Source organism: Brachybacterium sp. GCM10030252 (assembly GCF_042666535.1).
Lineage (GTDB): Bacteria > Actinomycetota > Actinomycetes > Actinomycetales > Dermabacteraceae > Brachybacterium.
Genome location: NZ_JBHTDM010000030.1, coordinates 1 through 56,024, shown reverse-complemented (window position 1 = coordinate 56,024; position 56,024 = coordinate 1). Strand labels below are relative to the sequence as shown.

The following is a 56,024-nucleotide window of genomic DNA, read 5'->3' as shown; positions in this document are numbered from 1 at the left end:
GCGACGGAACGTGCTACGACCCCACCATCCACGAGCGGCGCAGAACCGACAGAAACGACCACAGCAGCGCTCTCACGGCCTAGAGGTTGACTCAGGGAACTCATGTCCCGACCCTATGTGCGCAGCTGCCGGATCGGAGGCGTTTCGACCTGGCATGGCGCGCGCCGATCGATCTCGACCGACTGCCCGGATCCCGAGATGAGCCCACGCGACTGCGGCGGGGACGAGCCGTCGCGCTAGCGTGGCCGCGCGATGGGGGACGCCGCACGGGCGCTCCGGCCGGTACCGGTGGAACCGACGAGGAGAGAACGCATGGGCCTGTTCAATTGGCTGCGGGGACGACGCACAGAGCGCGGTGACGCGGGTGCGTCGCCGAGCGCCGGCCAGGCGCCGGACGCCCCGGGAACGTCGCGCAACACGGAGGCATCGCGCACCGCTGAGACGCCGGGCGCCACTGAGACCTCGGGCGCCGCACAGTCCTTGAGCGTCGAGGAGAAGCTGCGGCTGCTCGAGGAGGCCGGGATCCCACGGCGCGAGGGCGTCGACGTCTCCGTCTTCGACGATCCCCTCATGGAGGATTCCTGGGAGTACTTCCTGGGCGCCGAGGGCCCGGACCCGGCCGACGACCGCTACGACGTCGGCGCCTTCTGGTACGTCTACGCCGTCCCGGATTCTCCGCTCGATGATCCGAGCTCCGACTGGCCAGACGTGGTCAAGACCCTCGCCGAGGTGCTCCGCCACACTGGTGAGCCCGAGGTCGAGACGCGACAGGATGAGGACGGGGACGGCCACCTCCTCATCACGGTCGACGGGACGCAGCACGAGATTCCCGTGGAGGGCATGGGCAAGCATCTCGATCTCATGGCGCTCGGAGAAGCCGCCGATCTCTTCACGCCGGAGGACCGGGAGTACATGGCCGTGGACGACGTGTGGCTGTGGCCGTACACCTCCTCCGTCGGCCGCCTGCAGGAGGTCATGCAGGCCGGCTGAGGGCGATGGATGCGCCGGGCTCCCCCGCCGACGGACAATGGCTGCGTTCCGACACGAGTCAGGGACATCCCGACAGGAGAGAGAGGCTGGTCGTCCATGATCACCGTGCTGATGTGGACCGGAATCGTGATCGCCGCGATCGGCGTGATCCTCCTGGCACTGTCCAGCCGCTGGGTGAAGTCCTGGGGCGACCAGTACGCCACGACGAACATGCCGGCCGCCTGTCTGGGCTGGCTGCTGCTCGCCGTCGGCTTCGCCCTGCTGGTGGGACCGGCCGTGTTCACGGGGCAGCTCAGCTAGCCGGGGCTGCGGACCGCGGGGGCAGGTCAGCTAGCCCGCAGCCTGCCGAGAGCGGGGGCGGTCCTCAGTGGGCGAGCTTGAGCCCCACGACCCCGCCGATGATCATCAGCAGGAACAGAACCTTCGTCACCGAGATCAGCTCTTCACCGGTGGCCATCGCATAGACGACGGTGAGCACCGCCCCGATGCCCACCCATACGGCGTAGGCGGTGCCGGTGGGCAGGTCCTTCATCGCATAGGTCAGGCCGGTCATGCTCGCGGCCAGGGCGACGAAGAACACCAGGGTGGGGGCGAGCCGGCTGAAGCCCTCGGACTTCCCCAGCGCGGTGGCCCACACCGCTTCGAGCATCCCGGAGAGCACCAGAACGAACCACGACATCACAGCCTCCTGCGGGCCGTCTTGTCGCACTCCGGGTACGGCACCCCTCGTCCGGGAGCCCGATTCTCCGGGCTCACTGCCAAGATCGCACGCCTGGTGGCCGGCGACAACGTCAGGCGCATCACCGCGCGGTCACAGCCAGCGACTCGTGCGACCGCCTCCGACCGTGACCGTCAGCGGGACGCCGATCGCACCTGCCGCGTTATATGCAGGGCAGATGCGATAGGCGTCCCGCGCATGGACAGCCGCGCCCGGATGGGTCGTCCGTGATCATGCTCGAGGGCGGCCGACGGGGTGGCTCCCGGCCGCCGCGCGGTCATCGCGCGAGGGACTCGTAGTACTCGCTCATGGACGGGTAATAGCTGTGCCAGTCGACGTCGTCGGCGTCCTCCCCCTCGAGGGTGCGGGCGAGCCGGTCGAGGTAGTACTCCCAGCCCGGCCCGACGCTGCCGAGGGGGTCGTCGCCGAGCGCCTGGGCGAAGACCACGGTGGTGATGCCATCCTCGTGGCTCAGCTCGAACCGCAGATGCCAGGCGCCGTCGCCGACGCTGGTGTCCGCGGCGAAGCGGTGAGGCGGGCTGCACTCCGTGATGGCGAATTCTTCGGGCTCGACGTCGTCGCCCTCGGCGGTCATGAAGAACGCGACTCTGCCCGTGGCCGGGTCACCCTCCCATCTGCCGATCCACCGCTGGAGTCGCTCGGGCTCGGTCATCGCGGCCCAGACGTCGTCGATAGGGGCTCGAAAGCGGCGCTCGATGCGGACCTCACGTCCGTGGGGCCCCTCCCCCAGCTGTCCGTTCGGTTGCGGCGTGGCGTTCATGCGGAGTTCTCCTGTCGGTGATCCTGTCTCGCGGGGCGGTCACGCACGGTTCGGCGCACTTCCAGCTCGAGCGCGTCCAGATGATGCTCGGAGACCGGCGGCGCTGGCTCCGGGGGCGAGGCGATCCGCTCGACCAGATCGCGAACCGGTTCCAGTCCCTGGGCTCGCAGCGCGTAGAAGCGCTGCCGCCCGTTCTGCTGCACGTCCAGCACGCCTGCCTCTCGGAGCACCTTCAGGTGGCGGCTGATCGCGGGCCGCGAGATGGTCTCCGTCCGAGCCAGGTCCCCGGCCGTATGCGCACCGTCGGCGAGCTGCAGGAGCAGGCGGCGGCGCGTCTCGTCCGCCAGAGCGTCGAACACGTCCATACGGAAAGCGTAACACTGCGGTTACGCATAGAGCGCCGGTTCGGCCGATGTGTGGACGGGCCCGCACCGGGGAGGAAGACTGACGACCGAGCGCCGGAGCACGTCTGCGGACACTGGCCGCTGCCCCGCGGCGGGCACACCTCAGCGTCCGCCGATCCGGCGGCTCTACGATCCCCAGGACACGGGAGGACGGCGAGCAGTCGGGCCCCGTGCGGCAGCGAGGACACTGATCATGGCTCAGCACTACGACGCGGACGCGATCGTCGTCGGCAGCGGCTTCGGCGGAGCAGTCGCCGCGGCCCGCCTCGCGCAGGCGGGACTGTCCGTGATCGTGCTCGAGCGCGGTCGCCGGTGGGCCCTCGGCGAGTTCCCGCGCCGGCCCGAGCTGGAGGACCGCTGGCTGTGGCGGGCCGGCCAGGGCCTGTACGACGTCCGCTGGCTGGACACGATGGGCAGTGTGCAGGCGGCGGGTTGGGGCGGCGGCTCCCTGGTCTACGCCAACGTCTTCTCCCGCCCCTATGAAGGCGTCATGGACGAGCGGTGGCCATCGCACCTGCGGCGCGAGAGCCTCGACCCGTACTACGAGCTGGCCGGGCACATGATGGGCATCGCCCCGGCCGGGGACGATCCGGCGACCGGCAGGCCCGCCCCGCGCACCTCACTGATCGAGCAGATGGTCCAGGGCATGGACATCCCGGCCACGGTGCGCCCGAATCTCGCCGTGACCTTCGGGGATCCCGAGACATGGCTTCCAAACGCCCACGGGGTGCCGCGGCGCGGATGCGCTTTCGTGGGCGAGTGCATCATCGGCTGCAACCACGGCGCAAAGAACACCCTGGATGTCACCTATCTCGCGGTGGCCGAGCAGCACGGGGCCCGCGCGGTCACCGACGCCGAGGTCCGCCGGATCGAGCTCGTTCCCGGCTACGGCGGTCCCGCCGACGCTGCGGATCAGGCGGCCACCCCCGATCCGTCAGGCCTATCGGGCCGCGCAGGCTACGCGGTGACCACCACTACCCCGTCGGACCCGTCGGCCCCGCCCCAGGCCTGGACGGCGCCGCGGGTCGTGCTGGCCGCCGGGGCGGTGGCGACCAACGAGCTGCTGCTGCGCGCCCGCGATGTCCACGGCACCCTGCCCGACCTCTCGCCGCAGCTGGGCCGGGGATTCTCCGGCAACGGCGACTTCCTGACCCTCGCCGAGATGCCGCGGGATGCCGCGGACATGACCACGGGCCCGACGATCACCACCACGACTGTGCTGTCCGTGCCCGAGGGCAGGCGGTCGGTGTGGTTCCAGGTGCAGGACGGTGCGATCCCGCCTCCCCTGCAGGAGCTCTACGACGCGCTGCTGCCGGGGCGCACCGTCCGGCGCTGGTGGAAGCACCTGCGCGGCAGCGACCCCACGCGCACCTTCGCGCTGCTGGCCATGGGCCGGGATTCGGCCCGGGGCACGCTGCGGTTGGACGAGACGGGAGAGGCGGCGCTGAGCTGGAGCAATCGCTGGCAGGCTCACCTGTACCGCTCGCAGCGTCGGGTGGGGCCGCTGGTGCGGCGGCTGCTGGGCGGGCGACAGTACAACCCACCGACGTGGTCGCTGCTGCGGCGCACCATCACCGTCCACCCCCTAGGCGGGGTGCGCCCCGGGGCCGACGCGGCATCCGGCGTGGTCGATGACATCGGCCAGGTGCACGGCTATCCCGGCCTGTACGTGATGGACGGGTCCGTGGTGCCCGCCGCGACGGGCGTGAACCCGTCTGCGACGATCCTGGCCGGCGCCGAGCGCGCCATCGAGGCGGTGATCCGGGCGGCCGGGCGACCCGAGTGGCGCGCCCCCGAATGGGGCGCGGTGCAGGCGACTCCCGTGCCGGAGGACGGCGCCTTCGCCCATGCGGCGGCCGCGCGCGAGGCGACCAGGAGCGACGGGGTCGTCTTCGCCGAACGCATGGCGACGCCGTCGGGCACGAGAGCCCGGGCGGAGCTGCGCCTGCGCGCAGAGGTCCGCAGCATGGACAGGTTTCTCACCGACCGCACTCACCCGATCGCCGTGCACGGCACGATCGATCTCGAGGGCATCGCCACCGGCGCAGAGACCGCCGGCACGCTCTCGCTGTTCCCGCGCGGGGGCGATGAGGCCATGCGGTACTCGCTGGAGTTCGCCGACGACGCAGGCAGGCCCCGCCGGCTCACGGGCGTCAAGCACACGTCCGGCCGCCACCCGCTCGCGCTGCTGTCGGGGCTGACGACGCTGCACATCGAGGTCTCCCCCGCCGACGGGGCCGACGGGGCCGAGTGGGTGGCCGACGGGGCCGACGGGCAATCCGTCCGGACCGTGCTGAGGATCAGCGCACCGGACCTCGTCCGGCTCCTGACCTCGATCCGGGGGCAGGGCTTCACGCGGGCCCGACGGCTGACCGCAGCCGGGCGCTTCGCCGGGTTCTTCGTCCGCTCTGCGCTGGCGCGGCCGAGGCGCCGGGTCGCATCTGCCGGTCCCGAATGAGCGATGGCATCCGAGCCTGGGTGGCCCCCTCCACGGCACGGACCAGCCGGGCCCGGATGCGGACACCGCACAGCCGCCCCATGCGCGAGGATGACACTGCGATCGACCACCCGCCAAGATCGACCACCCCCGAGCGACCACGGAACGAGGCAGCCGAGCATGAGATGCACACTGGTCACTGGAGCCTCCCGAGGGATCGGGCGCGCGACGGCAATCGCCCTGAGTGAGCGCGGCGACCGGGTGGCCGTCCACTACGGCGCCGACAGTGCGTCGGCGGAGGAGACCCTCGCGCAACTGCACGGCCAAGGTCATGTTCTCGTCGGCGGCGACCTCTCCGATCCCGAGACCGCTCGCCGCGTCGTCGAGGAAGCGGAGGCCGGGATGGGACAGATCGACATCCTCGTCAACAACGCCGGCATCGCCCCCGGCGAGGCCACCTCCCACCGCGTCGACGAGGTTGACTACGAGACGTGGCAGCAGCGCTGGAGGCGGATGATCGACGTCGATCTGAGCGCACCGGCGAACCTGACGTATCTCGTGGCCCGTTCGCTCATCGCCCGCGGCGCCCAGGGAGTGGTCGTCAACGTCGGCTCCCGCGGCGCCTTCCGCGGCGAGCCCGACGCCCCGGCCTACGGGGCGGCGAAGGCCGGACTCCACGCGTTCGGGCAGTCCATGGCCCTGGCCCTCGCGCCGCACGGCATCGCCGTCGCATCGGTCGCGCCCGGCTTCGTCGACACCGAGCGCCAGCAGCCCAAACTCGACGGCGAGAACGGTGACGGCCTGCGGGCCCAGAGCCCCTTCGGGCGGGTGGGAACCGCCGACGAGGTCGCCGCGGCGATCCTCTACCTCACCTCACCCGAGGCGCAGTGGGCCTCCGGGGCGATCCTCGATCTGAACGGGGCGTCGCACCTGAGAACCTGAGCACCGCGACATGCGCCAGAGCATCGCGCGGAGCCGTCAGCGCGACCACCGGGGGTCCAGTCCGACGCCGCGGTGAACGTACTGGCGGCCGTCGCGTTGAAGGAGGTCCAGGCTTGCGTGGCGGCTTTATCCAGGACTCCGGGTTGCGCACCGGGAGCAGCGCCCCATGGCTGATCGCTGTCAGGCCGCGGGAACGGGCGCTCCAGGTGCAACGATCTTCTCCTGCTGCAGTGCTGTCCAGAATTCTGCGGGGACCCGCTCGGTCACAGCGGCGATATCCTCGAGCACGTGTTCGGGACGGGTGGCCCCCGGTATGACCGCGGCTGTCGCCGGATGCGCCAGAGAGAACTGCAGCGTCGCGGCCTTGACGCTGACACCGAATTCCTCGGCAAGGCGCCGGACACGCACGACCTTGGCGCGGGTCTCCTCGGAGGCCGGGGCGTACTCGAAGTGCTCCCCTCCGGCGAGGACGCCGGAATTGTAGGGGCCACCGACGACCATGTCCACGCCCTGGTCCACAGCTTGCGGCAACAGGCGACTGAGGGCCTTCTCGTGATCCAGCAACGAGTATCGGCCGGCCAGCAGGAACGCGTCCGGCTGAGGCTCCTCGAGGGCGAGCGTCAGCTCCACAGGTTCGACCCGGTTCACACCAAGACCCCAAGCGCTGATCACGCCTTCCTCCCGCAGCCTGGCCAGGACACGGAAGGCGCCGGTGCGCGCGGACTCGTAGGCGGCCAGCCAGTCGTCGCCATGGAAGTCCTGAGCGATATCGTGAACCCACACGATGTCCAGCCGATCGGTCTGCAGGCGCTCCAGACTGTCCTCGATGGAGCGCAGCGTGGCATCGGCGGTGTAGTCGTTGATCATCGTGTTGGGGCGGCCGTCAGCGAAGATGCCACCCGTCTCAGCGTGATCACGACCGGCCACATCCTCAGTTTCATCCAGGATGAGGCGCCCGACCTTGGTGCTGAGAACGTACTCATCCCGGGGTCGCCGTGACAGGGCCTGTCCCAGCCGGATCTCTGAGAGACCGGCCCCGTAGAACGGGGCCGTGTCGAAGTAACGCACTCCGCCGTCCCACGCCTGATCAACAGTGGCTGCGGCGTCCTCCTCGGGGACCGCACGGTACATATTCCCCAGCGGCGCGGTCCCGAAGCCCAGTCGCCCGGGCAGAAGAGACCTGACGCCCATCGTTCACCCTCCTCGATCACACGGGGTCAGCTGGCAGTCGCCACAGAGTTGCTCGCCTGTCCTCTGCCGACCTCATGCGGAGCCTAGGAACGGGCGGAGAGCCCCGTCAACGATCCGACCGGGCTTCAGACCAGGAGCCGATCCGTACGCCGACGCCGTCGAGACCATCTCGACCCCGTGTCCAGGGCCGCGGCCCGCACCGTGCGAAGATCGGCCCATGACCGACCGACCCAAGTTCCGCGCCCTGGTGGAGGAGCTGCGCGCTCAGATCGAGGCACTGCCCGTCGGCACCTCCGTGCCCAGCGAGCGGGCGCTCGCGGCCGAGAGCGGCGTCTCGCGGATGACGGCACGCCGCGCGCTGGATGAGCTGACGCGGGAAGGCCGACTGGTGCGTGAGGTGGGCCGGGGCTCGTTCGTCGCACGCCCCGCCGTGAACCTGCCCCTGCACCTGACGGGATTCACCGAGGACATGGCCGCCCGCGGCATCCGCGCGAGCTCGCGGGTGCTCAGCCTTGTCGAGACGCCCGCCGACCCCTTCACCGCCGAGGCACTCGGCCTCGGCGACGGCGCCCCGGTGGTGCGGCTGGACCGCGTGCGCCTGGCCGACGAGCGGCCGATGGCCATCGAGCGCACCGCCCTGGATGCCAGCGTCGTCCCGGGATTGGCCGAGGTCGACTTCTCGACCCAGTCGCTGTACAGCGTGCTGGAGTCCCGCTACGGCGTACGGTTCGACGCCGGCGAGCAGACGATCCGCGCGGCGATCATCCGCCCCGAGGACGCCGAGGAGCTCGGGGTCGAGCGGGGCTCGGCGGCGCTCGAGTTCGTGCGTGTCTCCGGCCGCGGCGGGCAGGCCATCGAGCGCACCGTCTCGACCTACCCCGGCGACCGCTTCGAGCTCTCCGCGCAGATCGCGCCGGTCACAGCTCAGGAATCCGGGGGGCGAAGCGCTCTACGAGTGCGGCGTTGAACTCATCGGTCCCGGCCACGTTCGCGCTCTTCCACCGCGGCACCTCCGGGGCGATGGTGTCGATCCGCCGCAGGATCGCCGTCCACAGCGAAGCCGTCACCAGGGTCGAGGCGGGCGCAGTGACGGGCTCCGACGGCGGCCAGGTCACATCCCCCGCCGGCACCTGCGTGTCCAGGACGATGTCGGAGAGCTCGAACAGCCGGCCCTCGGCGCGCTGGGGCGCGGTGCGGCTCGCCTGGACGGAGGTCATGGCGATGACGGTGGCGCCGGCCCGTCGGCCCTGCTGCGCGATCTCCACCGGATAGGGGTTCACGCCGGAGTTGGAGAAGATCAGCACGGTGTCCTGCGAGCCAACCCCGGCGCGTTCGGCCACGGCCTGACCGAGCCCCGCCTCCCGTTCGGCGGCGGTCGAGGCGCGGGCCCCGGCCAGCGGCAGCACTCGCTGATCCCACAGGGGCCGGACGAAAGCAAGGCCCCCGGCCCGGAAGAACGTCTCCATCACTGCGGCGAGGGAATGCCCCGCCCCGGCGGCGTACAGCAAGCCGCCGTCCCGGCCCGAGGCGGCGACGGCCTGCGCAGATGCCTCGATCCCGTCCCGGTTGTCCTCGACCACGCGGGTGAGCATGCTCGTGAGGTCGTCGATCATCGGGTCCTCGCTCATCGCCATCCTTCTTTCTGCAGCGCCTCGGAGATGCGGCTCTCGACGTGGTCGACGTCGACGAAGTTCTCGATCGGGACCATCACCGGGGCGATGTCGCCGAGCTCCTGGAGGTAGCTCTGCTGGGCGACGACGATGTCGGGGTGCTCACCGCGGGCGGAGCCGACGTCGGTGTGGCGCATCGTCGCCTCGATCCCCATGCGGTCCAGCGCTTTCTCGGCCGTGGTGCGCAGGATGAGGCTCGAGCCCATGCCCGCCCCGCACACGGCGAGGACGTCCAGCGGGCCGGAGGGCGCGGTGGGTGTGGGCGCGGAGGCCGACGGGCTGGTCGCGGCGTCGGCCCTCGGAGCGGCGTCACCGTCGGCCGTCGGGGCGGCGCCACCGTCGGCCGTCGCGGTCCGCCCCTCCGCCGCGGCGGTCGCACCGACCGTGGCGGGCTCGCCGCGGTGGCTCTGCGGGGCGTCGGTGCCGGTCGAATCGGTGCCGGTCGGGTCGGCACCGGTGGAAGCGGTGGCCTCGGCCGGGGCGCGGCGGCCCAGGGCGACGAGGATCGCGATGGTCACCAGGAGTGTGACGGCGGCCAGCACCCAGATCGCCCAGGTTCCCAGTGGCGAGAGCAAGGCGCCGAGGCCGATCAGTGCCCAGCCCACCGCGTACCAGTCGGCGTCGGCCAGCGTGGCGATTTCCGGCGCGGTGCCCGCGTACAGGCCCCAGCCGATGGCCTGGCCGATCGCGAGCACGATGCCGTTGAGGACGCCGCCGAAGATGGCGCCGCGCCAGCCGGCGACCGCGTTGCCGAACACGCCGCCGGCGCCGCCACCGAAGAACAGCATGATCATCGGCGGGACGAGGACGAACCAGCCGGTGGCGGCGAAGATCAGCATCAGTGCCAGGAACACCACGGTCGAGACGAGGAAACCGATCATCACGGCGGTGGGGGCGCGGGTGAAGGCCACCGGCAGGTCCAGGGCGGGCTTCGTGCCCGGCAGTGCCTTCTCCGAGAGCCCCTTGAAGGCGGGGACGATCTCGGCGAGGAACATGCGCACGCCGAACAGCAGGATCGCGATGCCCGCGGCGAAGCGCAGCGCCTGCAGCACGGCCCAGACCCACGGCAGCAGGGTCTCATCGCCCATCTGTTCCGCGACCACGCCGGAATCGGCGAACAGGATCGCCACCAGCATGATCACGCCGATGATCGTGGCGGTGGAGACGTTGATGTCCTTGAAGAACGAGACCGGCTTGGGCAGGCGCACCCGCTCGGAGTCATGCTGCTCAGGGTCGCCGAGCCTCAGGGCGCGCGCCCCGTACCCGGAGGCCACGGCGATCAGGGAGTCGGTGTGGCCCAGGCCCACCTCGTCATCGCCCATCACCTTGCGCATTAGCGGGCGGGTCCACAGCGGCTGGAGGACCCAGTAGCAGCCGATGAGGATCGAGCCGACTCCGGCCAGCACCCAGCGGTTGACGTCGCCGAAGGCCTCCACCAGCGACGCGGAGATCACCACGGACATCCAGTACATGAGGTGGCCGGTGAGGTAGACGAAGCGGGCGGCGGGGAAGATCCGCACCAGTGCCAGGTGGACCACGAAGCCGCCGGCGATGATCAGCGGCACGACCGAGCCGGCGCCGGCGGTGAAGTCGGCGAGGGTGGAGGTGGCCTCCGGCGGGTCCAGGCCCATGGCGCTGGAGACGATGGCCTGGAAGCTTGACAGTCCCCCGGTGAAGATCTCCACGCCGATGTTGAGGATGACCACGCCGATGGTGGCGCGCAGCGCCCCGGCGACGACCTCGTCGAACGGCTTGCGCTGCAGGATCAGGCCGACCAGCGCGATGAGCCCGATGAGGATGGAGACCTGGGCGAAGAGATTGTCGGTGATGACGCGTATGACGTCTTCGAAGGTGTTCATGGGCGCGCTCGCTCCTGGACGACGGGGCGGCAGGCGATGCCGCCACTTGATCCGGAAATGGTATAGCCCACTTGGGGTGGTGGCAACGGGGCGGCTCGGCGCGACGGTGCCCGGCAGGGCGAGCATGGATCACGGCGACGGGAACGCGGGGGCCGTCGTGCCGCGACCCGGAACTCGCCAGCCGATGACTCCCGGCAGGCCGCCACCTCCGCCACATGCGCACGATCCGAAGACACGAATATTCTCGCCGGGTAAGCGAATTCCCAGCTCAGCAAGCCCCCAGAGATTCCATCGATGACCTGCCGACGCACCCGTCGAGCGCCTCTCCGTGCTATCCGCGACCCCGCCAGACGCCCGTGAGGCAACTTCTGGCAACCCGTCGAACACCATGCTCTTCTCACGTAGGAAATGCCGTGCTTCACATCACAGCACCGCCCCGGAGCGCAAAGGAGCCGCTCACGGGAGGCACCTTCGGCACGATCACCCGAGACGACAGCAGGGTGCACGCGCCTCCCACGACGACATCTCATCGAGGAGAACGTCCGCCATGGCCGTCATCGAGAACCAGGCCCCGCCCCGCGAGGCCTCATCACCTCCGCTGGAGCGAAGATCCAAACCCACCCTGTGGCGCCGCATCCTGCGCGACCGCATGGTGCTGGTGCTCGCCGTACCCGGCATGCTGCTGCTGATCGGTTTCCAGTACTACCCGCTATTGGGCAACGTCATCGCCTTCCAGGACTACCAGCCCTACCTAGGAATCCGCGAGAGCCTCTGGGTGGGATTCCAGAACTTCGAGATCCTGGTCTCGGGCGACCCCGCGTTCCTGAATGCGCTACGCAACACCTTGATTCTCACGCTGATCCAGTCGGTGCTGATCTTCCCGCTGCCGGTGGTCCTCGCCCTGCTGCTGAACAGCCTGATGTCCAACAAGATGCGCCAGATCGTGCAGTCGATCCTGTACCTGCCTCACTTCTTGTCCTGGGTGATCGTGGTCGCGATCTTCCAGCAGATGCTGGGCGGTTCCGGCCTGATCAACAACGTGCTGCGTTCGCACGGGCTGGCGACGCTGGACATCATCGGCAACGCCGACATCTTCAAGGTGCTGCTGACTTCACAGGTGATCTGGAAGGACACCGGCTGGGCCACGATTCTCTTCCTGGCCGTGCTCTCGGGCATCGACAAGGCGCTGTACGAGGCCGCGGCGGTCGATGGGGCCTCGCGCTTCCGGCAGATGTGGCACGTGACGCTGCCGGGCCTGCGCCCCATCGTGATCCTGCTGTTCATCCTCCAGCTGGGCAACTCCCTGACCGTCGGGTTCGAACAGATCATCCTGCAGCAGCAGGCGGTGGGGATCGACGCCAGCGAAGTGCTCGATACCTACGTCTACAACGAAGGCATCGCCGGCGGCCAGTGGGGTCCTGCTGCCGCCGTGGGCCTGGTCAAGAGCGCGCTGGGCCTGTGTCTGGTCCTGGCCGCCAACAAGGTCGCCCACGCCTTCGGCGAGGAAGGGGTCTACAAGGCATGACCGCCGATACCCGCATCCCTGACAGCCCCGATACCTCCGGTGCGCCCCCGCGCACCCCCGCTCGCGCCCAGGTGCGACGCCGCAGCCTGCAGGACACCGCGAGCCCGCTCGAGAAGGCGCTCAAGGCCGTCGTACTCGCGGTCATCTGCGCCCTGGTGATCATCCCCTTCATCGGGATCGTCTCCACTTCGGTGGCCCCGGCCGATCAGGTCACTGAATCCGGCGGCTTCGTGCTGCTGCCGCGCGAGATCGACCTGACGGCATACCGTTCGATCCTCTCCGGCGGCGTGGTGGCGCGCTCCCTGGTGATCTCCATCGGTATCACCGCCGTCGGCACCTTCATCAGCCTCGCGCTAACCGCCATGCTGGCCTGGGCCCTGTCCCGCCGCGGCACCGTGGGCAATCGCCCGATGCTGCTGCTGGTTCTGATCAGCCTGCTGTTCTCCCCCGGCCTGATCCCGACCTACCTGGCCGTCCGCCAGTTCGGGCTGATCGATTCCTATTGGGCGCTGATCCTGCCGACGGCCGTCAGCGCGTTCAACGTGATCGTGGTGCGCTCGTTCTTCGCGAGCCTGCCCCAGGAGTTGATCGACGCCGCGAAGATCGATGGCGCCTCGGAGTGGCAGATCTTCCGCCGGATCGGCCTGCCGCTCTCCCGTGCGGCGCTGGCCGTAATCGGGCTGTTCTACGGCGTGAACTACTGGAACGCCTTCTTCAGCGCCCTGCTCTACCTCAACGACGCCGCGAAGTGGCCGCTGCAGATGGTGCTGCGCACCTACGTGGTCAACGGCACCGAGATGGGTACCACCGAGATGGGCACCGTGATGGAGGCTGCACCTCCGCAGACCACGATCCAGATGGCGATCCTGGTGATCTCCATCGTGCCGATCCTGTGCGTGTACCCGTTCCTGCAGCGCCATTTCGCCAAGGGCGTGCTGACCGGGGCGGTGAAGGGATGACCGACTCGTCGATGCCGCCCGGCGCCCCCGCAGCGCGCACACTCCCCGACCGCTACCGTTTCCATTCGGGCCGCACCGTCCTCGCGCCGGCCCGTCGGCCCCTGACCGACCCGGAGGCCCTGCGATGACCGCACCCACCCGACGATCTCTTCTCACGGCCGGCGCCCTCGGAGGGGCCGGCGTCCTCGCAGCCTGCAGCAACGAGGGCCGCGGGGGCATTCCCGCAGAATTCGCCAATGCGCCGGTCGAGCTGCCCGACCACATCCCGTTCGAGGGCGCCACGCCGGATCTTCCCGGTGACGCGGAGTCCGGCCTGATGGACGGGTACTTCGAATACCCGGCCGAGCCACGGGTCGCGACGTCCGGAACTCCCGGCGACGGCAAGGAGATCGCGTCACTGGTGCGCACCGATTCCCCGGTCCCGCCGTCGGTCTCCCGCAACGCATTCTGGCAGGAGTTGAACTCGAGACTCGGCTCGGATCTGCGACTGAACATCGTGCCAGGATCGGACTGGGAGCAGAAGTTCGCCACGATCGTCGCCGGGGATTCCCTCCCCGACATGTTCTGCGTGGTCCGCGGGACGCCGCAGCTGCCCCAGTTCATCGAGGCCTCGGCCGCGGACCTCACCCCGCACCTGTCCGGGCCCAAGGTCGCCGACTACCCGTTCCTGGCGAACATCCCCACCGAGACGTGGAGGCCGACAGCTCTGAACGGGAAGATCATGGGGATCCCGATTCCCCGCGGCGTCATGAGCACGTCGATCCTCTACAAGCGCCAGGACCTGCTGGAGGCCAAGGGGATCACGGAGGATCCCACCGATTTCGAGGAGTTCCTGGATCTGTGCAAGGAGCTCACCGCTCCCCAGGAGAACGTGTGGGCGCTGGGTTCCGTGCCGCTGGACCTCATCCGTCAGATGCTCGGCATCCCGAACACCTGGATGGAGCAGGATGGCTCGCTGACCAGGAACTTCGAACACGAGGCGCAACAGGAAGCCCTGGAGGCGGCGCGGCGCCTGGTCGAAGCCGGTGTGCTGAATCCGGACACGTTCGCCGCGCAGGGCAACGATGTGAAGAACTGGTTCGGTTCGGGACGCAGCTACTTCACCTGGGACACCTTCTCGGCGTGGCCGCAGTTCCACCGCGAGCAGACCTCCGGCGAGGACTTCGCGATGACGGCGATGCGCACGCCCGACTACGACGGCACGGGCGATAGTGCCTGCTCCTGGCTGGCCGACCCCGCCTATGGGTTCTCAGCGATCCGGAAGGGAGCAGAGGACCGGGTGGAGACACTGCTCAACGTGCTGAACTGGCTGGCGGCCCCGTTCGGGACGGAGGAGTACCTGTTCCGGGTGTACGGCAGCGCGGGCGTGCACTATGACCTCGACGGGACCGACCCGGTCCTCACCCAGCGTGGCACCAGCGAGACCCCGCTCGGCTTCCGCTATCTCACCGATGCGCCGTGGCCGATCTACGTGCCCGGCAATCCGCAGTCCACGCAGAACTGGTACGACGGGCAGAAGGTCGCCGTGGGGTATGGCTCCGCAAACCCGACGCTGGGACTCTATTCGGAGACCGACACCGAGCGCGGTGGAGCCATTACGGGCCGCATCGACGACCTCACCAGCGACATCCTGCAGGGCCGTAAACCCGTCGACGCCTGGCCTGACGGCGTGAAGACCTGGAAGGCCGAGGGCGGGGACCAGATCCGCGACGAGCTCGAGCAGGCGATGGCGGATCGGAAGGGGTCGCTGGACTGACGCTGCCAGGTCGGGTGCTCTCGTCCGGAGATCACCTGCTCTCGGCGCTGCCGGTCTCCTCATCCTCAACCCTCACCAGCCCGCTCGCCCCGTCGATCGTGATCAGCTGCCCGGTGCGGATCTGCGAGGTCGCGTCCTTCACACAGATCACGGCGGGGATGCCGTATTCGCGGGCGACGGTGGGGCCGTGGGCCATGGTGGCACCGGTCTCGGTGACCAGGCCCGCCGCGGTGAGGAACAGCGGCGTCCAGCCCGGATCGGTGGTGGGCGCGACGAGGATCTCCCCGGGCTCGACCCGCGCCCCGTGCGGGTCGCGGATCACGCGGGCAGGGCCCGTCGCGGTCCCCGCGGCGGCGCCGATGCCGGTCAGTCCCTCGGCGTTCTCGGGCACGGGGAGGGTGGCCTCGACGTCGGTGCCGTCGGACAGGAGCACGACGGGCACGTGGCGCCGTCGCATCTCCCGCTGGTGGGTGGCGCGGCGGGCGGCGGCCAGGTCCCGCTGATCGGTGCCGGTCTCCGCAGCGGCGCGGACCTCCTCCAGGTCGAGGAACATGATGTCCCCCGCCTCGGTCAACAGCCTCCGCCCGGCGAGGATCTCGCCGGCCGCGAGCAGCTCCTGGCGCACCCGGTCCAGGGCGTACAGCCACAGGAACTTGGGGAGCTCGCGCAGCCCGATGAGCGCTCGGGTCCGTCGCAGCAGGAATGCGATCAGCGGGGCCAGCGGTGCGCGCCGCAGGCGGGCCCGCGCGACCAGGTCCTCGATCGCGGCCTCGCCCTCGGCGGCGGCTCGGCGGAAGCGCACGTCGGGCGCCTGATCGTGATCGCCCTGGCGCAGGTAGTTGGCCAGGGCGTCGAAGACCGGGGCGGGGTCCTCGGCCCAGCGGGGCACGCCGACGTCGATCTCGGCGGCGGAGCGGTGACCGTACGCGGCCAGGAATCCCTCCAGCCCGATCTCCGGCAAGGAGCCCTCGCAGTACTGCGAGACCAGCTGCGCGACGGGCGTCTCGGTCAGCAGCTGCCGATGCTCCGTCGCCTCGGCCGCGATCTGCCACAGCCTCAGATCCATCTCGGTGGTGACGTTGTGCGGGGCGCCGCGGACCACCGCAGAGACCTCGCTCTCGGTGGCGAGGCCGTGCAGCAGCACCGTCGCAAGGCCCTGGCAGCCCATCGCCGCCCACAGAGGATTCAGAGCATCGAGCATGGGGCCGGACAGCACGTCGAGGTGGACCTCCTCGGCGACGGCGAGGTGCTCCTGCGCCGTCGTCACGTCGGACCGGGCCCGGCATGAGGCGCGCACCGCCGGAGCGGAGGCCAGAACTCGCCGGCGTTCGGCCTCAGGCCGCCGCAGCGCGCCGATGATGCCGCGCACCATCGGCGGCCCGGTGCGTGCCACCACCCGCGCGAGAGTGCCGACCGGGATCCGCAGACGCCGCGGGGTGAACCGGGGATCCTCGAGGACCTTCTCGACGGCGGCGACGACCCGCGGCCCGTAGAGGGCCATCGACTCGGGCAGCTGCCGGCGGATGCCCGGGGCGCGGACGAACGCGGTCAGGTCCAGAAACATCCGGCCGCCGATGATGGTCAGCAGGGAGGAGACATCCGCGCTCTTCGCCCCGAACATCTCGAACCATTGCCGGGAGACCTGGAGCATCACGGAGGCGCCCATCGGGGTCATCGGCTGCAGCATGCCCTGCATGTGCCCGGCCTCCATGTACACCCGCAGCTCGTCGCCAGCGGCCTCCGGCACGGGGAAGAGGCTGGTGACGGCGCGGGACTGGAGCAGCCAGAGGGTGCCGCCGTCATCGAGCGCCCACTCGATGTCCTGCGGCGATCCGGCATGCTCCTGGATGCGGCGGCCGACGGACCGCAGCTCCGTGAGCTCGGCGCGATCGAGACACCCACCCGGGTGCAGCGGGATCTGCTCGCCCAGCACGTAGTGGTCGGCCTCGATGCTGCCGTCGACCACGCCGGATCCGCGACCGGGGGCCGCATCGATCACCATCTCGCCGCGGGCGCCGGTGATCGGGTTCGCGGTGAACAGCACTCCAGCGGCCCGCGGTTCGATCATGGTCTGGACGACGACGGCCATCTGCGCCTCGGCGACGTCGTTGGCCTCGCGGTAGGCGCGGGCCCTGGCGGTCTCCAGCGAGTCCCAGCAGGTCTCGATCGCGGTGACCAGGTCATCCAGCCCGCGCACGCCGAGGATCGTGTCCTGCTGCCCGGCGAAGCTTGCCCACGGGAGATCCTCGGCGGTGGCGCTGGAGCGCACCGCGACGGGCACCTCGTCGCCGAGCTCGGCGTAGGCGGCTGCGACCTCCTCCCGCGGAACGGTGCCGGCCTGATAGGCCTGCGTGGTCAGGCAGAACCCGTCGGGGACGCGCTGACCGGCGGCGATCAGCATGGCCAGCCCGGCGGCTTTGCCCCCGATCCGCTCGGTGTCGCCGGGGTCGAGCTCGGTCAATGGGATCACGGTCATGGCGCATCCTCCTCGGTGCCCTCGCCCGCCCTCGCCCGCGGAGGACCACCGCATCCTTGCCGATCGCGGCCGAGGTGTCCGGACATACGACACCTGGGCCGCCCCGGGGGTCAAGGGATCTCGGCGGGATGAGTGCACGGGATCTCGACGGAATGATTGACCGCCTCCATCCCCCTTGATACGGTGTGTGAAATCGATTACCCCGCCGCGCCGGAGCTGGCGATGCGCGGGAGGGGCACACAGACCACCCCATCTCGACACCCGGCCACCCCCGGCATCACCACCCCGCAGCACCCGCAGGCCCGCATCGCTTCGGTGGATAGAGGTCAGACCACCTACCGCCGACGCCCCGACCGCAGACGTCTTTCGATGACGAACAGACAGGAGCCACTCATGGGACCCCACCTCTCGCCTCACCCCTCCCGGCGCGCACTGCTGGGCGGAGGCATCGCCGCCGGGCTCGGCCTGGCCGCCGCCGGCTGCACCCCGCCGGAGGACGAGGCCGGATCGGGCCTGATCCAGATTCCCGATCCCGCCACCGAACTGCCCAGCGAGGACGTCACCTTCCGGGTCGTCGACAGCGGCGACACCAAGGCCAATTACTGGAACGAGCTGCTGAACCAGTACAGCGAGAAGCACTCGAACGTCACCACCGAGTACGACGGCCTGCCGTGGAACGAGATCGAAGAACTGGTCCCGCTGGCGGTGCGCAACGAGACGCTGCACGACCTGGTCCAGCTGCTGCCGGGGCCGCTGTTCGACCAGGCGCTGGAGGCGGAATGGATCCTGCCGCTGGACGACGTGATGCCCGGCTTCGAGGAGTGGAAGGCGCAGTATCCCGAGAACGTCCTGTTCGAGGGTCTGCACATCCACGACGGGAAGACGTACACGTTCCCGGCCACGGCGGACAACCGCTACGAGATCTGCCTGCTCTACAACAAACAACTCATGAACGACGCCGGCTTCGACCCCGAGACCGAGCCGCTGACCTGGGACGACTACCGTGAAGCGGCCCGGAAGATCACCGAGGCCGGCAACGGCCAGGCCTACGGCGTGGTCCTCGAGGGAGCCCAGACCAACCGGCTGGACTTCTGGATCAATGGCCTGGCGCAGATGGGCGGCGCCTACGGCTCGAACCCGGCCACCGGCGAATTCGATTTCACGGACGACGCCTGGCTGAACGCCTTCGAGCTGCTGCAGGCGCTGCTGGACGATGGCAGCGTCTTCCCCGGCTCGACCTCGCTGACCGCACCGCAGGCGTGGCCGCGGGTCGCCTCGGGCTCCGCCGGGATGGTGACCGCCGGCCCGTGGGTCATCACCACCTGGGAGAACGAGTCACCGGACTTCGAGTTCGGCGTCGGTGCCCACCCGCGGCCGGGCCCGGACGCGCTGCCGATCGGCTACGCCCCCGGCAAGATGGCCGATGCCATGTTCGTCTACGCCGGCACCGGCTCACCCGAGATCGCCGGAGACATCATGGCCTACCACGGCAGCCTCGAGGCCGCGAAGGCCTGGACGCAGATCGTCGGCCCAGGCAGCCCCTCCCCCTACCCCGATGCGGTCGAGGCCGCCAAGGAGCAGATCTCCGACGCCGGCCGGCGCTCGCTCGAGCTGGCCGAGCAGCAGGTGCTGATGCCCAGCTCCCTGGTGCGCAACCCGGACATCGCGCTGGTGAACCAGAAGTCCGAGCCGCTGGACATCGGCATGGGCGACATCGTCGCCGGCGTCATCGACGGCTCGATCACCGACGTGAAGAGCGCCCTGCAGGACCTCACCGACAACTCGAACCGGCAGCGGGACGAGGCCCTGAAGGCAGCCCAGGAGGCGGGCGCGGACGTCAGCCGAGAGGACTGGGCCTTCCCCAACTTCACTCCGGGTGAGGACTACACCCAGGACATGTACGAGGAGCTCTGAGCGATGACCACCGCCCAGGTGCACATCCCGGAACAACCCGCCCCGCGAGCGCAGCGATCCGCGACCTCGGACACGGTGTGGTGCTACCTCTTCATGCTGCCCACCATCGTGCTCGCGGCCGTGTTCACGTTCTATCCGGCGATCGCCTCCTGGGTGATCTCCTTCCAGGAGTGGAACGGCTTCGGGGACGAGCGCACCTTCGTCGGCTTCGCGAACTTCCGTGAGGTGATGGTCGACCGGTACTTCTGGGCCGCCTTCGGTCGCACGGCGCTGTTCGTCCTGATGACGGTGCCGGCCTCGCTGGTGCTGGCGTTCCTGTTCGCGGCGGCGCTGAACGACGCCTCCTACCGGCTGCGCCCGCTCTTCCGCGCCGTGTTCTTCCTGCCGGTGGTCACCACCACGGCCATCGTCGGGATCGTGTTCACGATGCTGATGAACCCGTTCGACGGGCCGCTGAACAGGTTCCTGCTCTCGATCGGGCTGATCGATCAGCCGATCGACTTCCTGGGCAGCCCCTCGCTCGCCCTGGCCTCCGTCTCGGCCGTGTTCATCTGGAAGTGGACGGGGATCTCAATGATCTACTGGCTGGTCGCGCTGCAGACGGTGCCGAAGGAGCTCTACGAGGCCGCCGAGGTGGACGGCGCGGGGATCTGGCGGCGGCACCGCCACCTGACCGTGCCGATGATCCTGCCCTTCGGGGTGATCATCACGCTGATCGCCGTGGTCGGCTCCTTCCAGACGTTCCCGCTGGTCCAGGCGATGACCCAGGGCGGGCCCAGCTTCTCCACCGAGCTGGTGGAGCTGTACATCTACCGCCTCGCCTTCGCCTCCGAGGGTGAGCCCCGGCTCGGTTACGCCTCGGCCGCCGCGGTGATCTTCGGCCTCGCCATCCTCATCTTCACGGCGCTGCAGGCGTGGGCCGTGCGCAAGATCCAGCTCGCACGGAAGGGGCAGTGATGAGCGACGTCACCACCAGCACGATCCCTGCCCCCGCGCCGGGCACGAGCCGGGCCGAGGCCCCGCGAGCAGGCAGGAGGCGACCCCAGCGACGGCGCAACCGGCGCCGGCTGCTGCGGCACACGATCCTCACCGTCGTCCTCGGCGTGGTGGGCTTCGCGTGGCTGTACCCGATGCTGTGGATGGTCTCGGCGTCACTGAAGGACAACATGACGGTGTTCACGGAGATGTCGCTGATCCCGTCGGCCCCCGAGTTCGAGAACTACGTGCGGGCGTGGTGGACGGCGAACATGGGCCGCTACTTCTGGAACACGCTGCTGGTCACCGGAGCCACGGTCGCCATCACTTTGCTGACCACCTCGACCATCGGGTACGTGCTGGGCACCTACCGCTTCCCCGGCAAGCGGATCATCATCGGCGCGATCATCGCGGTGGTGTTCCTGCCGGAGGGCTACACGATCATCCCGTTGTTCGAGGTGATCAGCGCCCTGGGCCTCAGCACCTCGCTGGCCGGATTGATCCTGGCCGAATCCGGCGGCGCCCAGATCATGATCATCCTGCTGTTCGCCGGGTATTTCCGTCAGATGCCGAAAGAGCTGCTGGAGGCCTCCCGCATCGATGGCGCGGGATTCCTGCGCTCGTTCTGGTCGATCATGCTGCCGCTGTCGAAACCGGTGATCGCCACCGCGGTGATCATGACGATCATGCGGGTGTGGAACAGCTTCCTCATCCCGCTGGTGCTGACTCTCTCCCGCCCGGACCAGCGCACCCTCGCCGTCGGCGTCTACGCGTTCCAGGGCGAGAACTCCACCGACTGGACCGGCATGGCGGCCGCTTCCACGATGAGCATCCTGCCGATCGTGATCGCGTTCCTGCTGATGCAGCGGCATTTCGTGGAGGGCATCGCGGGCGCAGTGCGCGGCTGAGCCCGCCGCGCGGATCCTCTGCCGCACGACCCCACCCGACAACACCCGACGACCCACCCTTGGGAGCTTTCCTCACATGCTGTACGGCATTTCTTACTATCCCGAATACCTGCCCTTCGACCGCCTCACCGAGGACGTGCGGATGATGCGCGAGGCGGGTATCAACTACGCGCGTCTGGCCGATTCGATCTGGGCGATGTGCGAACCGGCCCCCGGCCGCATCGACGTCGACATGCTCGGCCCCACGCTGGACGAGCTGCACTCCGCCGGGATCACGGTCATCCTGTGCACCCCGACGTACGCGATCCCGGCGTGGATGTCCCGGGAATACCCCGAGGTGATGAACTCCCGCGCCGACGGCACGCCGTGGCCGTTCGGGGACCGCCAGAACGTGGACTTCACCCATCCCGGGTACCGCTTCTTCGCCGAGCGCATCATCCGCGCGGTGATGGAGCGCTGGGCGAGCCATCCCGCGGTGATCGGCGTGCAGGTGGACAACGAGACCGGCGGCCGCGCGGTCCACTCCGCGGCCGCGACCCGCGAGTTCGTCCGCCGGGTGGAGGCGAAGTTCGGCGACATCGACACGCTGAATGACGTGTGGGGGCTGAACTTCTGGTCCCACCGCCTGGCCGACTTCGGCCAGCTGTGGGCTCCTGGCGAGCGCGGCCAGGGCGGCGGGAACACCAATCCGGGCTTCGACCTGGAGTGGCGCCGCTACCAGGCCGACCTGGTCCAGGAGTTCCTCGCCTGGCAGGCGGGCATCGTGCGCGAGTACCTGCGTGAGGACCAGTTCATCACCCACGACACCGTCTCCGGGCACGGCCTGCCCCACGCGAACCGGGCGCTGATCGGTGCCGCCATGGACGTGCACGCCGAGAACTTCCCGCACCATGCCCAGGGCGCCCTGTCCCACCCGCCACGCGGCACGCATCCCGGCACCTATCACGACCCCTCGGGGGTGCACGGTGCCTACCAGCTGTTCCAGCGCGGGGACATGGCCCGCGCGAGCGGCCACCAGAACTTTCTGGTCACCGAGATGAACCCGATCAGCGTGGGCGGGCCCGCGCACAACTTCCCCGCCTACGACGGCCAGTGGCGCCTGGCCGCCTACACCTGCATCTCCCGCGGCGCCAACGCCGTGGCCTACTGGCACTGGCACAGCACCCACTACGGCTCCGAGACCTACTCGCACGGCGTGCTGAACCACGACCTCGAGGAGAACCGCAACCTCCGCGAGGTCGCCCGCATCGGCCACGAGCTGCAGAGCGCCGGGGACCAGCTCACCGATCTGGACGCCGAGGCGGAGGTCGCCTTCGTCTACTCCCCCGATTCTCGCTACCTGCTCAGCTTCGAGCCGTGCCTGCCCGTGCCGGGGACCGCGCAGGGTGACCGGCGCTCCTACGAGCGGATCTTCGACGCCTTCTACCGGGCGTTCTTCGACGAGCGCGCCCAGGCCACCGTCACCCACGCCGTCGACGGCCTCGAGGACTACCCCGTCGTGGTCGCGCCCAGTCTCTATGCCGCGGACGACGAGACCCACCGCGCGTTGCTGCGGTACGCCGAGAGGGGCGGCCACCTCGTGCTCGGCATCCGCTCCGGGTACATGGACGAGTTCGGCAGGGCCCGCTGGGAGCGCGGCCCCGGGCCGCTGCGCCCCGGCGTCGGCGCCGGATACAACCTCTACTCCAACCTCGAATCCGCCGTGCCCGTGACCGCCAGCGGCACCCTGGAGCTCGATGCGGGCTCGGCGGGAGAGGGCTGGATGGACGAGCTGGAGCTCGAGGGCGCCTCTCCGCTGGCCTACTACGAGCACCGCCAGTTCGGCACCTTCCCCGCCGTGGTCACGAACCAGTACGGCACGGGCCGCGTCACCTACGTCGGCACCCTTCCCAACCCGGAGCTGGGACGCTCCGTGGCCCGCTGGGTGCTCGAGCAGGCCGGCGTGCAGCCGCTGGGCGCCGGGCTGCCGGAGTCCGTGCGCTGCACCCGGGCGCGGGGCCGGGACGGCGAGACCCTGTGGTTCCTCACGAACTGGTCCGAAGAGACGCTGAGGGTCCCAGCGCCGGTCGCGGGCCGCTCGCTGCTCTCGGGTGAGGAGGTCCCGGCCGACGGGCAGATCCAGCTGGGCCCGTGGGATGTCGTCGTTCTGGCCGAGCACGGGGAGTCGCGATGAGCCCGGCCGCGGGCGCATCGGCCGACGGGGTCGCGGCCGGTCGGAGCGCGCCGGGCCCCGACCCCGCGTCCTTCGCGGGGCGAGCCGCCCTGGTCACGGGCGCGGCCCGCGGCATCGGCAGGGCCGTCACCGAAGCCCTCGTGGCCCGAGGCTGCACCGTCACCGCCGTCGACCGCGACGGCGCAGCCCTGCGCGAGCTCACCGCAGCGCTGGGAACGGATCGGCGCCGGGCCGAGGTGGTCGACCTCTGCGACCGCCGTCAGCGCAGCGGCCTCGTCCAGCGCAGCATCGACGCCTGGGGCCGGCTCGACGTGCTCGTGAACAACGCCGCCCACCTCGGACGGCGAGACGCGTTCTCGGAACTGACCGACGAGGACTGGGACCAGGTGCTCGAGACCAACCTCTCGGCCGGCGTCATGCTGGCGCGGGACGCCGGCCGCGTGATGAGCGACGGCGGCGCGATCGTGAACGTCTCGAGCATCCAGGAGCTCTCTCCGCTGCGCCAGCACGCCGCGTACGCCATCTCCAAGGGCGGCGTCAACGCCGCCACCCGCGCCCTGGCCGTCGAGTTCGGGCCGGCCGGCATCCGTGTGAACACCGTCGTGCCCGGCGTGATCGAGACGCCCGGGATGGCGGAGATGCGCAGCGATGCTGCTCCCGCCGACGCGACCAGCTCCCCTGCCCTGTTGCGTCGCGCGGGCCGGCCCGAGGAGGTCGCCGAGGCCGTCGCCTTCCTCGCCTCCGACGCTGCCTCGTTCATCACCGGGGCCTCGCTCCGGGTGGACGGCGGGCGCCTGCTCAGTCGCCGCCTCGATGCCTTCGCCGAGCAGTGGGAGAGCGCGGATGAGTGACCGCATCGCCGCGGTGCGCTCCTACCGGGTCGCCCCGCGCTGGATCCTCGTTCGCGTGGACACCGAGGACGGCCTGACCGGGTGGGGCGAATCGATCAACCCCAAACGCGCCGGCGCCGTCCAGGGCGCCCTCGCGGACCTGGAGGCGAACGTCCGCGGCCGGGACCCGGACCGGATCGAACAGCTCCGTCTGCGAATGCGCCACGGCGGCTTCTTCCGCGGCGGCCCCGTGCTCGCCACCGCGGCCGCCGCCATCGAATGCGCCCTGTGGGACATCCGCGCCCGCCGCCTGAACTCCCCCGTCCACGGTCTCCTGGGCGGCGCCGTGCGCGAGCACATCACCAGCTACGCGTGGGTGGGCGGGGACCGGCCCGCCCAGCTCAGCGCCGACATCACCGCGCGGCTGGAGCAGGGCTATTCGATGGTCAAGATGAACGCGACCGCCGAGTTCGACCACATCGAGTCCTCCGCCGCGATCGACGCCGTCATCGAGCGGGTCGGCGCGGTGCGCGAGGAGTTCGGGTCCCGGATCGACGTCGCGCTGGACTTCCACGGCCGCGTGCACCGGTCGATGGCGCGCACGCTGGTGCGCGAGCTGGAGACGTTCCGGCCGGCGTGGATCGAGGAGCCGCTGCCGCCCGGGCACGAGGCCGCCTACGCCGAGCTCTTCGGCCGCGACCGCACGGTACCGATCGCCACCGGGGAGCGGATGAGCGAGCTGCGCGAGTTCCTGCCGCTGCTGGAGGCCCGGGTGGTCGACGTGCTCCAGCCCGACGTGTCCCTGACGGGCATCGCGGAGCTGGTCAGCATCGCCCGGGTGGCCGAGGCCTACGATGTCGCCGTGGCCCCGCACTGCCCCAACGGCCCCGTCTCCCTGGCCGCTTCGCTGCAGGCCGGTGCGTGTGCGGAGAACATCGTGGCCCAGGAGCAGTCGCTCGGGCTGCATTACAACCGCGGCTACGCCGATATGCCGAAGGCGGAGATGTTCGACTACCTCCGCGAGCCCGCGGTGCTGCGCCCGGCCGACGGTCGCCTGGCCATCCCGCCGGACCCCGGGCTGGGCCTCGAGCTCGACGAGGACGCGATCGCCGCCTCCCCGAGCTGGAGCCTGAAGGACCCCGACTGGCGATACCCCGATGGACGGAGCGCGGAATGGTGACCCATGAACCTCTGAGCGGGGTCTTCCCCGCCCTCATCACCCCGTTCTGCGCGGACGGAACCCTGGATCGGGTGACTCTCGCGGACCTGGTCGAGCGCGCCGCCGCGGCCGGGGTCACCGGCTTCGCACCCTGCGGCAGCACCGGGGAGGGCTGGCACCTGCTGCCGGCCACCCGCCGCGCAGTACTGACCACGGTTCTCGCCCACTCCCCCGTGGATCTGTCCGTCCTCTGCTGGGTGCCCGCGAACGATCTGGAGACGACGCTGAGCGAGCTGGAGGACGTGGCCGAGGCGGGCGCCACCGCCGCGCTGCTCGCGCCGCCGGTGGCCGGCACCGAGCAGAGTGAGTTCGTCACCGCCCTCGCGGATCGCGCTCCCCTGCCGCTGGTGCTCTACAACATTCCCGCCCTCAGTGGCGTCGCCGTGGAGACCGAGACGATCCTGCGCCTGGCCGACCATCCGCGCGTCATCGGCGTCAAGGACAGCACGCGGGACATGGAGAACCTCCAGCGCTGGATCTGGGCGACGGAGGGGGCCGACGGGTTCAGCGTGCTGACCGGCGCGGATTCCCTGCTGGTCTCGAGTCTGCTGACCGGGGCCGCCGGCACGATCGCCGCCAGCCCCGGCGTGCTGCCACAGCTCGCCGTCGGCATCCATCGCGCTGTCGTCGATGGCGACCTGGAGACGGCGTGGGCCCGTCAGCGGGAGCTCGCTGCGATCGTGGATCTCTGCCGCGCCCACGCGTTCCCGGCCGGCTGGAAGGTTGCCCTTCACCTGCTGGGGTACGGCAGTGGACGGCCCGCGCCGTCCCGGGAGGGGCTCGACGAGCAGGCCGTGGGCGAGCTGCGCGAGCAGCTGCAGGCGTTCCCGGCCTTCACGGCGGCGCAGCGGAGCACGGCGTGAGCGTCGCGGCGGCGCCGCAGGGCGCGGCGAGCCCGCTGCGACGGCGCGGCCGCGCCCGGCAGAGACGCGACGCTCGGATCTGCCCTCCCGCCGTCCGCTGCCCCGCACATCGGGCGCTGACCCGGGGTGGGCGATAATCGGCCGATGGGAACATCGCAGATGTGGGAACCACTCACCACGACGTACGTGTCGACGCAGGTGAGCGACCAGATCCAGAATCTCATCGGCACCAAGCGGCTCAAGCCCGGCGACCGGCTGCCCGCCGAGCGGGAGCTCGCCCACCTCCTGCACGTCAGCCGCGCCTCGGTGCGCGAGGCGTTCAAGTCCCTCCAGGCCCAGGGCGTGGTCGACATCCGCCACGGCCAGGGCGTCTTCGTCGCCGAGCCGCATGCCGCCGCCTCTCTGCGGGCCGCCCTGATCCAGCGCGAGATCGGCGTCGAGGAGCTCTACGCGATGCGCGAGGTGCTCGAACTCCCGGCCGTGGAATGGGCCGCCCAGCGCCGCGACCCGGACGGCATGGCCGAGCTGACCGAGGCGTTCTCGGCGCTGGACGCCTGCGCCTACGCGGAGGAGATCGACTTCGAGCGCATGCGCATGCTCGACACTGCCTTCCACCTCAGCACCGTCTCCGCCGCGGGCAACCAGTTCCTGCAGCAGACCACGATCGTGCTCCACGAGATCCTCGCCGCCGGTATGGCGACCACGCTGCGCGCCCCGGGACGAGTCGAGAAGTCCCGGGTCGACCATCGGCTGATCTACGAGGCGATCATCGCCGGCGACGCCGAAGAGGCACGGCGGGTGGCCAAGGAGCACATCGACGCGGCGCGGGAGACGGCGATGTCGCGGGTCGCGTCGGCGGAGGCGGCAGGCATCGAACGCGAGACAGAAAATCCTCAGCCGTAACGCCCACGAGAAGGCGACCAGCACTCTCCGCGAGGCTCCGCGGCATCCACTGATCGGTTGACCCCGTCGCCGCCGGTTGCCGGATCCGCGAGAGCTCCGCAGCCTCCACGCTGAGGACATGCACGCAGAACCGACCCCGCTCGAGCCGGCCGTCGTCGACGGGCCGGCCGTCGTCGTCGAGGGACTCCGCAAGACCTACGGCGACAAGGTCGCCGTCGAGGACGTCAGCTTCACGGTGGCCCAGGGCGAGATCTTCGGCATCCTCGGGCCCAACGGCGCCGGCAAGACCACCACCGTCGAGGCGATCGCGGGCCTGCGCAGCAGCGACGCCGGCAGCATCCGGGTGCTGGGCATCGATCCGTGGACGCAGCATGATCGCCTCGCCCGGGTGCTGGGCATCCAGTTGCAGGAGAGCAAGCTCCAGCCCAAGATCACCGTGCGCGAAGCCCTGCAGCTGTGGTCCACCTTCTACGACGATCCCGCGCCGTGGCAGGACCTGGCCGAGCGAGTGGGCATGAGCGAGCACCTGGACCGGCGTTTCGCCACGCTCAGCGGCGGCCAACAGCAGCGCCTGTCCGTGGCGCTGGCGCTGGTCGGCCGGCCGGAGGTGGCGATCCTGGATGAGCTCAGCACCGGCCTGGACCCGCGGGCCCGGCGGGAGGTGTGGGACATGGTGCGCGGCCTGCGCGACAGCGGCGCGACCATCCTCCTGGTCACCCACGCCATGGACGAGGCCCAGCAGCTGTGCGACCGGATCGCCATCTTCCAGCACGGGCGCCTGGCCGCACTGGACAGCCCCGACGGCCTGATCAGCGCGACCGCGGCGGCCACGGTCACCTCCTTCCGGGCCGACGCTCCCGTGGACCTGGAGGCACTGCGGGATCTGCCCGACGTCGCCGCTGTCCAGACCGACGCCGGACGCATTCTCGTCCACGGTCAGGAAGGCGTGGCCCTGACCGTGGTGGGTCACCTCGAGCACGCCGGCGTCACCCCGCGGCAGCTGCGCGTGGTCGACGGGTCCCTGGATTCGGCCTACCTCGACCTGACCGACGAACAGCCGCATCGCGCCGAGGAGCCCGCATGACCTCCGCATCCGCCGCCCTGATCCGCAACGAGGCGCGCCTGTATCTGCGTGAGCCCATGGCCTGGTTCTGGGTGATCGCCTTCCCCACGCTCCTGCTCATCGTGCTGGGCTTCATTCCCACGTTCCGGGAGGCCGATGCGGATCTCGGCGGGCAGACGGTCATCGGGCTCTACGTCTCCATCTGCATCCTGCTGTCGATGGTCATGGTCGGAGCCACCGCCATGCCGATGACGCTGATCGAGTACCGCTCCAGCAGGATCCTGCGCCGGCTGCGCACCACACCGGTCAGCCCCCTCACGATCCTCGGCGCGCAGGCTGTCGTGTTCGGCGTCTCCGTGGCGATCGCGGCCGCGCTGTGCCTGACCGTGGGCCGGCTCGCCTACGACGCTCCGCTGCCGCAGCACCTGCTGGGCTGGCTGGTGACGTTCGTCCTGGCGCTGGCGGCGATGCTGGCCACCGGCGGTGTGATCACCGCGCTGACGCCCAACGCCTCCGTGGGCAATGTGGTCAGCATGATGGTCATGCTGCCCACGATGTTCACCACCGGGGTGTGGTTCCCGGTCCAGACAATGCCGCAGACACTGCAGACGATCGTGCACTGGACGCCGATGGGGGCCGCGACCGAGGCGCTCAACCAGGCGACGATGGGTAGCTTCCCCGATGCCATGTATCTGCTGGTGGTGGCCGGGTGGACGCTCGTGCTGTCCATCGTCGCCGTGCGCACCTTCCGCTGGGAGTGAGCGGCTGACTCCGCGTCACCTCACGTGCACGTCATAGTAGAGATGCGTGGTCCGGGTCGAGGATTCGGTCCCGGTCTGCTCCAGACGCACACGACTGTCCTCCACCCCCTCGAACAGACGAATCCCCGACCCGAACAGCACGGGCGAGATCGCCACGTGGAACTCGTCGATCAATCCGGCATTCAGATACCCCACTACCGTCGTGCCGCCACCCGCGACGCGGACGTCTCGACTGCCCGCCGCCAGGCGGGCATGATCCAGGGCGGACTCGATCCCGTCGCCCACGAAGCGGAACGTCGTCCCGCCCGGACGTTCCCACGGCTCGCGCTCTTCGTGCGTCACCACGAATACCGGCGTATGGAACGGCGCCTGTTCCGGCCACATCTGCTCGCCGGCGTCGAACATGCGCTTGCCCATCACGCTCGCACCGGTGCGCTCGAACGTCTCGGTCACGATGTCGTTGTCGCGCCCCTCCTCGCCGCCCTTTCCGAGCCCGAGATTCTCTCGGAAGTGGCGCTGGCGAAAGACCCACTGCTGCAGCTCCCTCCACTGCGTGCCCATCAACTCCTCGGGCGAGTCGGGGGCGATGAATCCGTCCAGCGACATCGACACACTGAAGAACACCTTCCCGGCCATCAGCCCTCAGCCCCCTTGCGGACGAGCTCGGCGGCGTAGGCAGCGAGGTTGCCCAACGTCTGCTGACCAGCCTCGACCGCGCCGTGCTTCTCGATCGCCTCGTCGCGCAGCTCCTCGGTCGGGAACATCGCGAGCATCTCGACCCGGGTCGCTGACCCGTCGGTCTCGAACGTGAGGACCGATTCGAACGCATTCGGGTCGTCGCGGTGCTCGCCGTGGAGCATCGTGATCCGCTCCGACGGGACGATCTCCGTCCACTGGATCCATTCCTGGTAGTCCGTCCGGTCCGGACCGTGCATCACGAAGTCCCACACACCACCGACACGGAACTCGAAAGCCCGCGTGGTCGTGGTGAACCCTTTCGGCCCCCACCACTGCGCCAAGTGGCGCGCCTCGGTGAACGCCTCGAAGACCAGCTCTCGCGGGGCATCGATGACCCGCGAGACGACGATCTCGCGGTTCGCCGTCTCGTTCTGCTTCGACCTTTCAGATCCCATGGAGTTCATGAGCTACTCCTCCTGCCTCTCGTGTTTGAGTTCCTGCACGTAGGCATCGAGCCGCTCGAAGCTCTCGCTCCAGAACTGCTCGAAGCCCCCGGTCCATTCATGGACCGCCTTCAGCCCACGGGCATCCAGGCCGTACACGCGCTGCTTGCCGTCCCGGCGATCGCGGACCAGCCCGACGTCTCGGAGCACGCGAAGGTGCTTCGAGGTCCCCGGCTGGGGCAGGTCCAGTTCGTGCGACAGTTCGGTGACCGGTCGCTCGCCTTCTCGTAGCAGCACGAGGATCTGGCGACGCCGCGGTTCAGCGATCGCATTGAAGACGTCCGACGTGGTCGCTGCTCGTGCCATGACGCCCATCATATTCCTATATAGGAATATGACAACCTCGTGAGATCTGCACGGGTGTGGAAGGGGCGCCCTGCGCGGCGCGTGGCACCCGGATTAGGCGTCAGGCGTCAGGCGTCAGGCGTCAGGCGTCAGGCGTCAGGCGCAGGATGCGGTCGTCTCCCTCGCCGGGATCGCCCCGCCCGTCGGTGTTATTGGTCAGCACCCACAGCGAGTCATCAGGGGCCACCACCACGTCGCGCAACCGGCCAGCGCCCTCAGTCAGCAGCTCGCGGGAATCGTCGGGGGCGGCCAGCGGGACCACGCGCAGGCGCTGACCGCGGAGATTGGCGAGGTACAGGTTTCCACCGCTGATCGCGATGCCGCTGGGGCTCGCCTCATCCGGGGACCACTGCTGGATAGGGTCGCGGTAGTCCTCCTGCTCCGCGATGCCTTCGGCCGCAGGCCAGCCGTAGTTCCCGCCGGGCTCGATGAGGTTCAGCTCGTCCCGGGTGTCCTGGCCGAACTCGCTGGCGTACATCGTGCCGTCCTCGGCCCAGGCGATCCCCTGCGGGTTGCGGTGCCCGTAGCTGAAGACGAGAGAGCCCGGGAACGGGTTGTCCTCCGGCACTCCCCCGTCGGGCGTCATCCGCAGGATCTTCCCACTGAGGGCGTCGACGTCCTGGGCGCTGTCGCGGTCCGAGGCGTCGCCGGTGGTCGCATACAGCATCCCGTCGGGCCCGAATGCGAGCCGGCCACCGTTGTGGATCCGGGCCGACGGGATTCCTTCGAGCACGCTCGAGGCCTCTCCGAGGCCGAGGCCGCCGGGCTCGCCGGTCAGCGGGCGGCGCTCGATGCGGTTGCCGTCCGCGGCGGTGTAGTACATGTACAGGTAGTCCTCGTGCACAGCGAGGCCGAGCAGCCCGCCCTCCCCTCCGGCGACGACGGCCTCGATGACGCCGACCTCGCGCGGGGTGCCGTCGGGGGCGAGTTCGAGGATCCGGCCGGAGTCGCGTTCGCTGACGAGAGCGGTCTCGCCGGCGAAGGTGATAGACCACGGGGCCTCGAGGCCGGTGGTGAGGAGCTCGGCGGGTCCGGGGGATTTCTCTCGGGACGCAGTGCCGCTGCCCACACCCGGCCCGTCAGCGGTCCTAGTGCATGCTCCCACCAGTGCACCGACGGCGAACACGCCGCCGAGCACACCGATCTGGCGTCGTGTGGTCACAACGGCCCCTCCCGGTGGACGAGGTCATGCATCGCCCACGGTAGACCGTGCTCACATCCGAGGTCGGCTGCATGCGCCGGTCGGCGCTCCCTCATCACGGCAAGGCAGCGTCCGCGGCCTTCAGGGCGCTGTGTACGACACTCCCGGTGGCGGCAATGTCAGCGCCGTGTGCGCAGGCTTGCCACTCGGCGGCACGACGGTCCGTCCCGCAGCGTCGAACTCGACTCCGACCCCGAGCAGCAGGGGGGTCACACGGTCGTGAAGCCCCCGTCCATGAGGTAGTTGCTGCCGCTGATCATGGCGGCGTCGTCCCCGGCGATGAACGCGATCAGCGCCGCGACCTCCTCGGGCTGGGCGAAGCGCCCCACCGGGATCGCGGCCTTCGCCTTCTCGCCGCGCTCCCCGGCCCACGCCGCCTTGCCGAGCGGTGTCTCGACGACCGTCGGGGAGACGGCGTTGACGGTCACGCCGTGGCGCGCCCATTCGAGGGAGAGGGTGTGGGTCAGCCCGACCACCGCAGCCTTGCTCGCGGAGTATGCGGCGTGCTGGTCCAGTCCAATCACGGCGGCCTGCGAGGCCAAGTTGATGATGCGGCCCTGCCCCGCTTCGATCATCACCTTGCCGGCGGCCTGCGCCATATAGAAGGTGCCGCTGAGGTTGACGTCCAGGGTCAGCTGCCAGCGCTCCGCCGGGACATCGACGGCCGGGTCCAACAGTGCGACTCCGGCGGAGTTGACCAGGACGTACGGTGTACCGACCTCGCGGACCGTCTCCTCGATCACCCGGCCGGCCGCTGCAGCATCGGTGAGGTCGGCGACGATCCCGTGATGCCGTCCGCCCGGTAGTTCGGCCAGCATCTCGCCGACGTCGGGGTTCAGGTCGACCCCCACGATCCGGGCACCGCGCTCGGCGAGGTGCCCGGCGACGGTGTGGCCGATTCCGCTGGCAGCTCCGGTGATGACGGCGATCCTGCCCTCGAATGTGCGCTCCATGGTCGCTCCTTCTCTCGTTCTCTCGATGTCTTCGGATCGATCGTTCAGCGGTGCGCCGCGGAGGTCCCGGCGTCGGTCGCGTCCCCTCCGGGCACGGGAGCGGGGAGCTCCTTCGCCTCGAGGGTGTGCTCGTGCTGCGCCATGTCCTCGGCGAGCGCCTCGACGAGGAGCGCGAAGGACTGCGCCCCGGCGTCCGGCGTGCCGAGGCTCTTCTCGGCGAGGGGGCGGGCCCGGCCCTTGCGAGGCAGAAGGTCCTCGGTCGCATCGGCCGCGAAGCGCGCGGCCCGGCCGGCCGCGCTCCACGCCGCGGGAAGGCTCATGCCCGAGCGGACGGAGTCATGCAGGCTCCGGTGGAACGGCACGGCCGCGTCGATCAGGGTCTTGTCGCCGACCTCCGCGCGGCCGAGTTCCTGCACGGCCTGCACGAAGGCGCCGACGGCCTCGGCGACGTCCTGGCCGTTGTAGGTCTCGCGCGCATCGCCGAGGGACTCACCCGCCGCCTCGAGCCCGGCTCCCCAGAGCACGCCGGAGGTGCCGCCCGCCTCGGCGGCCCATGCCCTGCCGGCTGCCCTCAGCGTCCAGGCCGGGCCGACGCCTGTCAGCGAGTTCGCTGCCTGCACGGCGGCGCCGGCTCCCTTGACCATCCCGCGACCGTGATCGCCGTCGCCGGCCACGGCGTCGATCCGGCCCAGCTCGTCCTCATTCCGGCGCAGCACCTCCAGCATCCGGGAGAGTCCTGACGCGATGTGCGCGGAGAGCCGCGCACCGGCCATGGACGGCTGCGGCGCCTGTGCTGCCGAATCGGGAGCGGCGCCGATCTCGACCGGTCGCAGTGCCGCGAGCGGGGAGGCCTGCTTCCGGTAGGCGGGGGTGTAGGCATCAGCGCCCCACCAGCGCTCGAGGTCCCCGTCGAGCCACGTGAGGGTCAGGGAGCAGCCGCCCATGTCGAGACTGGTCACCAGCTCCCCGACCTCGGGCTGGACGGGGGTGAGACCGCGAGCCTCCAGCAGCCGGCGCACCTCGCCCCACAGCAGGAACAGTTCCTCCTGTTTCGTCGTGCCCAGGCCGTTGACGATCACGGCGACGCGAGTGGACTCCGTACGGGGCCGCGCGGCGAGCACCCCGTCGACCATCATCGCGGCGAGCTCGGAGGCGGGGGCGATCGGGGCGTCGCGGATACCCGGCTCGCCGTGGATGCCGAGGCCCACGCCCATCGTCCCGGGCGGCACGGTGAACAAGGGCTCCTCGGCTCCCGGCATGGTGCACCCGGAGAAGGCGACGCCGAAGGTGCGGGTGGCGGCATTCGCGGCGCGTCCCGCCTGCTCGACGGCGTCGATGTGCGCCCCGGTGGCGGCGGCCGCTCCGAGTGCCTTGAACACGACGAAGTCGCCGGCGATCCCGCGCCGCTCCTCCTCCACGGCCGAGGAGGCGACGTCGTCGGTGACCAGCACGATCCGGGCATCGATGCCCTCGCGGCGCAGCCGCTCGGCGGCGATGCCGAAGTTCATCACGTCCCCGGCGTAGTTGCCGAAGGTGAGGATCACGCCGCGCCCCTGGTCGGCGGCCTTGGCGACCGAGTAGACCTGCGCGGCCGAGGGCGAGGTGAAGATGTTGCCCACCACGGCTCCGGCGGCGAAGCCGGGGCCCACCAGGCCTGCGAAGGCCGGGTAGTGGCCGGAGCCGCCGCCGGCGACGACGGCGACCACGGGATCGGGGCCGCGATGGCTCACGACGCCGCCGGGGACAGCGCGCAGCCGGTCGGCGTAGAGGGAGGCGAAGCCCTCGAGCTGCTGGTCGACGAAGTCGGCGGGGTCGTTGTGCACCCTGGTCATCGCCGGCTCAGCGCTCCTGCCCGGGGAGGCCCTCGTAGGCGATGTCCTCGGAGGCGAGATTCTCGTCGATGAGGTCCGGCAGCTCCTCCATGAAGGACTCCCGCTCGGTGACGACGTTCTCCATGACGGCATCGACGTTCTCGGATGTCACCGCGGGCATCGTGTAGACGGGCTCGGTGGGGACGTCCTCGCCGCGGGCGATCCCGGCGGCGACGGCGAGCCCGGCCGCCAGCTCGACGGTCCCGTGCTGGAGGGAGGTGCCGATCATGTCGCCGGCCCTGACCGCTTCGAGCCCGTCCTCGATGCCGTCGATGCCCACCACGGGGATGCCGTCCATGCCGGCCTCCCGCAGCGCCTGGATGGCGCCGAGGGCCATGTCGTCGTTCTGGGAGATCACGCCGGTGATCTCGTCACCGAAGGCGGAGATCCAGTTCTTCATCTGATTGACCGCCTCGTCGCGGCTCCAGTTCGCGGTGTCCTGGGCGAGCACCGTGACGCCCGGGTTCTCCGCCAGGATATTCTCGATCCCCTGGCCGCGGTCGAGCTGCGGGGACGAGCCCAGGGGTCCCTCGAGGATCACCACGGCGCCCTCGCCACCGAGCGCCTCCATCATCTGCGTGGCCTCCTGCTCCCCGGCGGCGACGTCATCGGGCTGGACGCTCGCATCGACCTCCACCCCGGACAGCGCGGTGTTCACCGCGATGACCGGGATCTCGGCCGCATTGGCGGCCTGGACCTGGGGGCCCAGGGAATCCGCCTGGACGGGGACGATGATGATCGCGTCCAGGCCCGCGCTGACGTACTGGTCGACCTGGCTGGCCTGGGAGGAGACGTCTCCCCCGGCCGAGTTCCACTGCAGCTGGATGTCTCGGGCCGCGGCGAAGGCCTCCATGCCCTCCCTGCCCTGCGTGATGAACGAGGACATGTCGTACACCGTCACGCCGACGGTGACGGAGTCCGCGCCGGCGCTGCTGGGATCGCCTGCGCCGCAGCCGGTGGCGGCGAGGGTCGCGCCGACGGGCACCGCGGCGAGCATGAGGGTGGTGAAATTCCTGCGCTTCATCGGATTCTCCTTGAGAGAGGGCTGGCGGGTGGTGGGATCGGTGTCGGGGGTCGTGAGCGGCGGTGAGACCGGGCGCCCCCTGGGCTGCCGGCGGCGGTGTACGGGGCAGGTCGGGAGGCTATTTGCGGTTGCGAGTGTTGGCCCAGACGTCGGCGGCGACGGCGGCGACGATGATCACGCCCTTGATGACGTCCTGCCAGTAGGCCGGGACCAGCAGGAGGTCCAGGCCGTTGTTGATGGTCTGGATGAGCAGCAGCCCGATCGCGGTGCCCCAGATGGTGCCGCGACCGCCCATGAGGCTGGCCCCGCCGATCACCACCGCGGCGATCGCGTCGAGCTCGTAGCCCTGCCCGAGGTTGGGCGAACCGGAGATGACACGGGAGGAGAGCATGAGCCCGGAGATCCCGGCGAGCAGACCGCTGATCGCGTAGACGCTGAAGAGGATCCCGCGCGAGCGCACCCCGGCGATCTCGGCGGCCAGCCGGTTGCCGCCGATCGCGTAGACCCGCAGGCCATAGGTGGTGCGGCGCATGAGCAGGGCGAAGCCGACGATCGCTGCGATCATCAGGATCACGGGAACCGTCAGCCCGCCGATGCCCGTGTTCGCCCACATCCCGAACGAGGCCGGGAGGCCGTTGATCGGGGCACCCCCGCCGATGACGTAGGCGACGCCGGAGGCGAGGGTGAGCATGCCGAGGGTGACGATGAAGGGCGGGACGTTCAACCAGGCGACGACCACCCCGTTGGCGGCACCGGCCAGCAGCCCCGCGAACACGGCCGCCAGCAGCGGGAGGATCGGGTTGTCACCGAAGGCCTTGGCGGTCCAGGCGGCGGCCATGGCGCTGGCGGCGATGACGCTGCCGACGGAGAGGTCGATGCCGCCGGTGAGGATCACCAAGGTCTGCCCGAGGGCGATGAGGGCGAACGGGGCCGCTGCGACGAGGATCGTCAGCAGGTTGTCCGGGGTGGCGAACCGCGCGCTGCGATAGGCGAAGAACGCCACGATCCCCAGCATCACCACGATCATGATGTGGCGGATGAGGAAGTCGCGCACGATGGTCGCCCACCTGCCGGACGGAGAGACTGAGGTCGTGGTCGCGGTGTCGTGAGTCACTGGAGGTTCTCCTGGTGGGAGGTGAGATCGGTGGACGGTGCGCCCGAATCCGAGGAGTCCTCGAGACCGGAGGCGAGGCGGAAGATGGTCTCCTGCACGCCGGGGGCGTCCAGCTGCTCCCGGGAGAGCTCGCCGGCCACGGCCAGGCCGCGCATGACCAGTGCGCGGTGCGAGAGTGCGAGGATCTCGGGCATGTCGCTGGAGGCCATGACGACCGCCATGCCCTGCGAGGCGAGATCGACGATGATGCGGTAGATCTCGCTGCGCGCTCCGACGTCGACACCGCGCGTGGGCTCATCCAGCAGGAGCACATCGACGGTGCCCGTCAGCCATCGGCCGAGGACGACCTTCTGCTGGTTGCCGCCGGAGAGGTGCTCCATGCTCTGGCCGAGGCCCGCGGACTTCAGCCGCACCGACTGCATCGCGGATTCGATCGTGGTGCGCCGGCGGCTCTCGGAGAGCACGCCGAACCTGGAGAACGCGGCGATGCGGGGCAGGGTGGCGTTGTCGACGACGCTCATGGAGAGCACCGCGCCGGCGCCCTTCCTGTCCTCGGGGACGATCGCCACGTTGCGGGCGATGGAGTGGCGCGGACTGCCGGGGCGCAGCACACGCCCGGCGATGCTCACCCGGCCGCCGGCGGGCCGACGCGAGCCGTAGAGGCATTCGATCAGCTCGGTCCGGCCGGCCCCGACGAGCCCGGCCAGGCCCAGGATCTCCCCGCGACGGACCGTCACGGAGATCGGAGCGGTCTCGGGCTCCACCGCAAGGTCACGGACCTCGAGGACGGGCTCGGTCGTGTGCTCCGGGCGGGCGGGGAAGAGGTTCTCCAGCTCGCGCCCGATCATGGCGGTGACGATCTCGTCGTCTGTGATCCGTCCGATCGCGGAATCGGCGATGAGCCGGCCGTCGCGCAGCACGATCACGCGATCGGCCATGCTGCGCATCTCCTCCATCTTGTGGGTGGTGAAGAGGATGGCCACGCCGCGATCGCGGCAGCTGCGCACGACCGTCTCCAGCTGCGCGACCTCACGCTCGGCGATCGCACTGGTGGGCTCGTCCAGCAGCAGCACTCGGGCGCCGCGGCTGCTGGCCTTGATGATCTCGACGATCTGACGCACGCCGACGGGCAGCGGGCCCATCCGGACGGTGGGGTCGAGCTCGATCCCGAAATCTGCGAGCGCCTCCTGGGCGCCGGCGATCATGGCGCGACGGTCCAGCAGACCGAGTGCGTTGCGCTCCTCGCGGCCGATGTAGAGGTTCTCGTAGACCGTCAGCTCAGGGATCGAGGCGAGCTCCTGCGGAACGATCGCCACCCCGAGGTCGTTGGCGGCCCGGGTGCTGCCCGGGGTCAGCGCCCGGCCGCGCACCGTCACGGATCCTGCGTCGGGCGTGTACTGACCGGAGGCGATCTTCATGAGGGTTGATTTGCCCGCCCCGTTCTCCCCGGCCAGCGCGGTCACGCTGCCCGGCTCGAGGTGCAGATCGATGCCTTTCAGGACCGGGATGCCACCGAAGGACATCTCGATCCCCTCGCATCGCAGCATCGCGACGCCTGCCTCGGTATCCGTCTGCGTCTGCGACACGCTCAGCTCCTTCGCTCGAGGCCGCACCGGCTGCGACGAGTTCACCGTAGAGCTGATCGATTTCAGTCTGCAAGCACCCGTGCTCACATGAGCAGGGCGGACGGGCGCGCCAGATGGCGCTCAAGCGAGCAGGGGGATTCGTCACCCCGAGCCGTGCTCGACGGCGGCGGGAACTCTGTTCGGAAAGCCACCGGCTGGGCCGCCGGGATCAGGCGGGGCTCGCGGCGCGCCCTGTTCGGACAGCCACCGGCTGGGCCCCGGGATCAGGCGGGGTTCGCAGCGCGCCCTGTTCGAACGGCCGAAGCTCCAACCGGCTCAGCTGGAGTCCGCAGCGGGCCCGGCCGGGCGTCCGAGCCCGGCGGCTCGGTGCGCGGCCCGGACGTCGACGGCCCAGGCCCCGCTGCCCGCGCTGGGGTGATGCGGCGAGAGACCGAGGGGCCAGTGCGGCAGCGTGCCGGTCAGCACCCACGCCGCCTGCCGGGCCGCTCCGAACGCGGCATGCTCCCGATCCGGAGCCGTATGGATCGTCCGCCCTGTCAGGTCGACGAGCGCCTGTCGCAGAGCGCGCGATTTCGCCCCGCCGCCGACGAGGAGGATCCGCCGCGGCTCGCCGGCGGCCCGCGCGAGGGCGTCGGCGGCATCGGCGATCGCGCAGGCCAGGCCGAGCACGGCGGCTCGGGCGATCATCTCCGGCGTGAGCGCCGGGCGGGAGAGCCCCAGCAGCGCGCCGCGCCCCTCCTGCCGCGGAGGGTTCCGCTCGCCATCGAGGTAGGGCAGCATCACGGCGCCCCCGGCCGTCGGCTCGGCGCCGGCTGCCAGCTTGTCCAGCCGGGCCGGGGTGATACCGAGCATGCTCGCCGTCGCGACCAGGACCCGGGCGCCGTTGAGCATCGCGATGATGGGGATGGCGCCGGAGCGCGCATCGGCCATGGTGTCGACCCGGCCGGTCGGGTCGAGGACCGGGCTGGTGGTGCGCATCGAGACGGTCGCGCTCGTCCCCACGGAGATGACCATGTCCCCGACATCGGTCGCCAGCGCCAGATGCGTCGCGGCGTTGTCGCCGCATCCGGCCCCGATGAGCAGCCCCTGCGCGCTCGCCCCGGCGGGGGCGTCCGGGGGAAGCACCTCGGGGGTGCGCACGGCCCTGCCGAAGCTGTGCCGGAGGAGGGCGTCGTCATAGTCGCTGCCGGCGATGGACCAGTATCCGGTGGAGGAGGCGTCGGAACGGTCCGTCGAGGGCGGCGCCACCCTGCCGAGCAACGACCAGGTCAGCCAGTCGTGCGGGAGCAGCACGGTCTCCACCTGCGCGGCGGTCTCCGGCTCGTGCTCGCGCAACCAGCGCAGCTTGCTCACCGGATGCGCGGAGTCCGGCAGCAGACCGGGCGAGCGCAGCCAGCGGTCCGGACCCAGCTCCCGGACGAGATCGGCGCCGGAGGCCATGGCGCGCAGGTCGTTCCACAAGATCGCCGGCCGCAGCACCTCGTTCCGGCGGTCGAGGAGGATAGTGGTGTGCTGCTGGGACGTGATGCTGAGGGCGCGCGCCCCGGTGATCGAACGGCCCCCTGCCTCCCCGAGCGCTTCCCACCACCGCTGCGGCCACACCTCGGAGACCTCCGGGTGACGCGCCGCGGCGGAATGGACGAGCTCGCCGCTGCCCGCATCCACGACCACCACCTTGGTGCTCTGGGTCGAGGAGTCCACTCCGGCGACGCGACGGGAGCCCATACTCACCCCGCCAGCAGGCGGCCTGCCGTGAAGGCGTCTGTCACGATCCCCGTGAGCAGCCCCGAGGCAAGCACGGCGCGGATGGCCCTCGTCTTCGACGGTCCGCCGGCCACGCCGATCCGGGAGCGGACCGCCCGCAGCTGGTCCTCGCGGATCGCGATGCAGCGGTCATCGAGATCATGGACCGCCTGCCCCTTGTCGGTGAGCGCGGTCGCTGCGATCTCGGCGACGACCCCCTGGCGCAGCAACCGCGCTCGATCCTCGTCGGCGATCGCCGGGTTGACCATCATCAGGGAGTTCGGCGGGGCCCACGAGCCGATGGCGCACAGCGCCACGGTCACCTCGTCGAACATCTCCACGGCCGAGCGGATCCCCGGCTGGCGCAGCACGCCGCGGGCGGTCTGGGCATCGCTCATGACCATGGAGGCGTAGATCGGCCAGGGCTGGACATCGGGAAGGTTCGCCAGACGGCGGATCACTTCCAGCCCGCTCTCCTGGATGGGGCCGGCGACGCCGGCGAGCTGGACCACCGCCCGGCAGGGCAGGCTGCTCACCTGGCGCGCCATGACGTTCAGGGTGCGGCCCGAGGTGAGCCCGAGGATGTCCTCCGGACCGACGAGATCGTCGATCAGATCGGCAGCGAACGTGCCGAGTGACATCTGGGCCTCCGCGTCGGTATCCACCGGGAGCTCGACGGCAATCGCGTGCTGAAGGCCGTACCGCTGCTTGAGCTGCATCGACAGATCGAGGTCCACACCTGGGGTGCTGACGATCTCGAAGCGGATGATCCCGCGGGCGACGGCCTCCTCGAGCATCCTCCCGACCTTGAAGCGGCTCAGCCCGGTCTCCTCGGCGATCTTCACCCGGGACTTCCCTTGGACGTAGTGCTCCCGCGCGGCGTGCGCAAGCTGCACGTTCGAGAGCGGCCCGATGTCCACGATCGTCTCCTTCGACCCCGAGTATTCGCGAGGTACGACGGTCCTCGGGGGTGCTCACAGTAGCACTGGAGTGCACCTATGAGCGGGCTCGGGGTGCGCAACGGCGCCTACCGAGCCGCGTGAGCGACGCTGCGTGGTCTGCCTCCGACAGACCTGCACCGCGCGAGCCGGCCGCAGTTGTCGACCCGGGGCGACGGGATCCCGCCGAGGACGGTCGAGGCGTCTGCGAGCCCGAGGGCGCCGGGCTCGGCGAGGGACACCGTGCTCCCTGACAGCAGGAGTGCGTTGGACGGGTGAGCGAGAGAGCGCAGGGTGAGCGGCTGCGCCCCTGATTCTTATCCCAGCGGCCCGACGGGCAGATAGCGATACGTGCCGTCCTGGGCGCCGGTCACCGTGTAGTCGCCGGTCTCTTCCGCGATCTGCCACATGCGGGCCACCATGGCACGCAGCATATCGGCATGGTCGGGGTCGCGGACCAGATTGACTCGTTCACCAGGATCCGCCTCCAGGTCATACAGCTCGTCGAAGTCGAAGGCGTTGAAGACGTACTTGTACCGCCCTTCCCACACGATCCGCTGGGTGTAGGAGAACCGCTGTCCGTGGAACTCGGCGAACGCGGTCTGCCGCGGCGGGCCGCTTTCGCCCATCAGCTGCGGCAGCAGGTCGACGGCGTGACCGCCGAGGCCGTGGCCGGTCAGCTGAGCGATCGTCTCGGCGATGTCGTGGGATTGGGTCAGATCGTCGATGACCTGTCCGGGCGGGATCATTGCCGGCCACGAGACGATCATCGGCACGCGGTAGACCTCCTCGAAGCCGGGCACGCCTTTGAGCAGCAGCCGGTGCGCCCCCATGAGGTCGCCGTGATCGGTCGTGTAGACGACGATCGTGTCCTCCAGCTGGCCGGCCGCCTCGATGCGTTCCAGGAGTCGACCTACCTGGTCGTCGACCATGGAGCAGAGCGCGTAATAGCACGCCATCGCGTTCCGGAACTCGTCCGGCGAGACGTCGGCCCAGACGCTCTGCTGACGACGGTAGATCGCCGGTCGGTCGGCGAGATCGTCCTCGAAGCTGTCCGGCAATGGCAGCGAGGCCGGGTCATACCGATCGACGTACGCCGAAGGGGCCACGTACGGCTCGTGTGGCGCTTTCGTACTGACCATGACTGCCCAGGGTTCGTCCTTCTCCATCGCGGATTCGAGGAAGGACAGGGCTCGGGAGACGGTGAAGTGCTCGAGGGTGCTCTCCACCGGCTCCTCGGTCACGCCGTAGAGCAGCAGATCACGGTAGCCCGGCTGAGCGACCGTGCGCGTCGGCTCCGAGAGGACCGGCTTGTCGGCCAGGCCTAAGCTGCGCCGGTACGCGTAGTACTCGGCCTCCGGCTCGAAGTACGCGCCGTCCTCGGTGAATCCGAAGCGCTCCATCTCGCCGCTGCGCTCGACATGCCATTTGCCGAAGTATCCGACCCTGTATCCAGCGTCCGCAAGACGGTTGCTCCACATCGGGAGCCCGTCCACGAGATCCGCGCGGAAGGTCGGCACGGCGTGATAGACGTCGACCATCCCGTGCTGGTGGGGCAGCAAACCGGTCATGAAACTGGCCCGGGCTGGTGAGCAGATGGGGCTGGGCGTATAGCACCGTGTCAATCGAGCACCGCGTTCGGCCAGTTCCGTCAGGTGCGGGGTCCGGCACGGCCCGGTCGGGTCCACAGTCCCTGCTTGCTGCTGGTCGCTCATGACGACCAGCACGTTCGGTCGTTGCTGGGGAGTTGCCATCGGTGACCTTTCATGCGCTCGGCGTCAATGCTGGAGCCTCGGGCGGCGGATCCGGTCGTACCCCGGGGCGCGCCCCGGGCCGCTTTCAATCCTTCAGCCCTCCCTCGGTGAGCCCGGCCACGACGTGCTTCTGGAGAAGGATGAACACCACGATGATCGGGATCGCGATGACGGTGGAGACGGCCATCAGATTGGTCCACTGGGTGCCGAAGCTCGCGATGAACCTGTTCAGGACCACGGTGATCGGCTGCTTGTCGTCGCTGGTGGCGAGGGTGAGGCCGAAGACGAACTCGCCCCAGGTCATCACGAAGGTGAGGGTGGCGACCATGACCAGTCCCGGCCGCACCAGTGGCAGTCCCACGCGGCGGAACGCCCCGAAGACGGTGCAGCCGTCGAGCCTCGCGGCTTCGAGCAGGTCTCCGGGAATCGCCCCCATGTACGGACGCAGCAGCACGACGGCGAACGGGAGAGTCACGGAGACGTTGGCGATGATGAGGCCGGTGTACGTATCCACCAGTCCGTACTGGCTGAAGATCGCGAACATAGGCAGAGCCAGGCTGATCGTCGGCAGCATCTGCGCCGCGAGCAGCAGGAACAGCACGGCGCCGGTGACCCGGAAGCGGAACTTCGCAAGCCCGTACGCCGCCGGCGTCCCCAGCACGAGGGTCAGCAAGAGCGTGGGCAAGGTGATGATGGTGCTCGACCTCAGGCCCTGCCAGATGGCCGGGTCCGAGACCACCGTATCGAGGTACGCCTGCAGGGTCGCCGGCGACGGCACGATGTCCGGTGGCGCATCGAAGACGTCCGAGGGCAGCTTCAACGAGGTCGCCACCATCCAGTAGACGGGGATGAGGTAGACGATGACCAGCGCAACGGCTGCCACGGTCAGCGCCGTGGTCTTCTTCATGGTGCTCAGCCCTCTCTCCGAGTGGAACGGAAATAAACGACGGCAAGGAGCATGGGTACCACCAGAAGCAGTGTGTTCACGGTTGCTCCCGCGCCCAGGTCGAAGTTCACGAAGGCTTCGTTGTACGCGAGGATCGGCAGCACGGTGGTGGCGTCTCCCGGGCCGCCACGGGTCAGGATGAAGATCGTGTCGAAGGTCTTGAAGGTGTAGATGAACCCGAGCAGCGCCACGACGGACAGCACGGGCCGCAGCAGAGGAACCGTGATGAACCAGAAGGTGGCCCACCGGCTTGCACCGTCGAGCTCCGCCGCCTCGTACGTCGTGCGCGGGATGTTCTGAAGGCCGGCGATGATCAGCAGCATGGCGAAGGGCACCATCGACCAGGCTGTCGCCAAGGTGACCGCCGGCAGCGCGAGTGTAGGGCTGCCCAGCCAGAACACAGGCTCGGGGATGATCCGCAGGGTGGTGAGAACGTAGTTGACCAGACCACTGGTGCCATCGAGCATCCACCGCCAGACGTTCGCCGCTACCACCGAGGGCAATATGTATGGCAGGAAAAGCACCGAGCGCAGCAACTTGTTGCCCGGGAACTGCTTGTTGAAGAGAAGCGCGAACGCCGTCCCGATCGTGAGCATGAGAACGATCGTCGACATCGTGTACACCAGGGATGTGACGAGACTGGTCCAGATCTCTGGGTCCGTGAGCGCCTGTACGTACTGGCTCACACCGACCCACTGAACGGTCCCGCCCAAGAACTTCTGGATGGGGGCGTCGTAGAAGCCGAGATTCACGTTGTACACCAACGGATAGACGGTCGTGGCGACGACGAAGAGGACCGCGGGGAGGATGAAGAGATACTTCCCGAGGCTCTGTGCACGTCTTGCTCCCCGACCGCCCCGGGACGGTCGATGTGCCGTGGCCCTTGCTGCAGGCGCACTGCGCGTCGTGGTCATCATCGAGCTCCTTCGACGTGATGACGGGTTGTGCTCTCGGGCGCATACCCTGCGCACCAGTAGATGGCGCCAGGTTCCTGTGTCACTGCTGCAGTGCCTCGTCGGTCGACGACTGCAGCGTGGCCAGGGCGTCATCGATGCTCGAGGATCCGCTGAGGACGGACTGCAGGGCCAGTTGGACTGCAGTGAAGATCTCGGCCGAGGCCGGCGAGACGCTCTCCTCGGGCGCCCAGGCGATCTCGAGCTGGTCGACGAACACCTTCTTGACCGGGTCCTGCCACTGCTCATCCTCGGCAGTGTCCGTACGCACCGGAAGTTTGTTGCGCTCGGGCAGGTACTCGTTCATGACCTCGGGCCGCTGCATCCACGTGATCAGATCCCAGGCGGCATCGGGGTCGCTCGCGGTGCTGGAGATCGTGAGGTTCTCGGCAGAAAGCCACGACACCGAGGTCTCGTCGGCCGGCATCGGGAGGATCTCCACCTCGAGGTCTGGTGCTTCGTCGGCAAGCGAGGTCAGATAGGACGCGGAGTTGATCATCATCGCGGCGGTCTCCGTTCGGAACTGTGCGTAGACGTCGTCCTCCGTCCAGGTCAGAACGCCTTCGGACACGCCCCCTTCCTCGAGCATCCGCAGGAATGAGTCCATGGCGGCGGTCCCGGCGGCGCCCGTGAAATCGGTGATGTCGCCGCCGGCGGCCAGGAACCGCAGCAGCCAGGCGGTGGCGCCCTCGACGCCGTTCCTGCCGCAGTACGCCAGGCCGTAGCTGCCCTCTCCGGCAGCGTCGATAGCCGCGGTTTCTGTCTCGTCCCAGGTCGTGGGGGCCTGCGCCCCGGCCTCGTCCAGCGCAGCCGTGTTCGTCCACAGTGCGTAGGTATCCGCCACGTGGGGAATGCCGAAGGTCGCCCCGTCCACCTGGGTGGTGTCCCACGGGCCGGCGAAGTACGAGTCCTGTTCTCCCCACTCGGCGACCCGATCGCTGAGGTCCATGAGGATGTCCGAGCCTGCGAACAGCGCCGTGTCGAAGGCGTTGACGAGAGCGATATCGGGAAGGCCGCCGCCGGTGGCGGCCTGGAGGAGGGTCCGATTGAAGTCACCGAACGGGACATGGCGGATATCGACCTCGGTGCCAGTCTCGTCGGTGTACCGCTTGACCAGCGCCTCGATGGGAGCGGTCGCGACTCCCCCGTAGTAGTGCCAGAACGTGATGGCGCCGGATCCGCCGCCATCACTCGCTCCGGAATCTTCGGTCTCGGGGGTTCCGCCGGGGGTGCAGGCCGCGAGGGCTGCCGCCGTGAGACCTGCTCCTCCCATCAGTGCGGTACGCCGGGTAAGGGGTGTGTAGCGCTGCAACATGACGACTCCTTCGTAGCCAAGGTGACGGGGTGGTGAAGCGATTGGAGGTTCAGGCGGTCAGGTCGAGGGCGGCGATGTCCTCGAGGAGTCGGCGCCGGGTGGCGTCGTCGAGATCGAGCAAGGGGCGACGGCTCGCCCCCATGTCCAGGCCCCGGGAGTCGAGGATGGCTCGGAGAGCGGGCATCACGCCGTACGCCGCGAGCACTCGCACGAGGTCCTCGACTTGGCGCTGCACGGCCATGGCCGCGTCGTGGTCGCCGTCGCGGTAGTGCCGTAGCAGGTCCAGGTAGAGCGTGGGGAAGGCGTTGAACGTGCTGCCGATGGCTCCGCAGGCGCCGACAGACAATCCGGCGTAGATCACCTCGTCGTGTCCGTTCCATACGCGAAAGTTCCCATCACGCAGCCGCGTGAACGCGGACATCTCGAAGACGTCACCGGAGGTGTTCTTCAGCCCGTGCAGATTGGGCTGCTCGACGAGCTCAGCCAGGAGTTCCTGCGAGAGCCGGACCCCGGAGCGGGCCGGAAAGTTGTAGGCGATTAGCGGTGCGGGCGCGTCACGGATCAGATCCAGGAAATAGGCCCGGACCTCGGTCTCGGTCAAGGGGATCGACGGCAGGATCGAGGAGATGGCGTCCGCGCCCGCCGCTACGGAGCGGTCGGCCAGCTGCAGGGTCAGCTCGGTGGAGTTCGTCCCGACATGCGCGATGACCGGAACCTCGCCGTCCACCGCAGCGACCACGGCGCGAGTGCACAGCACGCGACTCTCCTCGTCCAGCGCGACGCCGTCGCCGGTGGATCCGCACACGTACAGCCCGTCGATGCCTGCCTCCACCAGTTGACTGGTGTGCTGCTGGAGGACGTCGACGGCGACGGTCCCGTCGGGGCGGTAGGGGGTCAGCAGGGCGGCGACGATCCCGTCCGCGCGGTCCAGGATGTTCAGGGATGTCATGGTTCAGCTCTCCTGGTGGTCAACGGGACGACGCTCGACCAGGGAGTCGGCGCGCTGTCGGATGTCGATGAAGTGGTCGTCGAGCGCGACGATCGGGTCGTGATGCTGTGGGTTCCGCAGCGCGGCGACGATGGCGGCGTGGCGATCGGCCAGGTCGTCGTACCGCAGGGCGGGGAGCTGGTCCCGCATCTTGTCCATCAGCTGCCAGAACGCTTCGAGCGTTCCATCGATCACGCGGTTGCGGAGGTCGACGTACAGGCAGCGGTGGAACTCGCGATCTTGTTCGGGGAAGGCGAGCCCCTTCGACTCGAGCACGTGCATCTCCGCGACGATCTCGTCGAGCCGCGCGAGCTGTTCCTCGCTGATGCGCTCCGCGACTTCGCGGATCAATCCGCGCTCCAGGGCGGCGCGGGCCACGAGCAGTTCGTCGAGGTCGGCACCGGAGTCGATCAGCTGATACGGGAGTCGCGAGATCACCGGCTCCACGGAGAAGGAACGCAGGAACAGTCCACGTCCCTGATGCGCCTCGAGCACCCCTTGTGACTGCAGCGCACGCGTCGCCTCCCGCAGCGTGGCCCGGCTGGCGCCAAGCTGTTCTGCGAGTTCACCTTCGGACGGGAGGGCGTCGTGGGGCTTGAGACCCAGGTGCTGGATGAGTTCCAGCAGCTCGTGCTGCAGGGTCTCGAACCGACGGGTGACGTGTGCCATGGACGGAAGTTATCAGATATCCGACAACCTAGGAAGGGGGTCCATGGGAGCGGGTCGCACGCCCTGCTCCGCCATGCACATTCTTTACAGTGGAACTTGACGCTCCACCCTATTTCTGTGAATCTTGTTCACCACAGCACGTTCACCCTGTACGCAACGAAGCGTCGGAGGACCACGAATGCAGAGTGCTTCCGCCCCACCCCCGAGCAACCGATCGCCGCTCCTGACCCCCATACGCCGACGCAGTTTCGCCGGGCTCGCCGGAGCCGCAGCCGCGGCCACGCTCGCCGGTTGCGCCTCCGAAGACACCTCGAAGGACCTGAACACGCTCCGCGTCTGGGGAGGAGTTCCGCCCGAGAGCGGCCCCCAGACCCTCGTGGACCACTTCATGGAGAAGCATCCCGACCAGCACGTCACCTACACGCGGTTCGTCAACGATGACCGAGGCAACCTCAAGCTCAACACCGCCCTCCAAGGCGGCGTCGATATCGATGTGTTCTTCACGTACGACCCCGCGAATCTGGCCATGCGGTCAGGGTCAGGGATGGCTTCCGATGTCAGCGACCTGGTTCGCTCAACGCCCGAGTTCGAGCCCTTTCTGGATACGAACGAGCCGAAGGCCCTGTTCGACGGCGAGGCCATCACCGCACTGGCGACCACGAAGGAGCCGAACTTCCTACTGCTGAACGAGTCGATGCGCGACGAGGCGGGCATCTCTCTCCCAGAAGCCTGGAAGCTCGACGAATATCTGGAGGCAGTCCGCGAGCTGGCCGGCCCCGAGCGGTACGGGACCTACAAGCTGCCCGACCTTCCCCGCATCGAACTCGGCCCCAACTACTGGTACACCGAGGACGGTGGCTCGAACTTCGAACACCCGGCGTTCCTTCGCCACTTCGACCTCACCGCTCAGATGATCCGTGAGGGTCAGATCTTTCCCTGGTCGCAGGTCTTGGCTCGCCAGATCGAGGCATACCAGCAGAACAATTTCATCGCCGGTGACTTCGCCGTCTGGGGAACAGCGCCCTTCAGCCTGCGCTATCTCAATGATCCCGAGAACTATCCGCACGACTTCCTCACCAGCTGCGCGCCGATGCCTACCATCGATGGGGCGGGCTGGAACAGCGGCGTCTACGGCAACCACATCCAGATCAACGCCAAGAGCCCCAAGCAGGAGATTGCCCGGGAGTTCGTGAAGTTCTGGCTCCTCGAAGGCGCTGCGGACATGGCCCCCGGAGGCAAGATCCCTGCCCTCGACAACGTCGACCCCGGCATCCAGCTCGAGGGCATCCTCGGAGAGGACATGGAGTCCTACTTCGACGTGGCGTCCTTCCGGCACACCCTCTTCGACAACGGCCCGAAGCTGCTCACGGATACCAACCTCACCGCGGTTGCTGAGATCACCCACACCTACGAGCAGCAGCGCGACGTCTGCTGGCTGCTCGAACGGACGCCCGAGCGGGCGATCACGACGATCCATGCCGATGCCGACGCGCTCATAGAGCGCTTCCGGGAGGACTGAGATGACCACCACCCCAGCTCCCGCTTCTGCCCCTGCACGTACGCGCTATTCCGGGCGCGCACCCTCGGATCCGAAGCCTTTCGTCGGCTGGCTCTTCGTCGCGCCCAATCTGCTCGGGGTGCTGCTGTTCACCTTCGTGCCGTTGGTGTCGGTGATTCTGTTGTCCTTCACCGAGTGGAACCTGGTGTCCGGGTTCGAGGGGATCGAGTTCGTCGGTCTCGACAACTTCCTCTTCGTCCTGCAGGATCCGACATTCTGGCGCAGCCTATTGATCACCGTGATCTACGCCGGCGTGGCTGTGCCGCTGACCCTGGCAGTGGGCCTGTTGCTGGCGATGGCCCTCAACCGGGACCTGCCAGGGCGCGGGCTCCTCCGGGCCTGCTTCTTCATTCCCTACATCGTCAACATCGTGGCCATCGGGATGACCTGGATGATGCTCCTGGATCCCTCTGCCGGGCTGCTGAACCAGTTCCTGGGAACCTTCGGAGCGGAGTCGCTGCCCGGCTGGTTCGCCAGCTCTCGGTGGGCGCTGCCGGCTCTGATCCTGGTGACGATCTGGGCGCAGGCCGGATACGCGTGCCTGATCTACCTTTCGGCCCTCCAGGACGCCCCGGAGCAACTGTACGAAGCCGCGCGGATCGACGGCGCGGGTCGCTGGACGATGTTCCGGTCCATCACGTGGCCAGCGCTGCTTCCGGCCTCGATCTTCCTGCTCATCACCCTGTTCGTGGGCATTTCGCAGAGCTTCGGGATGATCGCGCTGATCACCAACGGGGGCCCGGGCGCCTCGACCACGACGCTCTCGTTCTACATGTACCAGACCAGCTTCCAGTTCTACCGGTTCGGCTACGCCTCCGCCGTGGGCCTGGTGACGTTCCTCGGAATCTTCGCACTGATGCTCGGGATGTGGCGAGCACAGAGAGGCAAGGCCCTCCATGACTGACACCCTGCAACCGAACCTCACCGGCCCGACCTCGAACAGCGGAGTAGAAGGGGCTCGCTCGGACATCGCCTCACGCCAGGCTCTGCACCGACGTAGGCGGCGCGTGCGTCGCTGGGCCTGGGGCGTCCCCCTGTGGCTGCTGGCTGTGCTGTTCCTGCTGCCGTTCGCATGGATGATCTCCACCTCCTTGAAGCCCGACGCCGAGGCGTTCTCCGTTCCGATGCGTTGGATCCCCGAGGACTTCCGCTGGGAGAACTACTCCGAAGTGCTGTTCGGAGAAGGGTCGATACTGCCGGCGTTCGGCAACTCCGTCTTCGTGGCACTGTTCCGCGTGGTCGGAGAGCTCGCCACGGCCACCCTGGCCGGATATGCCTTCGCGAAGCTTCGGTTCCGGGGGCGAAACCTCGTGTTCATCGCCTACCTCGCGACGTCGCTGATACCGGCGCAGCTGCTCTTGGTTCCACGCTTCGTATACTTCCAACAACTGGGGCTTTACGACTCACTGTGGGCACTGATCCTTCCTGGCATGTTCACCGTCTTGGGCACCTTCCTCATGCGCCAGTTCTTCGTGAGCCAGCCCGGCGAGTTCGCGGAGGCGGCCCGCATCGATGGCGCAAACGAGCTGCAGATCTTCTTCCGCATCTACCTACCCGGCGCCATGCCCATGGTCAGCGCGCTCGCGATCCTCACCTTCGTGTGGTCGTGGAACGACTACGAGACGCCTCTGGTCTTCCTCTCCACGCCCGAGAACTACACGCTGCCCTTGGCATTGACCAACTTCACCGACGAGACCGGGGCGATCATCCCGGGCATCTCGATGGCAGCCGCAGTCATCTCGATCATCCCGATCCTCGTAGTTTTCCTGATCTTCCAACGCCGCTTCGTGCAGGCCCTGACCGAGAGCGCTCTGAAGTGACGCCGACGCCGCCAGATACTCCGTACCCCACCACCCTCAGGAGACCCTTCAGATGACCACTCTCTCCACCGTCTCGGGCGTCGCCCCCGGTCTCGCACAGATCGGCGACTTCGGCCCGCCGCGCAGCGAGCTCGGAGTCGGAGCGCTGATGCCCTACAACGGCGCCCTGTATGTCCAGAACTACAACTCGCACCGCGCAGAGTCGGGAGCGGGAGTGAGTCTCCGCCGCATCGAGGACGACTTCTCGATGGAGAAAGTCCCGGAAGCGATCGGGGTGGACGGCACCTTCACCAACCGTTTTGTGCACTTCGAGACCGGAATGCTGGTGATCGGCCCGCACGTGATCGAACCAGACCACACTGTGCATACCGTCGACGAGCTCGCAGGGCATCGCCTGTGTGGGACCGCGCGGCATCTGACCCGCCCCGAGACCCATGTGTACGTGCTGACGATGGAGGGCCTGGTCTACGAGCTCGATGTCACCACTCGCCAGGCGAGAGAGTTATTCGACCTCAACGAGGAACTCGGCACCGACGGAGAGATGAAGGTCCACTACAAAGACTGCTACACCGCGCACGGACGACTGGTCATCTGCTCGAACGAATACGGCGAGGACGACTGGGCCGGCAGACAGAGCCGAGGCCGGCTCGCAGAGTACGACGGATCGACATGGCGGATCATCGCACGAAAGCCCTACACAGCCATCAGCGGACGCGGCGACTTCACCGACACCATCTTCGCCACCGGATGGGATGAAGCATCCGCGATCCTCGAGGTATACACCGCGCGCAACAGCACGTGGACTCGTTATCGTCTCCCGAAGGCGTCCCACACCTTCGACCACAAGTGGCAGACGGAGTGGCCCCGCATCCGCGAGACCGAGCACGAGCGTCTCCTCGTGGACCACCACGGCATGTTCTACGAGCTCTCGCCCTGGGCCTATGGGGGCAGGATCTGGGGGCTGCGGCCGATCTCCACCCACCTATGGGTGCTCGGCGACTTCTGCTCGTGGAAGGGCATGCTCGTGTTGGGCGCAGACAATGCCTCCCCCAGCCACGGCAAGAATGTCACCACCGCAGAGCCGCAGTCCGGCCTCTGGTTCGGGAAGACGGACGATCTCTGGGGCTTTGGCAAGCCTGCCGGCTGGGGAGGGCCGTGGTGGCGTAGAGGTGTGCGCGCCGGAGAGCCGTCGGACCCGTACTTGATGACCGGTTTCGACAACAAGTGCCTTCATGTGGAGAACCATGGCGAGGCCACCGCACAGTTCGACATCGAGGTCGACATCCATGGCGATGGATCCTTCATGCGAACCAAGCGCCTCGATGTGGCTCCGCGCGAGCTCGTCACCCACGTCTTCCCCACCGGGTTCAGTGCGCACTGGATCAGAGTCATCAGCGACAGTGACACCGTTGCGTCTGCCCAGCTGTTCTATACCTGAGAGCTACCATGACCCCTGCGAATGATGCCTCCCCTCGGCCCGCACTGCAGGCCGTTCGCGAGGTGCTCCCAGATCTCAATATCACCATGCGCCGCGTGGCGGAGGAGATCCTCGCCGACCCCCTCAGTGCGGGCTCATCGAGCATCACGGCGCTCGCAACACGCGCCGGGGCCGCTCCGGCATCGGTGTCCCGCCTCGCGACCCGACTGGGTTACTCCGGGTTCCCGGCATTTCGCTCCGCGATCGCCCTGGAGAACGGGCGTAATGTGCAATCCGGGTGGGAGCGCGACATCGGCAGCGAGATTACCCCCGACGACTCCCCTGCCGACGTGCTCGACATCTTGGCCGGCACCGCAGCCCGTGCCCTGCGGGACGCCGCCGCCAGCATCGATGTCAGTAGTCTCGAGAGGGCCGCCTATGTGATCGCACGAGCGGAGCGTGTCCATCTATACGGCGAGTGGGGGGACTCGGTGGCACTGCGCGAGCTACACATGCGCCTGCAGCGGATCGGGGTGGCTGCCTGGTTCCTCGACAGCGGGCCCGTCACCCTTCACGCGGTGTGCAACACGCTCACGGACAAAGACGTAGTCGTGGTGCTCAACCGATCCGGGCGGGACGACGTGAGTGCCCGTCTCCTTCACGAGGCGCGTGCCATGGGTGCGACCACGGTGGGCATCCACGGCGCACCGGAGTCGTCCATCGATCAGGGCGCCGACATCAGCATCTTCAGCGGGATCCGTAACGGAAAGGTCTGGACCCACTACTACTCCGGGCGCGCAAGCGACACCCTCGTCACCAGCCTGCTGTGGGTGCTGGTCGCTCAGCGCCGCTCTGCCGACGAGTCGATGCGATTCATCGATGACGGCACCCTGGGCGACCGGGAACAACCATGACCCCTTCGCACCCTGACCAGTTTGAACCACCCCCCGATAGGAGAGACGTCCCGTGATCGAGGAGACGATCTACGCCGATATCGCCGTACTGGGCGGAGGGCTGGCCGGTGTCTGCGCCGCGATCGGCGCCGCCCGCCAGGGCCGGGAGGTGGTGCTCGCCCAGAACCGTCCCGTGCTCGGTGGGAATTCCTCGAGCGAGGTGCGGGTATGGGTGTGTGGAGCCACCGCCCACGGTATCCATCTGTTCGCTCGTGAGACCGGCATCATGGGCGAGCTGTTCGTGGAGAACCAGTTCCGCAATCCCGAGGGCAACCCGTACTACTGGGACCTGCTGCTTCTGGAGAAGGTGCAGGCGGAGCAGAACATCACCCTGCTGCTGAATACGGACATCACGGAGGTCGAAGCGGACGGCCCGACGGATGCTCGCGTCATCCGCAGCGTGCGGGGTTGGATGAGTGGCTCCGAACGACAAATCACGCTGCAGGCACCGACGTTCATCGATTGCACCGGCGATGGGCTCGTCGGCTACCTTGCCGGCGCCGAGTACATGACTGGGCGTGAACCGCGCTCGCAGTTCGGGGAGTACTGGGCGCCAGAGGTGCCCGACCAGAACATGCTGGGCAGCACGATCCTGTTCTACTCCAAGGATGTGGGCGAGCCGTCGAAGTTCGTGGCCCCGAAGTTCGCCGTGGACGTCGCCGCCGCCGGGATTCCGGAGCACCGGGTGATTCGCCAAAACATGAAGGGCTGCGCCTTCTGGTGGATCGAATGGGGCGGCGAGCTGGACGTTGTGCACGACAATGAGCGGATCCGCGATGAACTTCAGGCCGTCTGCTACGGCATGTGGGACTACATCAAGAACTCCGGCGAGTTCGACGCCGAGAACCTCACGCTGGAGTGGGTCGGCTCCGTGCCCGGCAAACGCGAGTACCGTCGCTTTGTGGGCGAGCACATCCTCACCCAACAGGACGTGCTGGGCCAGACGGAGTTCGAGGACCGCATCGGTTACGGCGGCTGGTCCATCGACCTCCACCCCTCCGGCGGGGTCTACGCCACCGAACCCGGCTCCAAGCACTGGCATCCCGACGGGAACTACCACCTCCCGCTGCGCATGCTGTTCTCGAAGAACGTCACGAATATGTGGATGGCCGGGCGGAACATCAGCGCCAGCCATGTCGCTTTCGGCTCGACACGCGTGATGGCGACCTGCGCCTTGCTCGGCGAGGCCGCCGGGATCGGGGCCGCGCTCGCCCAGCAACTGGACGTCACGCCGTCTGCACTGGCGAACGAGCACGTCACGGAGCTGCGGCGTGCGATGGTGCGGGCCGACGCCTCGGTGCTGGGCCTGGTGCACGACGACCCGGCCGACCTCGCTCTGCAGGCCGAGGTGCGGGCCTCGTCGACCAAGACGACGCTGGCGTCGACCCAGAGCGCGGGACTCGCTCCGCTCGTGGATGACCTGGGCCTGGTGCTGCCGGTGGATCCGCGACTGGACGGGATCGATGTGCTGGTCGACGCGGCCGGGTCGACGGAGCTGCAGGCCTCCCTGCACGCCACGTCCGCGCCGCAGAACTATCTGCCGGCGGACGAGATCGCAGAGGTGACCGTGCCCGTGGAACCGGGCCGTACGTGGGTGCATCTGCCGCTGTCTTGGAAACCGGAGACGGCGCGGAACGGCTTCGTGATCCTGCGCGCGAACCGGGAGTTGGCCGTGCACGAGGGGGCGTGGGTTGAGCCCGGCACGGTGACGATGATCCATCGCGTGATGCCTGAACACGAGCGGTACACCGAACAGTGGCGGGCCTGGAAGGAGACCCTCCACGGCAGCGGCATCTGCTTCCGCGGGTCCGCTCCGACGGACGCGTTCCGGCCCGAGCAGGTGCGCGGCGGTTATGCGCGGCCGTACGGCGGGCCGAACATGTGGGTCTCGGGGCCGACCAGCGAGGATCCGGAGCCGTGGTTGGAGCTGTCGTGGGCGGAGCCGGTGCACTTCGGCAGCTTCGAGACTATCTTCGATGACGACGTGAACGAGGACCTGATCAATCTGCACCATCACCGGACAGCCGCCGAGGTGATGCCGACGCTGGTGCAGGACGCGCGGGTGGAGGTGCTGGTCGAAGATGTCTGGCGTGAGGTGTCTCGGGTCGCGGGGAACCGGAAGCGGCGGTGGATCGCCGATTTCGGCGAGCTACCCGTGCGGCGCCTGCGTGTGGTCATCCGGGAAACCGATGCGTCGCGAGAGGCACGACTCGTGGCACTCCGGGCGATCACCGCTTGGGCGGCGTACAGACCCACGCCGGGTCTCTGAATCCCTAGGGCGTGTCTCCTATATGTGAGGCGGTTTCACTTGAGAGCCTGTATGCATGGCTACCGCGACGACTCGACATCAGGTCCTGTCCGACGAGCAGTGGGAGCGG

General features: G+C 69.0%; 48 protein-coding genes and 1 riboswitch. Of the genes, 24 read left to right on the top strand and 24 right to left on the bottom strand.

Annotated elements, in window-relative coordinates; translation table 11 throughout:
• Positions 1 to 312 precede the first annotated feature (312 nt).
• Both ACFQRJ_RS13790 and ACFQRJ_RS13785 read left to right on the top strand, forming a co-directional pair.
• Positions 313 to 990 carry a hypothetical protein gene (locus ACFQRJ_RS13790; RefSeq protein WP_377019753.1) on the top strand — a complete coding sequence of 226 codons (678 nt, stop codon included), beginning with the start codon at positions 313 to 315 and terminating at the stop codon, positions 988 to 990.
• A gap of 96 nt (positions 991 to 1,086) precedes the next feature.
• Complete coding sequence (locus ACFQRJ_RS13785; RefSeq protein WP_377019752.1) at positions 1,087 to 1,290, top strand: hypothetical protein; 204 nt, start codon at positions 1,087 to 1,089, stop codon at positions 1,288 to 1,290.
• A 64-nt stretch (positions 1,291 to 1,354) separates the two neighbouring features.
• On the opposite strand, the gene ACFQRJ_RS13780 is transcribed toward ACFQRJ_RS13785, so the two are convergent.
• The 3 genes from ACFQRJ_RS13780 to ACFQRJ_RS13770 form a co-directional block, all read right to left on the bottom strand.
• Entirely contained in the window at positions 1,355 to 1,669 is a 315-nt protein-coding gene (locus ACFQRJ_RS13780) for a DMT family transporter (protein WP_377019751.1), read from the bottom strand.
• Between the two features lie 10 nt (positions 1,670 to 1,679).
• Positions 1,680 to 1,747, bottom strand: a riboswitch (guanidine-III (ykkC-III) riboswitch).
• A 238-nt stretch (positions 1,748 to 1,985) separates the two neighbouring features.
• A complete protein-coding gene (locus ACFQRJ_RS13775; RefSeq protein WP_377019750.1) occupies positions 1,986 to 2,489 on the bottom strand; it encodes an SRPBCC family protein in 504 nt (167 codons plus the stop codon).
• Entirely contained in the window at positions 2,486 to 2,854 is a 369-nt protein-coding gene (locus ACFQRJ_RS13770) for an ArsR/SmtB family transcription factor (protein ID WP_377019749.1), read from the bottom strand. Before ACFQRJ_RS13770 ends, ACFQRJ_RS13775 begins: the two co-directional genes overlap by 4 nt.
• 232 nt (positions 2,855 to 3,086) lie before the next feature.
• Here ACFQRJ_RS13770 and ACFQRJ_RS13765 point away from each other — a divergent pair, with 232 nt between their 5' ends.
• Together ACFQRJ_RS13765 and ACFQRJ_RS13760 are read left to right on the top strand one after the other, a co-directional pair.
• Positions 3,087 to 5,351: a GMC family oxidoreductase gene (locus ACFQRJ_RS13765; protein ID WP_377019748.1), complete on the top strand. Its 2,265-nt coding sequence runs from the start codon at positions 3,087 to 3,089 to the stop codon at positions 5,349 to 5,351.
• 159 nt (positions 5,352 to 5,510) lie between these two features.
• Positions 5,511 to 6,272 carry an SDR family NAD(P)-dependent oxidoreductase gene (locus ACFQRJ_RS13760; protein ID WP_377019747.1) on the top strand — a complete coding sequence of 254 codons (762 nt, stop codon included), beginning with the start codon at positions 5,511 to 5,513 and terminating at the stop codon, positions 6,270 to 6,272.
• A gap of 180 nt (positions 6,273 to 6,452) precedes the next feature.
• On the opposite strand, the gene ACFQRJ_RS13755 is transcribed toward ACFQRJ_RS13760, so the two are convergent.
• Complete coding sequence (locus tag ACFQRJ_RS13755; protein WP_377019746.1) at positions 6,453 to 7,463, bottom strand: aldo/keto reductase; 1,011 nt, start codon at positions 7,461 to 7,463, stop codon at positions 6,453 to 6,455.
• 217 nt (positions 7,464 to 7,680) lie between these two features.
• Here ACFQRJ_RS13755 and ACFQRJ_RS13750 point away from each other — a divergent pair, with 217 nt between their 5' ends.
• Entirely contained in the window at positions 7,681 to 8,430 is a 750-nt protein-coding gene (locus ACFQRJ_RS13750; protein ID WP_377019745.1) for a GntR family transcriptional regulator, read from the top strand.
• Here the strand turns inward: ACFQRJ_RS13750 and ACFQRJ_RS13745 are convergent.
• Both ACFQRJ_RS13745 and ACFQRJ_RS13740 read right to left on the bottom strand, forming a co-directional pair.
• Entirely contained in the window at positions 8,381 to 9,091 is a 711-nt protein-coding gene (locus ACFQRJ_RS13745; protein ID WP_377019744.1) for a sugar isomerase domain-containing protein, read from the bottom strand. The genes ACFQRJ_RS13750 and ACFQRJ_RS13745 overlap by 50 nt on opposite strands.
• Entirely contained in the window at positions 9,088 to 10,992 is a 1,905-nt protein-coding gene (locus tag ACFQRJ_RS13740) for a PTS transporter subunit IIC (protein ID WP_377019743.1), read from the bottom strand. Before ACFQRJ_RS13740 ends, ACFQRJ_RS13745 begins: the two co-directional genes overlap by 4 nt.
• A 547-nt stretch (positions 10,993 to 11,539) precedes the next feature.
• Between ACFQRJ_RS13740 and ACFQRJ_RS13735 the strand changes: the two genes are divergently transcribed.
• The 3 genes from ACFQRJ_RS13735 (at position 11,540) to ACFQRJ_RS13725 (ending at position 15,232) form a co-directional block, all read left to right on the top strand.
• Positions 11,540 to 12,517 carry an ABC transporter permease gene (locus ACFQRJ_RS13735; protein WP_377019742.1) on the top strand — a complete coding sequence of 326 codons (978 nt, stop codon included), beginning with the start codon at positions 11,540 to 11,542 and terminating at the stop codon, positions 12,515 to 12,517.
• On the top strand, positions 12,514 to 13,476 hold the full coding sequence (locus ACFQRJ_RS13730; RefSeq protein ID WP_377019740.1) for a carbohydrate ABC transporter permease: 963 nt from the start codon (positions 12,514 to 12,516) through the stop codon (positions 13,474 to 13,476). The genes ACFQRJ_RS13735 and ACFQRJ_RS13730 overlap by 4 nt, the downstream gene beginning before the upstream one ends.
• Positions 13,477 to 13,600: 124 nt before the next feature.
• Positions 13,601 to 15,232: an extracellular solute-binding protein gene (locus tag ACFQRJ_RS13725; RefSeq protein ID WP_377019739.1), complete on the top strand. Its 1,632-nt coding sequence runs from the start codon at positions 13,601 to 13,603 to the stop codon at positions 15,230 to 15,232.
• Between the two features lie 31 nt (positions 15,233 to 15,263).
• On the opposite strand, the gene ACFQRJ_RS13720 is transcribed toward ACFQRJ_RS13725, so the two are convergent.
• Entirely contained in the window at positions 15,264 to 17,708 is a 2,445-nt protein-coding gene (locus tag ACFQRJ_RS13720; protein WP_377019738.1) for a PEP/pyruvate-binding domain-containing protein, read from the bottom strand.
• Between the two features lie 393 nt (positions 17,709 to 18,101).
• Between ACFQRJ_RS13720 and ACFQRJ_RS13715 the strand changes: the two genes are divergently transcribed.
• The 10 genes from ACFQRJ_RS13715 (at position 18,102) to ACFQRJ_RS13670 (ending at position 29,317) form a co-directional block, all read left to right on the top strand.
• Complete coding sequence (locus tag ACFQRJ_RS13715; protein ID WP_377019737.1) at positions 18,102 to 19,622, top strand: ABC transporter substrate-binding protein; 1,521 nt, start codon at positions 18,102 to 18,104, stop codon at positions 19,620 to 19,622.
• A 3-nt stretch (positions 19,623 to 19,625) separates the two neighbouring features.
• A complete protein-coding gene (locus ACFQRJ_RS13710) occupies positions 19,626 to 20,579 on the top strand; it encodes a carbohydrate ABC transporter permease (RefSeq protein WP_377019736.1) in 954 nt (317 codons plus the stop codon).
• A complete protein-coding gene (locus ACFQRJ_RS13705; RefSeq protein WP_377019735.1) occupies positions 20,579 to 21,505 on the top strand; it encodes a carbohydrate ABC transporter permease in 927 nt (308 codons plus the stop codon). Before ACFQRJ_RS13710 ends, ACFQRJ_RS13705 begins: the two co-directional genes overlap by 1 nt.
• 76 nt (positions 21,506 to 21,581) lie before the next feature.
• The gene (locus tag ACFQRJ_RS13700; RefSeq protein ID WP_377019734.1) at positions 21,582 to 23,678 is read left to right on the top strand and encodes a beta-galactosidase; all 2,097 of its coding nucleotides are present in this window, start codon (positions 21,582 to 21,584) and stop codon (positions 23,676 to 23,678) included.
• Positions 23,675 to 24,529 carry an SDR family NAD(P)-dependent oxidoreductase gene (locus tag ACFQRJ_RS13695; RefSeq protein ID WP_377019733.1) on the top strand — a complete coding sequence of 285 codons (855 nt, stop codon included), beginning with the start codon at positions 23,675 to 23,677 and terminating at the stop codon, positions 24,527 to 24,529. Before ACFQRJ_RS13700 ends, ACFQRJ_RS13695 begins: the two co-directional genes overlap by 4 nt.
• Complete coding sequence (gene dgoD, locus ACFQRJ_RS13690; protein ID WP_377019732.1) at positions 24,522 to 25,688, top strand: galactonate dehydratase; 1,167 nt, start codon at positions 24,522 to 24,524, stop codon at positions 25,686 to 25,688. Before ACFQRJ_RS13695 ends, dgoD begins: the two co-directional genes overlap by 8 nt.
• Positions 25,685 to 26,590 carry a dihydrodipicolinate synthase family protein gene (locus ACFQRJ_RS13685; RefSeq protein ID WP_377019731.1) on the top strand — a complete coding sequence of 302 codons (906 nt, stop codon included), beginning with the start codon at positions 25,685 to 25,687 and terminating at the stop codon, positions 26,588 to 26,590. The genes dgoD and ACFQRJ_RS13685 overlap by 4 nt, the downstream gene beginning before the upstream one ends.
• 144 nt (positions 26,591 to 26,734) lie before the next feature.
• Complete coding sequence (locus ACFQRJ_RS13680) at positions 26,735 to 27,493, top strand: FadR/GntR family transcriptional regulator (protein WP_377019729.1); 759 nt, start codon at positions 26,735 to 26,737, stop codon at positions 27,491 to 27,493.
• A 118-nt stretch (positions 27,494 to 27,611) separates the two neighbouring features.
• Positions 27,612 to 28,577 carry an ABC transporter ATP-binding protein gene (locus ACFQRJ_RS13675; RefSeq protein WP_377019728.1) on the top strand — a complete coding sequence of 322 codons (966 nt, stop codon included), beginning with the start codon at positions 27,612 to 27,614 and terminating at the stop codon, positions 28,575 to 28,577.
• Complete coding sequence (locus ACFQRJ_RS13670; protein WP_377019727.1) at positions 28,574 to 29,317, top strand: ABC transporter permease; 744 nt, start codon at positions 28,574 to 28,576, stop codon at positions 29,315 to 29,317. The genes ACFQRJ_RS13675 and ACFQRJ_RS13670 overlap by 4 nt, the downstream gene beginning before the upstream one ends.
• Positions 29,318 to 29,332: 15 nt before the next feature.
• Here the strand turns inward: ACFQRJ_RS13670 and ACFQRJ_RS13665 are convergent, their stop codons facing one another.
• From ACFQRJ_RS13665 to ACFQRJ_RS13585, 17 genes are all read right to left on the bottom strand, one after another.
• Positions 29,333 to 29,953: a dihydrofolate reductase family protein gene (locus ACFQRJ_RS13665; protein WP_377019726.1), complete on the bottom strand. Its 621-nt coding sequence runs from the start codon at positions 29,951 to 29,953 to the stop codon at positions 29,333 to 29,335.
• Positions 29,953 to 30,459 carry an SRPBCC family protein gene (locus ACFQRJ_RS13660; protein ID WP_377019725.1) on the bottom strand — a complete coding sequence of 169 codons (507 nt, stop codon included), beginning with the start codon at positions 30,457 to 30,459 and terminating at the stop codon, positions 29,953 to 29,955. The genes ACFQRJ_RS13665 and ACFQRJ_RS13660 overlap by 1 nt, the downstream gene beginning before the upstream one ends.
• Before the next feature lie 3 nt (positions 30,460 to 30,462).
• Positions 30,463 to 30,804 (bottom strand): ArsR/SmtB family transcription factor, encoded by a 342-nt coding sequence (locus ACFQRJ_RS13655; protein ID WP_377019724.1) that lies wholly within the window; start codon positions 30,802 to 30,804, stop codon positions 30,463 to 30,465.
• A gap of 121 nt (positions 30,805 to 30,925) precedes the next feature.
• A complete protein-coding gene (locus ACFQRJ_RS13650; protein WP_377019723.1) occupies positions 30,926 to 32,005 on the bottom strand; it encodes a PQQ-dependent sugar dehydrogenase in 1,080 nt (359 codons plus the stop codon).
• Between the two features lie 248 nt (positions 32,006 to 32,253).
• Positions 32,254 to 32,997: a GolD/DthD family dehydrogenase gene (locus tag ACFQRJ_RS13645; protein WP_377019722.1), complete on the bottom strand. Its 744-nt coding sequence runs from the start codon at positions 32,995 to 32,997 to the stop codon at positions 32,254 to 32,256.
• A 44-nt stretch (positions 32,998 to 33,041) separates the two neighbouring features.
• Complete coding sequence (locus ACFQRJ_RS13640; protein ID WP_377019721.1) at positions 33,042 to 34,829, bottom strand: dihydroxyacetone kinase family protein; 1,788 nt, start codon at positions 34,827 to 34,829, stop codon at positions 33,042 to 33,044.
• 7 nt (positions 34,830 to 34,836) lie between these two features.
• Positions 34,837 to 35,892, bottom strand: coding sequence for a substrate-binding domain-containing protein (locus ACFQRJ_RS13635; RefSeq protein ID WP_377019720.1), 1,056 nt, complete (start codon positions 35,890 to 35,892; stop codon positions 34,837 to 34,839).
• 118 nt (positions 35,893 to 36,010) lie between these two features.
• On the bottom strand, positions 36,011 to 37,006 hold the full coding sequence (locus tag ACFQRJ_RS13630) for an ABC transporter permease (protein ID WP_377019719.1): 996 nt from the start codon (positions 37,004 to 37,006) through the stop codon (positions 36,011 to 36,013).
• Positions 37,003 to 38,592 (bottom strand): sugar ABC transporter ATP-binding protein, encoded by a 1,590-nt coding sequence (locus ACFQRJ_RS13625; protein WP_377019718.1) that lies wholly within the window; start codon positions 38,590 to 38,592, stop codon positions 37,003 to 37,005. The genes ACFQRJ_RS13630 and ACFQRJ_RS13625 overlap by 4 nt, the downstream gene beginning before the upstream one ends.
• Before the next feature lie 315 nt (positions 38,593 to 38,907).
• A complete protein-coding gene (locus tag ACFQRJ_RS13620; RefSeq protein ID WP_377019716.1) occupies positions 38,908 to 40,317 on the bottom strand; it encodes an FGGY-family carbohydrate kinase in 1,410 nt (469 codons plus the stop codon).
• Between the two features lie 2 nt (positions 40,318 to 40,319).
• Positions 40,320 to 41,255 (bottom strand): sugar-binding transcriptional regulator, encoded by a 936-nt coding sequence (locus tag ACFQRJ_RS13615; RefSeq protein ID WP_377019715.1) that lies wholly within the window; start codon positions 41,253 to 41,255, stop codon positions 40,320 to 40,322.
• Positions 41,256 to 41,590: 335 nt separating this feature from the next.
• A complete protein-coding gene (locus ACFQRJ_RS13610) occupies positions 41,591 to 43,027 on the bottom strand; it encodes a sulfatase-like hydrolase/transferase (RefSeq protein ID WP_377019714.1) in 1,437 nt (478 codons plus the stop codon).
• A gap of 85 nt (positions 43,028 to 43,112) precedes the next feature.
• Positions 43,113 to 43,934 carry a carbohydrate ABC transporter permease gene (locus ACFQRJ_RS13605; RefSeq protein ID WP_377019713.1) on the bottom strand — a complete coding sequence of 274 codons (822 nt, stop codon included), beginning with the start codon at positions 43,932 to 43,934 and terminating at the stop codon, positions 43,113 to 43,115.
• Positions 43,935 to 43,939: 5 nt separating this feature from the next.
• Entirely contained in the window at positions 43,940 to 44,887 is a 948-nt protein-coding gene (locus ACFQRJ_RS13600) for a carbohydrate ABC transporter permease (protein WP_377019712.1), read from the bottom strand.
• An 82-nt stretch (positions 44,888 to 44,969) separates the two neighbouring features.
• Positions 44,970 to 46,241: an extracellular solute-binding protein gene (locus ACFQRJ_RS13595; protein ID WP_377019711.1), complete on the bottom strand. Its 1,272-nt coding sequence runs from the start codon at positions 46,239 to 46,241 to the stop codon at positions 44,970 to 44,972.
• 49 nt (positions 46,242 to 46,290) lie between these two features.
• Entirely contained in the window at positions 46,291 to 47,190 is a 900-nt protein-coding gene (locus ACFQRJ_RS13590) for a dihydrodipicolinate synthase family protein (RefSeq protein WP_377019710.1), read from the bottom strand.
• 3 nt (positions 47,191 to 47,193) lie between these two features.
• Positions 47,194 to 47,898 carry a FadR/GntR family transcriptional regulator gene (locus tag ACFQRJ_RS13585; protein WP_377019709.1) on the bottom strand — a complete coding sequence of 235 codons (705 nt, stop codon included), beginning with the start codon at positions 47,896 to 47,898 and terminating at the stop codon, positions 47,194 to 47,196.
• 178 nt (positions 47,899 to 48,076) lie between these two features.
• Between ACFQRJ_RS13585 and ACFQRJ_RS13580 the strand changes: the two genes are divergently transcribed.
• The 6 genes from ACFQRJ_RS13580 to ACFQRJ_RS13555 are packed head-to-tail and all read left to right on the top strand — an operon-like array spanning position 48,077 to position 55,915.
• A complete protein-coding gene (locus tag ACFQRJ_RS13580; RefSeq protein WP_377019708.1) occupies positions 48,077 to 49,417 on the top strand; it encodes an ABC transporter substrate-binding protein in 1,341 nt (446 codons plus the stop codon).
• A 1-nt stretch (position 49,418) separates the two neighbouring features.
• Positions 49,419 to 50,360 (top strand): carbohydrate ABC transporter permease, encoded by a 942-nt coding sequence (locus ACFQRJ_RS13575; protein WP_377019707.1) that lies wholly within the window; start codon positions 49,419 to 49,421, stop codon positions 50,358 to 50,360.
• Positions 50,353 to 51,276 (top strand): carbohydrate ABC transporter permease, encoded by a 924-nt coding sequence (locus tag ACFQRJ_RS13570; RefSeq protein ID WP_377019706.1) that lies wholly within the window; start codon positions 50,353 to 50,355, stop codon positions 51,274 to 51,276. Before ACFQRJ_RS13575 ends, ACFQRJ_RS13570 begins: the two co-directional genes overlap by 8 nt.
• Positions 51,277 to 51,328: 52 nt before the next feature.
• Positions 51,329 to 52,714 (top strand): hypothetical protein, encoded by a 1,386-nt coding sequence (locus ACFQRJ_RS13565; protein ID WP_377019705.1) that lies wholly within the window; start codon positions 51,329 to 51,331, stop codon positions 52,712 to 52,714.
• A gap of 8 nt (positions 52,715 to 52,722) precedes the next feature.
• Positions 52,723 to 53,607 carry a MurR/RpiR family transcriptional regulator gene (locus ACFQRJ_RS13560; protein WP_377019703.1) on the top strand — a complete coding sequence of 295 codons (885 nt, stop codon included), beginning with the start codon at positions 52,723 to 52,725 and terminating at the stop codon, positions 53,605 to 53,607.
• 52 nt (positions 53,608 to 53,659) lie between these two features.
• Positions 53,660 to 55,915 carry an FAD-dependent oxidoreductase gene (locus tag ACFQRJ_RS13555; RefSeq protein WP_377019702.1) on the top strand — a complete coding sequence of 752 codons (2,256 nt, stop codon included), beginning with the start codon at positions 53,660 to 53,662 and terminating at the stop codon, positions 55,913 to 55,915.
• The last annotated feature ends 109 nt before the right edge of the window (positions 55,916 to 56,024 follow it).

Excerpts from the sequence above, each read along its gene's own strand:
- ACFQRJ_RS13780 (WP_377019751.1), bottom strand. The coding sequence starts at position 1,669 with ATGTCGTGGTTCGTTCTGGTGCTCTCCGGGATGCTCGAAGCGGTGTGG.
- ACFQRJ_RS13760 (WP_377019747.1), top strand. The coding sequence starts at position 5,511 with ATGAGATGCACACTGGTCACTGGAGCCTCCCGAGGGATCGGGCGCGCG.
- ACFQRJ_RS13695 (WP_377019733.1), top strand. The coding sequence starts at position 23,675 with ATGAGCCCGGCCGCGGGCGCATCGGCCGACGGGGTCGCGGCCGGTCGG.
- ACFQRJ_RS13775 (WP_377019750.1), bottom strand. The coding sequence starts at position 2,489 with ATGAACGCCACGCCGCAACCGAACGGACAGCTGGGGGAGGGGCCCCAC.
- ACFQRJ_RS13570 (WP_377019706.1), top strand. The coding sequence starts at position 50,353 with ATGACTGACACCCTGCAACCGAACCTCACCGGCCCGACCTCGAACAGC.
- ACFQRJ_RS13565 (WP_377019705.1), top strand. The coding sequence starts at position 51,329 with ATGACCACTCTCTCCACCGTCTCGGGCGTCGCCCCCGGTCTCGCACAG.
- ACFQRJ_RS13670 (WP_377019727.1), top strand. The coding sequence starts at position 28,574 with ATGACCTCCGCATCCGCCGCCCTGATCCGCAACGAGGCGCGCCTGTAT.
- ACFQRJ_RS13700 (WP_377019734.1), top strand. The coding sequence starts at position 21,582 with ATGCTGTACGGCATTTCTTACTATCCCGAATACCTGCCCTTCGACCGC.
- ACFQRJ_RS13770 (WP_377019749.1), bottom strand. The coding sequence starts at position 2,854 with ATGGACGTGTTCGACGCTCTGGCGGACGAGACGCGCCGCCGCCTGCTC.
- ACFQRJ_RS13640 (WP_377019721.1), bottom strand. The coding sequence starts at position 34,829 with ATGACCAGGGTGCACAACGACCCCGCCGACTTCGTCGACCAGCAGCTC.
- ACFQRJ_RS13745 (WP_377019744.1), bottom strand. The coding sequence starts at position 9,091 with ATGAGCGAGGACCCGATGATCGACGACCTCACGAGCATGCTCACCCGC.
- ACFQRJ_RS13740 (WP_377019743.1), bottom strand. The coding sequence starts at position 10,992 with ATGAACACCTTCGAAGACGTCATACGCGTCATCACCGACAATCTCTTC.
- ACFQRJ_RS13600 (WP_377019712.1), bottom strand. The coding sequence starts at position 44,887 with ATGACCACGACGCGCAGTGCGCCTGCAGCAAGGGCCACGGCACATCGA.
- ACFQRJ_RS13715 (WP_377019737.1), top strand. The coding sequence starts at position 18,102 with ATGGGACCCCACCTCTCGCCTCACCCCTCCCGGCGCGCACTGCTGGGC.
- ACFQRJ_RS13730 (WP_377019740.1), top strand. The coding sequence starts at position 12,514 with ATGACCGCCGATACCCGCATCCCTGACAGCCCCGATACCTCCGGTGCG.
- ACFQRJ_RS13680 (WP_377019729.1), top strand. The coding sequence starts at position 26,735 with ATGGGAACATCGCAGATGTGGGAACCACTCACCACGACGTACGTGTCG.
- ACFQRJ_RS13750 (WP_377019745.1), top strand. The coding sequence starts at position 7,681 with ATGACCGACCGACCCAAGTTCCGCGCCCTGGTGGAGGAGCTGCGCGCT.
- ACFQRJ_RS13645 (WP_377019722.1), bottom strand. The coding sequence starts at position 32,997 with ATGGAGCGCACATTCGAGGGCAGGATCGCCGTCATCACCGGAGCTGCC.
- ACFQRJ_RS13720 (WP_377019738.1), bottom strand. The coding sequence starts at position 17,708 with ATGACCGTGATCCCATTGACCGAGCTCGACCCCGGCGACACCGAGCGG.
- ACFQRJ_RS13585 (WP_377019709.1), bottom strand. The coding sequence starts at position 47,898 with ATGGCACACGTCACCCGTCGGTTCGAGACCCTGCAGCACGAGCTGCTG.
- ACFQRJ_RS13735 (WP_377019742.1), top strand. The coding sequence starts at position 11,540 with ATGGCCGTCATCGAGAACCAGGCCCCGCCCCGCGAGGCCTCATCACCT.
- ACFQRJ_RS13660 (WP_377019725.1), bottom strand. The coding sequence starts at position 30,459 with ATGAACTCCATGGGATCTGAAAGGTCGAAGCAGAACGAGACGGCGAAC.
- ACFQRJ_RS13575 (WP_377019707.1), top strand. The coding sequence starts at position 49,419 with ATGACCACCACCCCAGCTCCCGCTTCTGCCCCTGCACGTACGCGCTAT.
- ACFQRJ_RS13765 (WP_377019748.1), top strand. The coding sequence starts at position 3,087 with ATGGCTCAGCACTACGACGCGGACGCGATCGTCGTCGGCAGCGGCTTC.
- ACFQRJ_RS13580 (WP_377019708.1), top strand. The coding sequence starts at position 48,077 with ATGCAGAGTGCTTCCGCCCCACCCCCGAGCAACCGATCGCCGCTCCTG.
- dgoD (WP_377019732.1), top strand. The coding sequence starts at position 24,522 with ATGAGTGACCGCATCGCCGCGGTGCGCTCCTACCGGGTCGCCCCGCGC.
- ACFQRJ_RS13605 (WP_377019713.1), bottom strand. The coding sequence starts at position 43,934 with ATGAAGAAGACCACGGCGCTGACCGTGGCAGCCGTTGCGCTGGTCATC.
- ACFQRJ_RS13790 (WP_377019753.1), top strand. The coding sequence starts at position 313 with ATGGGCCTGTTCAATTGGCTGCGGGGACGACGCACAGAGCGCGGTGAC.
- ACFQRJ_RS13595 (WP_377019711.1), bottom strand. The coding sequence starts at position 46,241 with ATGTTGCAGCGCTACACACCCCTTACCCGGCGTACCGCACTGATGGGA.
- ACFQRJ_RS13560 (WP_377019703.1), top strand. The coding sequence starts at position 52,723 with ATGACCCCTGCGAATGATGCCTCCCCTCGGCCCGCACTGCAGGCCGTT.
- ACFQRJ_RS13785 (WP_377019752.1), top strand. The coding sequence starts at position 1,087 with ATGATCACCGTGCTGATGTGGACCGGAATCGTGATCGCCGCGATCGGC.
- ACFQRJ_RS13590 (WP_377019710.1), bottom strand. The coding sequence starts at position 47,190 with ATGACATCCCTGAACATCCTGGACCGCGCGGACGGGATCGTCGCCGCC.
- ACFQRJ_RS13710 (WP_377019736.1), top strand. The coding sequence starts at position 19,626 with ATGACCACCGCCCAGGTGCACATCCCGGAACAACCCGCCCCGCGAGCG.
- ACFQRJ_RS13635 (WP_377019720.1), bottom strand. The coding sequence starts at position 35,892 with ATGAAGCGCAGGAATTTCACCACCCTCATGCTCGCCGCGGTGCCCGTC.
- ACFQRJ_RS13755 (WP_377019746.1), bottom strand. The coding sequence starts at position 7,463 with ATGGGCGTCAGGTCTCTTCTGCCCGGGCGACTGGGCTTCGGGACCGCG.
- ACFQRJ_RS13655 (WP_377019724.1), bottom strand. The coding sequence starts at position 30,804 with ATGGCACGAGCAGCGACCACGTCGGACGTCTTCAATGCGATCGCTGAA.
- ACFQRJ_RS13620 (WP_377019716.1), bottom strand. The coding sequence starts at position 40,317 with ATGGGCTCCCGTCGCGTCGCCGGAGTGGACTCCTCGACCCAGAGCACC.
- ACFQRJ_RS13705 (WP_377019735.1), top strand. The coding sequence starts at position 20,579 with ATGAGCGACGTCACCACCAGCACGATCCCTGCCCCCGCGCCGGGCACG.
- ACFQRJ_RS13665 (WP_377019726.1), bottom strand. The coding sequence starts at position 29,953 with ATGGCCGGGAAGGTGTTCTTCAGTGTGTCGATGTCGCTGGACGGATTC.
- ACFQRJ_RS13675 (WP_377019728.1), top strand. The coding sequence starts at position 27,612 with ATGCACGCAGAACCGACCCCGCTCGAGCCGGCCGTCGTCGACGGGCCG.
- ACFQRJ_RS13725 (WP_377019739.1), top strand. The coding sequence starts at position 13,601 with ATGACCGCACCCACCCGACGATCTCTTCTCACGGCCGGCGCCCTCGGA.
- ACFQRJ_RS13610 (WP_377019714.1), bottom strand. The coding sequence starts at position 43,027 with ATGGCAACTCCCCAGCAACGACCGAACGTGCTGGTCGTCATGAGCGAC.